Source organism: Kitasatospora sp. NPDC059160 (assembly GCF_042755465.1).
Taxonomy (GTDB): domain Bacteria; phylum Actinomycetota; class Actinomycetes; order Streptomycetales; family Streptomycetaceae; genus Kitasatospora.
The window spans coordinates 55,318-110,238 of record NZ_JBHZCN010000011.1; the positions used below are offsets into that span (position 1 = coordinate 55,318).

General features: G+C 74.3%; 50 protein-coding genes, 2 pseudogenes and 1 riboswitch (2 of these 53 cut by a window edge). Of the genes and pseudogenes, 29 read left to right on the forward strand and 23 right to left on the reverse strand.

Annotation, left to right across the window (positions count from 1 at the left end; translation table 11 throughout):
- A protein-coding gene (aceB, locus tag ACFXOZ_RS06925) for a malate synthase A (RefSeq protein WP_380588080.1) crosses the window boundary here: on the reverse strand, window positions 1-1,116 show its 5' portion. It extends 495 nt beyond the left edge of the window; only the first 1,116 of its 1,611 coding nucleotides appear in the window; the start codon lies at window positions 1,114-1,116; the stop codon falls past the left edge of the window.
- A 202-nt stretch (window positions 1,117-1,318) separates the two neighbouring features.
- Window positions 1,319-2,614 (reverse strand): isocitrate lyase, encoded by a 1,296-nt coding sequence (gene aceA / locus ACFXOZ_RS06930; protein WP_380588083.1) that lies wholly within the window; start codon window positions 2,612-2,614, stop codon window positions 1,319-1,321.
- A 359-nt stretch (window positions 2,615-2,973) separates the two neighbouring features.
- On the opposite strand from aceA, the gene ACFXOZ_RS06935 reads away from it, so the two are divergent.
- The 7 genes from ACFXOZ_RS06935 to ACFXOZ_RS06965 all read left to right on the forward strand — a co-directional run bounded on the left by ACFXOZ_RS06935 (window position 2,974) and on the right by ACFXOZ_RS06965 (window position 10,725).
- A complete protein-coding gene (locus ACFXOZ_RS06935) occupies window positions 2,974-4,365 on the forward strand; it encodes a short-chain fatty acyl-CoA regulator family protein (protein WP_380588085.1) in 1,392 nt (463 codons plus the stop codon).
- A 146-nt stretch (window positions 4,366-4,511) separates the two neighbouring features.
- On the forward strand, window positions 4,512-4,733 hold the full coding sequence (locus ACFXOZ_RS06940) for a hypothetical protein (RefSeq protein WP_380529809.1): 222 nt from the start codon (window positions 4,512-4,514) through the stop codon (window positions 4,731-4,733).
- A gap of 241 nt (window positions 4,734-4,974) precedes the next feature.
- Window positions 4,975-5,166: riboswitch (cobalamin riboswitch) on the forward strand.
- A gap of 196 nt (window positions 5,167-5,362) precedes the next feature.
- The gene (locus tag ACFXOZ_RS06945; RefSeq protein ID WP_380588087.1) at window positions 5,363-6,862 is read left to right on the forward strand and encodes a CoA-acylating methylmalonate-semialdehyde dehydrogenase; all 1,500 of its coding nucleotides are present in this window, start codon (window positions 5,363-5,365) and stop codon (window positions 6,860-6,862) included.
- A gap of 5 nt (window positions 6,863-6,867) precedes the next feature.
- Window positions 6,868-8,013 carry an acyl-CoA dehydrogenase family protein gene (locus ACFXOZ_RS06950; RefSeq protein ID WP_380529806.1) on the forward strand — a complete coding sequence of 382 codons (1,146 nt, stop codon included), beginning with the start codon at window positions 6,868-6,870 and terminating at the stop codon, window positions 8,011-8,013.
- Window positions 8,013-9,077: an enoyl-CoA hydratase/isomerase family protein gene (locus ACFXOZ_RS06955; RefSeq protein WP_380588090.1), complete on the forward strand. Its 1,065-nt coding sequence runs from the start codon at window positions 8,013-8,015 to the stop codon at window positions 9,075-9,077. The genes ACFXOZ_RS06950 and ACFXOZ_RS06955 overlap by 1 nt, the downstream gene beginning before the upstream one ends.
- The gene (gene mmsB, locus ACFXOZ_RS06960) at window positions 9,074-9,955 is read left to right on the forward strand and encodes a 3-hydroxyisobutyrate dehydrogenase (protein WP_380588093.1); all 882 of its coding nucleotides are present in this window, start codon (window positions 9,074-9,076) and stop codon (window positions 9,953-9,955) included. The genes ACFXOZ_RS06955 and mmsB overlap by 4 nt, the downstream gene beginning before the upstream one ends.
- Window positions 9,952-10,725 carry an enoyl-CoA hydratase gene (locus tag ACFXOZ_RS06965; RefSeq protein WP_380588096.1) on the forward strand — a complete coding sequence of 258 codons (774 nt, stop codon included), beginning with the start codon at window positions 9,952-9,954 and terminating at the stop codon, window positions 10,723-10,725. The genes mmsB and ACFXOZ_RS06965 overlap by 4 nt, the downstream gene beginning before the upstream one ends.
- Before the next feature lie 65 nt (window positions 10,726-10,790).
- Here ACFXOZ_RS06965 and ACFXOZ_RS06970 read toward each other — a convergent pair whose 3' ends face one another.
- Entirely contained in the window at window positions 10,791-10,952 is a 162-nt protein-coding gene (locus ACFXOZ_RS06970; RefSeq protein WP_360235922.1) for a hypothetical protein, read from the reverse strand.
- A gap of 56 nt (window positions 10,953-11,008) precedes the next feature.
- Window positions 11,009-11,212: a CsbD family protein gene (locus ACFXOZ_RS06975; RefSeq protein ID WP_380588099.1), complete on the reverse strand. Its 204-nt coding sequence runs from the start codon at window positions 11,210-11,212 to the stop codon at window positions 11,009-11,011.
- Between the two features lie 152 nt (window positions 11,213-11,364).
- Between ACFXOZ_RS06975 and ACFXOZ_RS06980 the strand changes: the two genes are divergently transcribed.
- The 4 genes from ACFXOZ_RS06980 (at window position 11,365) to ACFXOZ_RS06995 (ending at window position 14,488) form a co-directional block, all read left to right on the forward strand.
- Complete coding sequence (locus tag ACFXOZ_RS06980) at window positions 11,365-12,081, forward strand: TetR/AcrR family transcriptional regulator (protein WP_380588102.1); 717 nt, start codon at window positions 11,365-11,367, stop codon at window positions 12,079-12,081.
- A 139-nt stretch (window positions 12,082-12,220) separates the two neighbouring features.
- Window positions 12,221-13,378, forward strand: a complete 1,158-nt coding sequence (locus ACFXOZ_RS06985; protein ID WP_380588105.1) for an FAD-dependent oxidoreductase — start codon at window positions 12,221-12,223, stop codon at window positions 13,376-13,378.
- A 75-nt stretch (window positions 13,379-13,453) separates the two neighbouring features.
- Entirely contained in the window at window positions 13,454-14,074 is a 621-nt protein-coding gene (locus tag ACFXOZ_RS06990; protein WP_380588108.1) for a TMEM175 family protein, read from the forward strand.
- Between the two features lie 54 nt (window positions 14,075-14,128).
- A complete protein-coding gene (locus tag ACFXOZ_RS06995) occupies window positions 14,129-14,488 on the forward strand; it encodes a nuclear transport factor 2 family protein (protein ID WP_380530739.1) in 360 nt (119 codons plus the stop codon).
- A gap of 23 nt (window positions 14,489-14,511) precedes the next feature.
- On the opposite strand, the gene ACFXOZ_RS07000 is transcribed toward ACFXOZ_RS06995, so the two are convergent.
- Window positions 14,512-14,736, reverse strand: a complete 225-nt coding sequence (locus tag ACFXOZ_RS07000) for a hypothetical protein (protein ID WP_380588111.1) — start codon at window positions 14,734-14,736, stop codon at window positions 14,512-14,514.
- 52 nt (window positions 14,737-14,788) lie between these two features.
- A complete protein-coding gene (locus tag ACFXOZ_RS07005; RefSeq protein ID WP_380588113.1) occupies window positions 14,789-15,712 on the reverse strand; it encodes an NADP-dependent oxidoreductase in 924 nt (307 codons plus the stop codon).
- A gap of 137 nt (window positions 15,713-15,849) precedes the next feature.
- On the opposite strand from ACFXOZ_RS07005, the gene ACFXOZ_RS07010 reads away from it, so the two are divergent.
- Complete coding sequence (locus ACFXOZ_RS07010) at window positions 15,850-16,893, forward strand: GlxA family transcriptional regulator (protein ID WP_380530733.1); 1,044 nt, start codon at window positions 15,850-15,852, stop codon at window positions 16,891-16,893.
- 82 nt (window positions 16,894-16,975) lie between these two features.
- On the opposite strand, the gene ACFXOZ_RS07015 is transcribed toward ACFXOZ_RS07010, so the two are convergent.
- Together ACFXOZ_RS07015 and ACFXOZ_RS07020 are read right to left on the reverse strand one after the other, a co-directional pair.
- Window positions 16,976-18,076 carry a sensor histidine kinase gene (locus ACFXOZ_RS07015; RefSeq protein WP_380530730.1) on the reverse strand — a complete coding sequence of 367 codons (1,101 nt, stop codon included), beginning with the start codon at window positions 18,074-18,076 and terminating at the stop codon, window positions 16,976-16,978.
- Window positions 18,069-18,800: a response regulator transcription factor gene (locus ACFXOZ_RS07020; RefSeq protein ID WP_380588116.1), complete on the reverse strand. Its 732-nt coding sequence runs from the start codon at window positions 18,798-18,800 to the stop codon at window positions 18,069-18,071. Before ACFXOZ_RS07020 ends, ACFXOZ_RS07015 begins: the two co-directional genes overlap by 8 nt.
- Window positions 18,801-18,886: 86 nt before the next feature.
- Here ACFXOZ_RS07020 and ACFXOZ_RS07025 point away from each other — a divergent pair, with 86 nt between their 5' ends.
- Complete coding sequence (locus tag ACFXOZ_RS07025; RefSeq protein ID WP_380588119.1) at window positions 18,887-20,038, forward strand: endonuclease/exonuclease/phosphatase family protein; 1,152 nt, start codon at window positions 18,887-18,889, stop codon at window positions 20,036-20,038.
- 47 nt (window positions 20,039-20,085) lie between these two features.
- Here the strand turns inward: ACFXOZ_RS07025 and ACFXOZ_RS07030 are convergent, their stop codons facing one another.
- The gene (locus ACFXOZ_RS07030) at window positions 20,086-21,231 is read right to left on the reverse strand and encodes a hypothetical protein (protein ID WP_380588122.1); all 1,146 of its coding nucleotides are present in this window, start codon (window positions 21,229-21,231) and stop codon (window positions 20,086-20,088) included.
- A gap of 251 nt (window positions 21,232-21,482) precedes the next feature.
- Here ACFXOZ_RS07030 and ACFXOZ_RS07035 point away from each other — a divergent pair, with 251 nt between their 5' ends.
- From ACFXOZ_RS07035 to ACFXOZ_RS07045, 3 genes are all read left to right on the forward strand, one after another.
- Window positions 21,483-23,174, forward strand: a complete 1,692-nt coding sequence (locus ACFXOZ_RS07035; protein WP_380588125.1) for a serine hydrolase — start codon at window positions 21,483-21,485, stop codon at window positions 23,172-23,174.
- 324 nt (window positions 23,175-23,498) lie between these two features.
- Window positions 23,499-25,313, forward strand: a complete 1,815-nt coding sequence (locus ACFXOZ_RS07040) for an alkaline phosphatase family protein (protein ID WP_380588128.1) — start codon at window positions 23,499-23,501, stop codon at window positions 25,311-25,313.
- Between the two features lie 214 nt (window positions 25,314-25,527).
- A complete protein-coding gene (locus ACFXOZ_RS07045) occupies window positions 25,528-25,803 on the forward strand; it encodes a hypothetical protein (protein ID WP_380530712.1) in 276 nt (91 codons plus the stop codon).
- A gap of 59 nt (window positions 25,804-25,862) precedes the next feature.
- Here ACFXOZ_RS07045 and ACFXOZ_RS07050 read toward each other — a convergent pair whose 3' ends face one another.
- Window positions 25,863-26,429 (reverse strand): TetR family transcriptional regulator, encoded by a 567-nt coding sequence (locus ACFXOZ_RS07050; RefSeq protein WP_380588131.1) that lies wholly within the window; start codon window positions 26,427-26,429, stop codon window positions 25,863-25,865.
- Between the two features lie 220 nt (window positions 26,430-26,649).
- Between ACFXOZ_RS07050 and ACFXOZ_RS07055 the strand changes: the two genes are divergently transcribed.
- Complete coding sequence (locus ACFXOZ_RS07055) at window positions 26,650-27,834, forward strand: MFS transporter (RefSeq protein ID WP_380588134.1); 1,185 nt, start codon at window positions 26,650-26,652, stop codon at window positions 27,832-27,834.
- A 68-nt stretch (window positions 27,835-27,902) separates the two neighbouring features.
- A complete protein-coding gene (locus ACFXOZ_RS07060) occupies window positions 27,903-28,292 on the forward strand; it encodes a nuclear transport factor 2 family protein (protein WP_380588137.1) in 390 nt (129 codons plus the stop codon).
- 70 nt (window positions 28,293-28,362) lie between these two features.
- Here ACFXOZ_RS07060 and ACFXOZ_RS07065 read toward each other — a convergent pair whose 3' ends face one another.
- Entirely contained in the window at window positions 28,363-28,899 is a 537-nt protein-coding gene (locus ACFXOZ_RS07065) for an NUDIX hydrolase (RefSeq protein WP_380530700.1), read from the reverse strand.
- An 89-nt stretch (window positions 28,900-28,988) separates the two neighbouring features.
- On the opposite strand from ACFXOZ_RS07065, the gene ACFXOZ_RS07070 reads away from it, so the two are divergent.
- Window positions 28,989-30,542, forward strand: coding sequence for an HD domain-containing phosphohydrolase (locus ACFXOZ_RS07070; protein ID WP_380588140.1), 1,554 nt, complete (start codon window positions 28,989-28,991; stop codon window positions 30,540-30,542).
- A gap of 200 nt (window positions 30,543-30,742) precedes the next feature.
- Window positions 30,743-31,096: pseudogene (locus ACFXOZ_RS07075) on the forward strand (class I SAM-dependent methyltransferase); the annotation flags it as partial.
- Between the two features lie 310 nt (window positions 31,097-31,406).
- On the opposite strand, the gene ACFXOZ_RS07080 reads toward ACFXOZ_RS07075, so the two are convergent.
- From ACFXOZ_RS07080 to ACFXOZ_RS07105, 6 genes are all read right to left on the reverse strand, one after another.
- Entirely contained in the window at window positions 31,407-31,946 is a 540-nt protein-coding gene (locus ACFXOZ_RS07080; protein ID WP_380523377.1) for a GNAT family N-acetyltransferase, read from the reverse strand.
- Between the two features lie 155 nt (window positions 31,947-32,101).
- Window positions 32,102-32,746 carry a TetR/AcrR family transcriptional regulator gene (locus tag ACFXOZ_RS07085; RefSeq protein ID WP_380523376.1) on the reverse strand — a complete coding sequence of 215 codons (645 nt, stop codon included), beginning with the start codon at window positions 32,744-32,746 and terminating at the stop codon, window positions 32,102-32,104.
- Complete coding sequence (locus ACFXOZ_RS07090; protein WP_380588143.1) at window positions 32,743-34,299, reverse strand: MFS transporter; 1,557 nt, start codon at window positions 34,297-34,299, stop codon at window positions 32,743-32,745. The genes ACFXOZ_RS07085 and ACFXOZ_RS07090 overlap by 4 nt, the downstream gene beginning before the upstream one ends.
- A 211-nt stretch (window positions 34,300-34,510) precedes the next feature.
- The gene (locus ACFXOZ_RS07095; RefSeq protein WP_380396498.1) at window positions 34,511-35,050 is read right to left on the reverse strand and encodes an RICIN domain-containing protein; all 540 of its coding nucleotides are present in this window, start codon (window positions 35,048-35,050) and stop codon (window positions 34,511-34,513) included.
- Between the two features lie 227 nt (window positions 35,051-35,277).
- On the reverse strand, window positions 35,278-36,777 hold the full coding sequence (locus ACFXOZ_RS07100) for an MFS transporter (protein ID WP_380588146.1): 1,500 nt from the start codon (window positions 36,775-36,777) through the stop codon (window positions 35,278-35,280).
- Window positions 36,778-36,816: 39 nt separating this feature from the next.
- Window positions 36,817-37,509 (reverse strand): TetR/AcrR family transcriptional regulator, encoded by a 693-nt coding sequence (locus ACFXOZ_RS07105; RefSeq protein ID WP_380523373.1) that lies wholly within the window; start codon window positions 37,507-37,509, stop codon window positions 36,817-36,819.
- 133 nt (window positions 37,510-37,642) lie between these two features.
- Here ACFXOZ_RS07105 and ACFXOZ_RS07110 point away from each other — a divergent pair, with 133 nt between their 5' ends.
- The 5 genes from ACFXOZ_RS07110 (at window position 37,643) to ACFXOZ_RS07130 (ending at window position 43,346) form a co-directional block, all read left to right on the forward strand.
- The gene (locus ACFXOZ_RS07110; RefSeq protein ID WP_380588149.1) at window positions 37,643-38,500 is read left to right on the forward strand and encodes a methyltransferase domain-containing protein; all 858 of its coding nucleotides are present in this window, start codon (window positions 37,643-37,645) and stop codon (window positions 38,498-38,500) included.
- A gap of 107 nt (window positions 38,501-38,607) precedes the next feature.
- A complete protein-coding gene (gene sigK, locus ACFXOZ_RS07115) occupies window positions 38,608-39,309 on the forward strand; it encodes an ECF RNA polymerase sigma factor SigK (protein ID WP_380588199.1) in 702 nt (233 codons plus the stop codon).
- Window positions 39,306-40,286, forward strand: a complete 981-nt coding sequence (locus ACFXOZ_RS07120; protein WP_380588152.1) for a MerR family transcriptional regulator — start codon at window positions 39,306-39,308, stop codon at window positions 40,284-40,286. The genes sigK and ACFXOZ_RS07120 overlap by 4 nt, the downstream gene beginning before the upstream one ends.
- 81 nt (window positions 40,287-40,367) lie before the next feature.
- Window positions 40,368-41,861: an SDR family oxidoreductase gene (locus ACFXOZ_RS07125; protein ID WP_380523370.1), complete on the forward strand. Its 1,494-nt coding sequence runs from the start codon at window positions 40,368-40,370 to the stop codon at window positions 41,859-41,861.
- 159 nt (window positions 41,862-42,020) lie between these two features.
- A complete protein-coding gene (locus tag ACFXOZ_RS07130) occupies window positions 42,021-43,346 on the forward strand; it encodes a cryptochrome/photolyase family protein (RefSeq protein ID WP_380588155.1) in 1,326 nt (441 codons plus the stop codon).
- A 72-nt stretch (window positions 43,347-43,418) separates the two neighbouring features.
- Here the strand turns inward: ACFXOZ_RS07130 and ACFXOZ_RS07135 are convergent, their stop codons facing one another.
- On the reverse strand, window positions 43,419-44,471 hold the full coding sequence (locus ACFXOZ_RS07135; protein ID WP_380588158.1) for an Lrp/AsnC family transcriptional regulator: 1,053 nt from the start codon (window positions 44,469-44,471) through the stop codon (window positions 43,419-43,421).
- A 145-nt stretch (window positions 44,472-44,616) separates the two neighbouring features.
- Here ACFXOZ_RS07135 and ACFXOZ_RS07140 point away from each other — a divergent pair, with 145 nt between their 5' ends.
- Window positions 44,617-45,333, forward strand: coding sequence for an SDR family NAD(P)-dependent oxidoreductase (locus ACFXOZ_RS07140; protein WP_380588161.1), 717 nt, complete (start codon window positions 44,617-44,619; stop codon window positions 45,331-45,333).
- A gap of 126 nt (window positions 45,334-45,459) precedes the next feature.
- Here the strand turns inward: ACFXOZ_RS07140 and ACFXOZ_RS07145 are convergent, their stop codons facing one another.
- A complete protein-coding gene (locus ACFXOZ_RS07145; RefSeq protein ID WP_380588202.1) occupies window positions 45,460-47,409 on the reverse strand; it encodes a putative Ig domain-containing protein in 1,950 nt (649 codons plus the stop codon).
- A 727-nt stretch (window positions 47,410-48,136) separates the two neighbouring features.
- Here ACFXOZ_RS07145 and ACFXOZ_RS07150 point away from each other — a divergent pair.
- Both ACFXOZ_RS07150 and ACFXOZ_RS07155 read left to right on the forward strand, forming a co-directional pair.
- A complete protein-coding gene (locus ACFXOZ_RS07150) occupies window positions 48,137-49,657 on the forward strand; it encodes a PTS transporter subunit EIIC (protein WP_380588164.1) in 1,521 nt (506 codons plus the stop codon).
- 167 nt (window positions 49,658-49,824) lie between these two features.
- Window positions 49,825-50,571: a G1 family glutamic endopeptidase gene (locus ACFXOZ_RS07155; RefSeq protein WP_380588166.1), complete on the forward strand. Its 747-nt coding sequence runs from the start codon at window positions 49,825-49,827 to the stop codon at window positions 50,569-50,571.
- 72 nt (window positions 50,572-50,643) lie between these two features.
- Here ACFXOZ_RS07155 and ACFXOZ_RS07160 read toward each other — a convergent pair.
- A pseudogene (locus ACFXOZ_RS07160) lies at window positions 50,644-52,631 on the reverse strand (heavy metal translocating P-type ATPase).
- Window positions 52,632-52,753: 122 nt separating this feature from the next.
- Here ACFXOZ_RS07160 and ACFXOZ_RS07165 point away from each other — a divergent pair.
- The gene (locus ACFXOZ_RS07165; RefSeq protein ID WP_380408408.1) at window positions 52,754-53,113 is read left to right on the forward strand and encodes an ArsR/SmtB family transcription factor; all 360 of its coding nucleotides are present in this window, start codon (window positions 52,754-52,756) and stop codon (window positions 53,111-53,113) included.
- Between the two features lie 55 nt (window positions 53,114-53,168).
- Here ACFXOZ_RS07165 and ACFXOZ_RS07170 read toward each other — a convergent pair whose 3' ends face one another.
- From ACFXOZ_RS07170 to ACFXOZ_RS07180, 3 genes are all read right to left on the reverse strand, one after another.
- A complete protein-coding gene (locus ACFXOZ_RS07170) occupies window positions 53,169-54,137 on the reverse strand; it encodes an NAD-dependent epimerase/dehydratase family protein (protein WP_380588168.1) in 969 nt (322 codons plus the stop codon).
- Window positions 54,138-54,205: 68 nt separating this feature from the next.
- Window positions 54,206-54,832: an ester cyclase gene (locus ACFXOZ_RS07175; protein ID WP_380588170.1), complete on the reverse strand. Its 627-nt coding sequence runs from the start codon at window positions 54,830-54,832 to the stop codon at window positions 54,206-54,208.
- A gap of 82 nt (window positions 54,833-54,914) precedes the next feature.
- Window positions 54,915-54,921, reverse strand: the 3' end of a protein-coding gene (locus ACFXOZ_RS07180; RefSeq protein WP_380588172.1) for an SDR family oxidoreductase. Its footprint extends 755 nt past the window's final position; the window shows 7 of its 762 coding nt (coding positions 756-762); its start codon lies off the right edge, out of view; it ends in the stop codon at window positions 54,915-54,917.

Consider the following 54,921-nt stretch of genomic DNA (forward strand, 5'->3'; position numbering starts at 1 on the left):
GGTGTCCACCAGGCCGGGGTGGGCGACCCAGGAGCCGTCGAAGCCGTCCCCGGCCTCCCGCTCCTTGTCGGCCCGCACCTTGGTCAGGGCGACGGCGTTGGCGGCCGGGTCGCGCTGGGGGATCGCGGCGGCCATCCCGCCGATGGCGTGGGCGCCGCGCCGGTGGCAGGTGCGCACGAGGAGGTCGGTGTAGGCGCGCAGGAAGGGCTGGGTCATGGTGAGGGTGGCGCGGTCCGGCAGGACGTAACGCGGGCCGTGCTGGGCGAAGTTCTTGATCAGGCTGAACAGGTAGTCCCAGCGGCCCGCGTTCAACCCGGCGGCGTGGTCGCGCAGTTCGTAGAGGATCTCGTCCATCTCGAAGGCGGCGGTGATGGTCTCGATCAGCACGGTGGCGCGGACCGTCCCGTACGGGATGCCCAACTCGGCCTGGGCGGCGGTGAAGACGTCGTTCCACAGCCGGGCTTCGAGGTGGTTCTCCAGCTTGGGCAGGTAGAAGTACGGGCCGCTGCCGCGTTCGATCTGGCGCCGGCCGCAGTGGAAGAGGTAGAGGCCGAAGTCGACCAGGGCGCCGACGGCCGGGCGGCCGTCGATCAGCAAGTGGGCCTCGTCCAGGTGCCAGCCGCGCGGGCGGACCACGATGGTGGCCGGGTCGGTCCCGACGGAGTAGTGCTTGCCGTCCGGGGTGGTCTCCTCGATCCGGCGCTCGATCGCGTCGGCCAGGTTCAGCTGGCCGGTCACCAGGTTGTGCCAGGTGGGGGAGGTGGCGTCCTCGAAGTCCGCGAGCCACACCTTCGCGCCGGAGTTGAGGGCGTTGACGGCCATCCGGCGCTCGGGCGGGCCGGTGATCTCCACCCGGCGGTCGGTGAGGCCGGGGCCGGCGCCGGCCACCCGCCAGCTGGCGTCCGCGCGGACGGCGGCGGTCTCCGGGCGGAAGTCCAGGGTGCCGCCGGACGCCAACTCGGCGGCGCGGCGAGCGCGTTCGGCGAGCAGCTCGGTGCGGCGGGCGGCGAACCCGTCGTGCAGCCGGGCGAGGAAGGCGAGGGCCTCGGGGGTGAGGACCTCCTCGAAGCGGTCCTCGGGCTCTCCGAGGACCTCGACGCGACGGGACTGGCTCATCCGGTTCTCCAGGGAAGCAGGCGGGGCGGGTCAGGTGGGGACGGGTCGGGCGGGGACGGGTGGGGCCCGGGGCCGCGTCCCTCAACGCGGCCCCGGGCGGGTGGGCGGCACGGAGCTCCCTCGCTCCGCCGTACGGGCCGCCGGGGTGGCACGCTCCGGTGGGTGGACGACCGAACCCACCGGGCGGGCGGGGATCGGAGGATCAGTGGAACTGCTCGGCCTCGGTGGAGCCGGTCAGCGCCAGGGTCTCGGCGTCGGGGTTGAGCGCGGTGGAGACCTGGTCGAAGTAGCCGGTGCCGACCTCGCGCTGGTGCTTCACGGCCGTGTAGCCGTCCGGCACGGCCGCGAACTCGGCCTCCTGGAGGTCGACGTAGGCCGTCATGCCGTGCTCGGCGTAGCCGCGGGCCAGCTGGAACATCGAGTGGTTGAGGGCGTGGAAGCCGGCCAGCGTGATGAACTGGAAGCGGTAGCCCATGGCGCCCAACTCCCGCTGGAACTTGGCGATCCGGTCGTCGTCCAGGGCGGCCTTCCAGTTGAAGGAGGGCGAGCAGTTGTAGGCCAGCATCTTGTCCGGGTACTCGGCCTTGAGCGCCTCGGCGAACTCCCGGGCCTGGGCGAGGTCCGGGGTGCCGGTCTCCACCCAGATGAGGTCCGCGTACGGGGCGAAGGCCAGGCCGCGGGAGATCACCGGCGCCATGCCGGGCTCGACCCGGTAGAAGCCCTCGGCGGTGCGCTCGCCGGTGCAGAAGCGGGCGTCGCGCTCGTCCACGTCGGTGGTGAGCAGGTTGGCGGCCAGCGCGTCGGTGCGGGCGACGACCAGGGTCGGCACGTCGGCGATGTCGGCGGCCAGGCGGGCCGCGTTGAGGGTGCGGACGTGCTGGGCGGTGGGGACGAGCACCTTGCCGCCGAGGTGGCCGCACTTCTTCTCGGAGGCCAGCTGGTCCTCGTAGTGGATGCCCGCGGCGCCGGCCGCGATCATGGCCTTGGTGAGCTCGAAGGCGTTCAGCGGGCCGCCGAAGCCCGCCTCGGCGTCGGCGACGATCGGCACCAGCCAGTCCGGGCCGCCGTCGGTGCCCTCGGCGGCGTCGATCCCGTCGGCGCGCAGCAGCGCGTTGTTGATCCGACGCACCACCTGGGGGACGGAGTTGGCGGGGTAGAGGCTCTGGTCCGGGTAGGTCTGGCCGGCCTGGTTGGCGTCGGCCGCGACCTGCCAGCCGGACAGGTAGATCGCCTGGAGCCCGGCCTTGACCATCTGGACGGCCTGACCGCCGGTCAGCGCGCCCAGGGCGTGCACGTAGTCCTGCTCGTGGAGCTGCTTCCACAGGCGCTCGGCGCCGCGGCGGGCCAGGGTGTGCTCCTCGCGCACCGTACCGGACAGCCGGACGACGTCCGCCGCGCCGTACGTGCGCTCGATGCCGGCCCAGCGGGGGTCGGACGCCCACCGGGCGGCCAGCTCCGCCGCCTGCTGCTCCTGCTGCTGCCGAACCGACTGGGTCATGGTGATCGACTCCCGGGGATGCTCTGCGAAGGACGTTGCGAAGGATGTGAGCGACCTCTCACGACGTGGCGAGAGGGCGGCCGGGTGGCGCCGGGCAGCGGTGGAACACCGCGGGACGTGGTCACCCGGACGACAGGTCAGGGCAGTTGACCTGCCCGTTCGCCACCGTTCTGGGCGCCTCCCGGCCGCAGCACCGACTCTGGCAGCCGACGCGGCCGCCGTCACCGGTGGAGCCGTGCCAAGTTCCGCGAAGCCCGCCCGGCGAATCCGCGAAGCTTGCGAAGGCTTGCCCGGAGGCGTTGCGGCTAGGCTGCGCCGCACCGGCCCGACCCGACGGCCGGACACGGAGGTGCGGGGCGATGGGGAAGGCCTTCGCCGGGGCCAGGCTGCGCCGGCTCCGGGAGGAACGCGGACTGAGCCAGGCCGCCACGGCGCGGATGATCGACCTCTCGCCCAGCTACCTCAACCAGCTGGAGCACGACGCCCGCCCGCTGACCGTCCCCGTCCTGCTGCGGCTCACCGAGGCGTTCGGCGTGGAGGCCGGGTACTTCGCCCCGCCGGACAGCGCCCGGCTCGCCGCCGAACTGCGCGACGGCCTCGGCGAGGAGCTCGCGTCCGGCCGGATCACCCCCGGTGACCTCGACGAGGTCGCCACCCGACTGCCCGCCGTGGCAAGGCTGTTGACCGACCTCGGGCGCGGCCGTCGCACCCTGGCCGAGCAGCTCGCCGTCCTCGCGGGGGACCGGGGCCCGGCCGCCGACACCCGGACCCCGCACGAGGAGGTCCGCGAGTTCTTCTACCGCCGGCAGAACTACGTCCATGAACTCGACACCGCCGCCGAGGAGTTGGCGGGCGAGATCCGGCTGCGGCGCGGCGGGGTGCGGGCGGTGCTGGCCGAACGGCTGGCCGACGTGCACGGCGTACGGCTCACCTCCGGCGGGGAGCAGCTGCACCGGTACGAGCCGCGGACCCGGACGCTGCGGCTGTCGGACCGGCTGCGCCCCGGCCAGCAGGCCTTCCGGCTGGCCACCCAGCTCGGCTACCTGGAACACGACGCGCTGCTCTCCGAACTCGCCGCCCAGGACAGCCCCGAAGGCTCGGCCGCGCACTCGCTCACCCGGATCGGCCTGGCCAACTACTTCGCCGCCGCCCTCGTCCTGCCCTACGCCGCCTTCCACGCCGAGGCCGAGTCCGCCCGCTACGACATCGAGCACCTCGCCGACCACTTCGGCGTCGGCTACGAGACGGTCTGCCACCGCCTCAGCACCCTCCAGCGCCCCGGCCTGCGCGGGGTGCCGTTCTCCTTCGTCCGGGTCGACCGGGCCGGGAACGTCTCCAAGCGGCAGTCCGCCACGCCCTTCCACTTCTCCCGCACCGGCGGCACCTGCCCGCTGTGGAACGTCTACGACGCCTTCGCCGCCCCGGGCCGGGTCCACGTCCAGGTCGCCGCCATGCCGGACGGGCGCCGCTACCTGTGGACGGCCCGCGCCGTCACCCGCTCGCCCGGCGGCTGGGGCCGGCCCGGCAAGACCTTCGCCATCGGCCTCGGCTGCGAACTCCGGCACGCGGGGCGGCTGGTGTACTCCGCCGGCCTTGACCTGACCGACGAGGCCGCCGCCACCCCGATCGGCCTGGGCTGCAAGGTCTGCGAACGCCCGGCCTGCGCCCAGCGCTCGGCCCCGGCGATCGGCCGCCCGCTGGCCGTCGACGAGCACACCAGCACCTTCGTCCCGTACCCGGCGTCCTCCTGAGCGGTGCCGCACGGGGCGAGGCAGCCCCCGGAGGGCCGTCGGACGAGTACAACCACCCTTCCTGCCATCGGGTTTGGTGACATTGGGCGGCGGGCATCGCCAGCCCGGAAGCCCCGTGCACCACGGGCGGAAGTGAGGTGGGACGGATGGCCGGCGACGAGACGCCACAGCCCTTCGCGACGTTCTGCGGCAACTGCAACTGCGGTTGCCCCCAGGTGTTCCTGGACCGGGAGGCCCCGGTGGACCGGCGGGTGAGGATCACCGACGACTTCGGTCAGCAGATCCGGATGAGCGAGGACCAGTTCCGCGACCTGGTGCGCCAGGCCAAGGAGGGACTGCTGGACCTCTCGGCGGCTTCGGCCGGCTGAACGCGATCGAACGGCGCCCGGGGGCGGCGGTCCGATGACCCGCCGCCGGTCCGGCGAAAGGCCGTGGTCGCGGCCCGGGACTCGCCGATCGGTGTCGGGGACACGGACACCTCGCTCTACAGGAACGCGTGGTCGACCTCGCGCTCTGGCTCGACCACCACCGGCCCGTCCTGGCCCTGTGACCCGTCGTGGCCCTGTGACCGCTCGGGCCCGCGTCGCGCGGCGGTGGGTCTGGACTTACTAGGACGTCCAACTATATGGTCGACGGCAGGTCCGCGGTGTCAGGGAAGCCGGTGTGAGTCCGGCACGGTCCCGCCACTGTGACCGGGGAGTTCGTCCTCGCAGATGACGGCCACTGGCAGCCAGCCGGGAAGGCCAGGGGGCGGGCGTGGATCCGGGAGTCAGGATACCGGCCGCGGATGATCCGTGTTTTCCACGAGGATGGAGACGACACGCATGACTCCGGGCCGCTGTTCCCGCTCCGCTGCCGTGCTGCCGACCGTCGGGGCCCATCGCCCCTGACGGTTCGTCACTTTACGCCTGCCGCGACGGCGTACGACCGTACGTCCGCTGCCGCGGCGTGCTCTCTCCATTCCTCCTCTCCCCACCCGTGACGAGAGAAGGAACCGATGGTCCGCGAACTGACCCACTTCATCGGCGGCAAGCGCGTCGCCGGGACGTCCGGCCGCTACGGCGACGTCTTCGACCCCAACACCGGCCGGGTGCAGGCCCGGGTGCCGCTGGCCGACCGGGCCGAGGTCGAGGCGGTGATCGCCGACGCCGCCCAGGCCCAGCCCGCGTGGGCGGCCTGGAACCCGCAGCGGCGGGCGCGGGTGCTGCTGCGCTTCCTGCAACTGGTCGAGCAGGAGAAGGAGGAGCTGGCCCGGCTGCTCTCCGCCGAGCACGGCAAGACTGTGGCCGACGCCCACGGCGACCTCCAACGCGGCCTGGAGGTGGTGGAGTTCGCCGCCGGGATCCCGCACCTGTTGAAGGGCGAGTTCACCGACAACGCCGGCACCGGCATCGACGTCTACTCGATGCGCCAGCCGCTCGGCGTGGTCGCCGGCATCACGCCGTTCAACTTTCCGGCGATGATCCCGCTGTGGAAGGCCGCACCCGCGCTGGCCTGCGGCAACTCCTTCGTTCTCAAGCCCTCCGAGCGGGACCCGTCGGTGCCGCTTCGGCTCGCCGAGCTGTTCCTGGAGGCCGGGCTGCCGCCGGGCGTGCTCAACGTGGTCAACGGCGGCAAGGAGGCGGTGGACACCCTGCTGGAGGACGAGCGGGTGCAGGCCGTCGGCTTCGTCGGCTCCACCCCGATCGCCCGGTACGTCTACGCGACGGCCGCCGCCCACGGGAAGCGGGCGCAGTGCTTCGGCGGCGCGAAGAACCACATGATCGTGATGCCGGACGCCGACCTCGACCAGGCCGCCGACGCGCTGATCGGCGCCGGCTACGGCTCGGCGGGGGAGCGCTGCATGGCGATCTCGGTGGCCGTCCCGGTGGGGGAGGAGACCGCGGACGCGCTGGTGGCCAAGCTGGTCGAGCGGATCGCCGCGCTCAAGGTCGGCCGCTCGGACGACCCGGCTGCCGACTTCGGCCCGCTGGTCGGCGCCGACGCGCTGGAGCGGGTCCGCGGGTACCTCGACCTCGGGGTCCGGGAGGGCGCCGAACTCGTCGTCGACGGGCGGGACTTCCGCCTTGAGGGCCACGAGGGCGGCTACTTCCTCGGCGCCTCGCTGTTCGACCGGGTGACCCCGGACATGCGGATCCACCGCGAGGAGATCTTCGGCCCGGTGCTCACCGTGGTCCGCGCCGCCGACTACGAGGAGGCGCTGCGGCTGCCCAGCGAGCACGAGTTCGGCAACGGCGTGGCCATCTACACCCGGGACGGCGACACCGCCCGGGACTTCGCCCGCCGGGTGGACACCGGCATGGTCGGCGTCAACGTGCCGATCCCGGTGCCGATCGCCTACCACACCTTCGGCGGCTGGAAGCGCTCCGCCTTCGGCGACCTCAACCAGCACGGTCCGGACTCGATCCGCTTCTACACCCGCACCCGCACCGTCACCTCGCGCTGGCCCTCCGGGGTCAAGGAGGGCGCGAGCTTCACCATGCCGACGATGGGGTGAACGCCGTGCACACCAGTGAACTGACGGAGGACCAGGCCGCGATCGCCGAGGCCGTCGGAGCCTTCGCCGCCGAGTACCTGGCCCCGCACGCGGTCGAGTGGGACCAGGCCAAGCACTTCCCGGTGGACGTGCTGCGCAAGGCCGCCGACCTCGGCCTCGCCGGGGTCTACGTCCGGGAGGACGTCGGCGGCTCCCAACTCTCCCGGCTGGACGGCGTGGTGGTCTTCGAAGCACTGGCGGGCGGCTGCCCGTCCGTCGCCGCCTACCTGTCCATCCACAACATGGTCGGCTGGATGGTCGACCGCTACGGCAGCGAGGACCAGCGCCACCGCTGGCTGCCCGCACTCTGCACCGCCGAGGACCTGGGCAGCTACTGCCTCACCGAACCCGGCGCCGGCTCCGACGCCGCCGCGCTCGCCACCCGGGCGGTGCGCGACGGCGACCACTGGGTGCTGGACGGCGTCAAGCAGTTCATCTCCGGCGCGGGCGCGGCCCGGGTGTACGTGGTGATGGCGCGCACCGGCGGCCCGGGCGCCTCCGGGGTGTCCGCCTTCGTGGTGGAGCGGGACGACCCGGGGCTCTCCTTCGGCCCCGACGAGCGGAAGATGGGCTGGAACGCCCAGCCCACCCGCCAGGTCGTCCTGGACGGCGTCCGGCTGCCCGCCGACCGCCTGCTCGGCGGCGAGGGCGAGGGCTTCCGGATCGCCATGGCCGGCCTGAACGGCGGCCGGCTCGGCATCGCCGCCTGCTCGCTCGGCGGCGCCCAGAGCGCCCTGGAGCGCACCACCGCCCACCTCGCCGACCGGGAGGCCTTCGGCGCCCGGCTGCTGCACGCCCAGGCGCTGCAGTTCCGGCTCGCCGACATGGCCACCGAGCTGGAGGCCGCCCGGGCGCTGCTCTGGCGGGCCGCCGCGGCCCTGGACCGGGGCGACCGGCGGGCACCGCAGCTGTGCGCGATGGCCAAGCGGCACGCCACCGACACCGGCTTCGAGGTGGCCAACCAGGCGCTCCAACTCCACGGCGGCTACGGCTACCTGGCCGAGTACGGCATCGAGAAGATCGTCCGCGACCTGCGGGTGCACCAGATCCTGGAAGGGACCAACGAGATCATGCGCGTCATCGTCGCCCGCGGCCTGATCGGAGCCGCCTGATGAGTGCCGAGGAGGTCCTGGTCCACCGCGAGGGCCGCGCCGGGCTGATCGTCCTCAACCGCCCCAAGGCGCTCAACGCCCTCACCCACGGCATGGTCCGGCGCATCGCGCGCGCCCTGGACGACTGGGAGCACGACCCGGCCGTGGCCACCGTGGTGATCACCGGCGCCGGGGAGCGCGGGCTCTGCGCGGGCGGCGACATCGTGGCCATCCACCGTGCCGCCACCGGCGGGGACCCGGGCGCCGCCGAGGAGTTCTGGCGCGACGAGTACCACCTCAACGCCCGGATCGCCCGCTACCCCAAGCCCTACGTGGCCGTGATGGACGGCATCGTGATGGGCGGCGGAGTCGGCGTCTCCGCCCACGGCAGCGTCCGGATCGTCACCGAACGCACCCGGATCGCCCTGCCGGAGACCGGGATCGGCTTCGTCCCCGACGTCGGCGGCACCTACCTGCTCGCCCTCGCCCCCGGCGAACTCGGCACCCACCTGGCCCTGACGGCCGGCTCCGTCGGCGCCGCGGACGCCCTGCTCTGCGGGCTCGCCGACCACCACGTGCCCGCCGAACGCCTCCCGGCGCTGCTGGACGACCTGGCCGAACGGCCCGTGCACGACGCCCTGGAACGGCACGTCGCCGCCGCGCCGCCCGGTCCGCTGGCCGGGCAGCGCGGTTGGATCGACCGCTGCTACGCGGCCGGTTCCGTCGAGGAGATCCTCGACCGGCTCGGCGACAGCGGCGAACCGGAGGCGAAGGCGGCCGCCGACCGGATCGCGGCCAACTCCCCGAGCGCCGTGAAGGCGACGCTCGCCGCCCTGCGCCGGGCCCGGGCGCTCGGCCCGCTGGAGGCGGTGCTCGACCAGGAGTACCGGATCTCCTGCGCGGCGCTGGCCACCCCGGACCTCGCGGAGGGCATCCGGGCCCAGGTGATCGACAAGGACCGCTCGCCGCGCTGGCACCCGGCCACCCTGGCCGAGGTCGAGGACGCCGTCGTGGCCCGCTACTTCGCCCCGCTCGGCGAGCGTGAACTCGGCCTCGCCGCCACCACACCCCTGGAGCGCTGGTGACCCTCGCGATCGGATTCGTCGGACTCGGCAACATGGGCGGCCCGATGGCCGCCAACCTGGTCAAGGCCGGTCACCGGGTGACCGGTTACGACCTCTCGGCGGCCGCCCGGGAGCGGGCGGCCGCCCACGGCGTGACGGTGGCGGGCTCGGCGGCGGAGGCCGTCGCCGACGCCCAGGTGGTGCTCACCATGCTGCCGACCGGACGCCATGTCCTGCAGGCCTACGAAGAGTTGACGCTCGCGGCGAGCGGGGCGCTGTTCGTGGACTGCTCCACCGTCGCGGTCGGCGACGCCCGGGTGGCCGCGGACCTCGCCCGTACGGTCGGGCACCGGGCCGTGGACGCGCCGGTCTCCGGCGGCGTCCCCGGAGCCGAGGCCGCGAGCCTGACCTTCATGGCCGGCGGGGACGAGGCCGAGTTCGCCGAGGCGGAACCGGTGCTCGCCGCGATGGGCCGCAAGGTGGTCCACTGCGGAGGCTCCGGTGCCGGGCAGGCCGCGAAGATCTGCAACAACATGATCCTCGGCGTCTCGATGATCGCGGTGAGCGAGGCCTTCGTCCTCGGCGAGCGCCTCGGCCTCAGCCACCGGGCGCTCTACGAGGTCGCCTCCACCGCCTCCGGCCAGTGTTGGGCGCTCACCACCAACTGCCCCGTCCCCGGGCCGGTGCCGACCAGCCCGGCCAACCGCGACTACGCCGCCGGGTTCGCGGCCGCCCTGATGGCCAAGGACCTGGGGCTGGCCGCCGACGCCGCCACCGCGACCGCAGCGCCGACCGAACTCGGCCGCCGGGCAGCCGAGTTGTTCGCCGACTTCGCCCAGGACGGGGGCGGCGGGCTGGACTTCTCCGCCATCATCACCACGCTGAGGGAGCGCGCATGACGTACGGGACGATCCTGGTCGAGCGCAAGGGCCGGGTCGGGCTGATCACTCTCGACCGGCCGAAGGCGCTGAACGCGCTGAACACCCAGTTGATGAACGAAGTCGTGGCGGCGGCAGCGGAGTTCGACCGGGACCCGGCGATCGGCTGCCTGCTGCTGACCGGCTCGGCGAAGGCTTTCGCGGCCGGTGCGGACATCAAGGAGATGCAGTCGCTCGACTTCGTCGACGCCTACCTCGGCGACTGGTTCGCCGCCTGGGACCGCTTCGCCGCCCTGCGCAAGCCCGTCGTCGCCGCCGTCGCGGGCTACGCGCTGGGCGGCGGCTGCGAGCTGGCGATGATGTGCGACATCCTGCTGGCCGCGGACACCGCGAAGTTCGGGCAGCCGGAGATCAAGCTCGGGGTGATCCCGGGCATCGGCGGCTCGCAGCGCCTCACCCGCGCCATCGGCAAGGCCAAGGCGATGGACCTGTGCCTCACCGGCCGGATGATGGGTGCCGAGGAGGCCGAGCGGGCCGGCCTGGTCGCCCGGATCGTCCCGGCCGACCAGCTGCTCACCGAGGCGCTGGCCACCGCCGGGACCGTCGCGGCGATGTCCACCCCGGCGGCGGTCATGCTCAAGGAGAGCGTCAACCGCTCCTTCGAGACGACGCTCGCCGAGGGCGTCCGCTTCGAACGCCGGCTGTTCCACTCGGTGTTCGCCACGGCGGACCAGAAGGAGGGCATGGCCGCCTTCGCCGAGAAGCGGGCGCCGAAGTTCGAGCACCGCTGACGACCGGCGGGCGAGGCCGGGGGCAGAGGATCGCCCCGGCCCCGCCCGATTCCGGTCGGCCCGTGCTACCTGCCGGCCCGGCGGCTGCCGAGCCGCAGGCCGCCGAACACCAGGCCGCCCACGAAGAGGACGATCCCGATCAGGAGCAGCCAGAGCAGCCCCTTCACCAGGACGCCCACGAAGCCGAACACCACCGCGATGAGCAGGATGAACAGGAGCAGTGCCATGTCGTTCCCCTTCCGCTTCCTCGCCTCGTCCTCGTGTCCGCCGTCGGATGCCGCCGTCAGTGCTTGCGCCCGAAGGCGCCCTTGACCCGGTCGGCGGCGCCGCGCACGGCGTCCTTGACGTCGTCCGCGGCCTGCTCGGCCTTCGACTCGACCTGATCGGCCTGGCCCTCGCCCTTGAGCTTCTGGTCGCCGGTCACGTCCCCGGCCTTCTCCTTGGCCTTGCCGGTCAGTTCCTGCGCCTTGTTCGACAGGCTGCTCATCCGGTCCTCCCGTGGTCCGTCGTCCGTCGGCGACGTGGCTCCGTCGCCGCTGTTCGTCTCCGTTTGCCCCGTAATCGCCCTTCCATGCACCGGGGCGGATCGGTGTCCGGACGGGCCCGGGCCGCCCCGAACGCGTTCGTTACGATCGGGGGATGACCGCGAGAAGAGAGCCGATCAGCCGCCGGGAGCGCCCGGCGAAGCCCGCCCTGTCCCGTCGGTGGATCGTCGACACCGCCGTACGGGTCATGCGGGCGGAGGGGCTGGAGAAGGTCACCATGCGCCGCCTGGCCGCGGAGCTGGACACCGGCCCGGCCTCGCTGTACGTCTACGTGGCCAACACCGCCGAGCTGCACGCCGCCGTCCTGGACGCCCTGCTGGGGGAGGTCGACCTGACCGGCGGGCGCCCCGACGGCGCCGCGGCCGTCGAGGGGGACGACTGGCGCGAGCGGCTCCGCGCCGTCCTGGCCTCCTACACCGCCGTGCTCTTCGCGCACCCCCAGCTCGCCCGCTCGGCCGTCGTGGCGCGGCCCAGTGGCGAGAACTACCTGCGACTGGTGGAGTGCGTCCTCGGCCTGCTGTCCCGCAGCGGCGCACCCCGGGAGCAGGTCGCCTGGGGCGTGGACAAGTTGCTCCAGGACGCCACCGCCACGGCGGCCGAGCACGCGACCCAGGCCCAGGACCCGGCGTCCGACGAGGCCTGGAGCGCCACCGCCCGGGCCCTGCGGACGGCGGACGAGGGCACCCACCCGGCGATCCGGGCGCACATGCCCGTCCTGGTCGGCGGCTCGGCCGAGCAGCGCCTGCGCTGGGGCTTCGACGTGCTGGTCAACGGCATCACCGGGACGCCGGTCCCGGGCGCGGAGGGCTGAACCCTCCCGTCCGGCGCCCCGCCCACCCGGGGCCTCGGTTGTCCGGGGCGCCGGGCGTCGGCACGCCCATGGACGAACTTGTTCGGAACGAACATGTTCGTTACCGTGGAGGAGTCCGGTCAGTCCTCAGGAGGCACCCATGAGCACCCACCACCCCATCGCGATCATCGGCGGCGGTCTCGGCGGTCTCACCGCCGCCCGCGTGCTGCACGTCCACGGCGTCCCGGCCGTCGTCTTCGAACTGGAGGCCTCCGCCGCCGCCCGGGCCCAGGGCGGCATGCTCGACATCCACGAGGAGACCGGTCAGCGGGCGCTGCGGGCCGCCGGCCTGTACGAGGACTTCCTGGGGCTCGTCCACGCGGGCGGCCAGGAGATGCGCCTGGTCGGCCCCGACGCCGTGGTCCGCGTCGCGGAGCAGGACGACGGCACCGGCGGCCGCCCCGAGGTCGACCGCGGCGACCTGCGCGACCTGCTGCTGGCCTCGCTGCCCGAGGGCACCGTCCGCTGGGGGAGCAAGGTCACCGGCGTCCGACCGCTCGGCGGCGGCCGCCACGAGGTGACCTTCGCCGACGGGTCCACCGTCACCACCGACCTCCTGATCGGCGCCGACGGCGCCTGGTCCCGGGTGCGGCCGCTGCTCTCCGATGCCGTGCCCGCCTACACCGGCATCTCCTTCGCCGAGGCCGACCTGCACGACGCCGACGCCCGCCACCCGCGCAGCGCCGCCCTGATCGGCGGCGGCTTCTTCCTCGGCCTGGGCGGCGGCTGCGGCTTCCTCGCGCACCGGGAGAGCGACGGCAGCCTCCACGTCTACGCCGCCGTGCGGGCCGACGAGGGCTGGCTCGACACCGTCGACTTCACCGACCTCGCCGCCGCCCGGGCCGGCGTCCTCGCCCGCTTCGACGGCTGGCACGACGACCTGCGCGCCCTGGTCGCCGACGCGGACACCCTCACCCCGCGCCGCATCCACGCCCTGCCGGTCGGCCACCGCTGGGAGCCGACCCCGGGGGTGACGCTCCTCGGGGACGCCGCCCACCTGATGTCCCCGTTCGCGGGCGAGGGCGCCAACCTGGCCATGCTCGACGGCGCCGAACTCGCCGCGGCCCTGGTCGCCCACCCCGGCGACACCGCGGCCGCGCTGGCCGCCTACGAGACGGCCCTGTTCCCGCGCGCCGAGGCGTCCGCCGCGGACTCCGCCGCCAGCCTGGAGTCGATGTTCGGCGAGCACGGACTCGACCGGATGGTCGAGTTCTTCACCCCCGCCCCCGCCTCCGCCCCCGCCCCCGCGGCCGAGTGACCGGCTGACCGGCGCGCCGGTGCTCCCGGCGCGTTGCGCGGCGGGGTGCGGCCGCCCGGCTGAGATGCTCGCCCGGTGGAGACCAGGGACACGGGCCGGATCGAGGCGTTCAGCGACGGGGTGTTCGCGATCGCGATCACCCTGCTGGTGCTGGAGATCAAGATCCCGCAGGCGCACGGGGCGGCGGAGCTGTGGCGGGCGCTCGGGGCGCAGTGGCCGTCCTACTTCGCCTACGTGGTGAGCTTCCTGGTGATCGGGGTGGTCTGGGTCAACCACCACACCCTGTTCGCCCACCTCGCCCGGGTCGACCGCACCCTGATGTTCCTCAACCTGCTGCTGCTCATGCTGATCTCCGTGCTGCCGTTCCCGACCGCCGTGGTCGCGCAGAACCTGCGCAACGGCTCGGCGGCGAACGTCGCGGCGGCCGTGTACGGCGCGGTGATGGTCGGTCAGGCGGTGCTGTTCTCCGCCTTCTGGAACCACGTCACGCGCACCGTCCGCTGCTTCGACGGGCAGGTGGACGTGCCGGCGGCCCGGGCCGCCCGGTGGCGGTTCGAACTGGGGCTGGTGGTCTACCCGCTCACCGTCGCGCTGGCCTTCCTCTCCGCCCCGGCCGCCCTCGCCGTCCACGGACTGCTGGCCGTCTACTACGGGTTCAACCAGGTGCGGGTGCCGCTGCTGGCGCAGGGGACCTGACCGGATCGCGGAAACCACGGCCGGGGGAGCGGGAGTTGTCGTAGCGTCCGGGCCATGGACCACGCCTTCGCCACCCGCTTCGCCCAGGACTGGGCCGCCGCCTGGAACTCCCACGACCTGGAGCGCATCCTCGCCCACTTCACCGAGGACGTCGTCTTCGCCTCGCCCCGGATCGTCGAGCTGATCGGCGACCCGTCCGGCGAGGTGCGCGGCAAGGAGGCCCTGCGCGTCTACTGGCGCAAGGGCCTCCAGCACCTGCCCGACCTGCACTTCACCGTCGAGGACGTCCGGGCCTCCGTGGACACCCTCGTCATCAACTACCGCAACGAGCGCGGCCGGGCCGTCGCGGAGGTGCTCACCTTCCGCGACGGCCTGGTCTGCCACGGCCTCGGCGCGTACGGGCCGGAGGTGTAGCGCACGCCCTGGATCCGGCCGGACTACAGCCAGACGACGTAGCGGTCGTCGAACTCCCCGCCGACGCAGAACTCCCGGCGTTCGCGGATGTCGCTGGCGACGAACCCGCCGCCCTCCTCGCACTGGATGACGGTGACGGGCGGTTCGATGTGCCGGACGTGTCCGGCGGCGGAGGCGGGGACGGCGGCCAGCGAGAGGGCGGCGGCGGCCAGGGCGGTGAGCGCGACGACGCGCTTGGTGATGGTCATGCCCGCACAACGATCACGCCCGGCCCCGGTCACCGCCGCCGTGCCGGGACCGTCAGGCGACGGTCAGGACGATCTTGCCGGTGGTGCGGCCCAGCTCGCCGAGCTCATGGGCCTTGGCGGCCTGGTCGAGCGGGAGGACGGCCTCGACCACGGGCCGCAGTGCGCCCCGCTCGGCCAAGGCGGTGAGCTCGCGCAGGCCCAGGTGGTCGGGCTCGACCAGGACCCAGCTCGCGCTGACGCCCTCCTGCGCCGCGGGGACGTCGCCCGGGCCGGGGAGGGTGATCAGCCGGCCGCCGGGACGCAGCACCTTCATGGACCGCTCGGCCGTCTCGCCGCCGAGCCCGTCGAGGACCACGTCCACGTCGGACACGGCCTCCTCGAAGCGGACCTCGCGGTAGTCGACCACCTCGTCCGCGCCCAGCTCGCGCAGCAGGTCGTGCTTGCCCGCGCTGGCCGTGCCGATGACGTACGCGCCGCGCGCCTTCGCGATCTGGACCGCCAGGTGGCCGACGCCGCCGGCCGCCGCGTGCACCAGCACCCGCTCGCCGGGGCGCACGTCGGCGGCGTCGACCAGGGCCTGCCAGGCGGTCAGCCCGGCCAGCGGCAGCGCCGCCGCCTCCACGTGCGACAGACCGGCCGGCTTCGGGGCGAGGTGCCGGGCCGGGGCGACGACGTACTCGGCGTAGCCGCCGGCCTGGCGCGGGAACAGCGGCATGCCGTAGACCTCGTCGCCGGGGCGGTGGTTGCTCACCCCGGGGCCGACGGCCTCCACCGTGCCGGAGACGTCCCAGCCGACCGCCGGCACCTCGCCCCACCCGATGAGCGCCCCGCTCGCCCTGGTCTTCCAGTCCACCGGGTTCACCCCGGCCGCGTGCACCTTCACCAGGACCTCGTTCATCCCCGGCTCGGGCCGCGCCAGCTCCCGCTCCACCAGCTGCTCCGGGCCGCCCCACTGCTCCACCACGACTGCACGCATGTCCGTACGCCTTGCTCTCGTCGGATCCGGTCGATCCGTTCCACTGCCGGGCCTGCCCGGCGCAACGAGGTCAACCATTCCGTGCCCGGCACCAGCGCGGGGTTGGCCGTCCGGCCACTGTGTGACAGGATCTGGCCATGGCAAGGATCCGGCCGGAGGCCCCGCGGAACTGCTCGGACCCGGCGCCGTTGGCGCCCGATCCGCACCGGGTCGCGGTGCTGGCCCTGCCCGGGGTCCCCCCGTTCGAGCTGGGCATCCCCTCCCGGGTGTTCGGCAGCGCGGAGGACGCCGAGGGCCGCCGGCTCTACGAGGTCACGGTCTGCACCGCCGACGGCGCCGCCGTCCTCAGTGACGCGGGTTTCACCGTGCAGCCCGCCGCTGGGCCCGAGGCCCTGGCCGCGGCGGACACCGTGGTGATCCCGCCCACCCATGCGATGCCCGAGCTGGGCACCGGCGGCCCGCTGCCGCCCGAGGTCACGGCGGCCGTCGCCCGGATCCGCCCCGGCACCCGGCTGGTGTCGATCTGCTCCGGCTCCTACGTGCTCGCCGCGGCCGGGCTGCTCGACGGCCGGCCGGCCACCACCCACTGGAACCTCGCCCCCGAGTTCCGCCGGGCCTACCCCACGGTCAAGGTCGACGAGGAGGTGCTCTTCGTCGACGACGGCGACGTGCTCACCTCCGCCGGGGTGGCCGCGGGCGTCGACCTCTGCCTGCACCTGATCCGCCGCGACCACGGTGCGGCCACCGCCAACCGGGTCGCCCGGATGTGCGTCGTGCCGCCGTGGCGGGACGGCGGGCAGGCCCAGTACATCGACCGTCCCGTCCCCGACCCCACCATCGCGGGCACCACCGCAACCCGGGCCTGGGCGCTCGCCCACCTCGACGAGCCGCTGCCGCTCACCAGGCTCGCCGAGCACGCCCGGATGAGCCTGCGCTCCTTCACCCGGCGCTTCCGCGACGAGGTCGGCATGACGCCGGTCCAGTGGCTCACCGCCCAGCGGCTCGAACTGGCCAAGCAGCTCCTGGAGACCACGGACCTGCCCATCGACCTGGTCGCCCACCGGGCGGGCTTCGGCACCGCGAATTCCCTGCGCGCCCACATGCGGGCGGCCTTCGGCATCTCGCCCGCCTCCTACCGCCGCACCTTCGGCACGGACGACCGGGTGGCCGCGCTCAGGTGACCGCCCCCGGCCGGTCGCGCCCGTACCAGGGTGGCCGTGCCCAGGTGCCCAGGTGCCCAGGTGCCCAGGTGCCCGGGCCCGGTCAGGGCGGCGCGGGCAGCTCCACCGTGACGCGCAGCCCGCCGCCCGGGCGCGGGCCGAGGGTGAGCGTCCCGTCGTGGGCCTCGGCGATGGACCGGACGATCGCCAGGCCCAGCCCGACGCCCGCGTGGTGGTTGCGGACGCGCCCGGTGCCGCGCTGGAACGGCTCGGTGAGCGTCGCGACCAGCTCCGGGGCGAGCGGCTCGCCGGTGTTCTCGACGACGAGCAGCGCGGCCCCCGGGCGGACCCGGGTGCCGACCCGTACGGTGCCGCCCGCGGGCAGGTTGTGGACGATCGCGTTGTGCACCAGGTTCACGGTCAGCTGGAGCAGCAGCGCCGGGGAGCCGGTGGTGGGGGCGGCGGCGCCGGAGGTCTCCACGGTGACGCCGTGCCGTTCCGCGAGCGGCAGCAGGGTCTCGGCCGCCTCCTCCGCCAGCAGGGACAGGTCGACCGGTTCCCGGGTGTAGGAGCGCTGGCCGGCCCGGCTGAGCAGGAGCAGCGCCTCGGTGAGCTCGATCGCCCGGGCGTTGACGACGTGGAGGCGGTCGATGACCACGCCGGGGTCCCGGTCGGGATCGCTCCGGGCGACGTCGAGGAGCGCCTTGGAGGTGGCCAGCGGGGTGCGCAGCTCGTGCGAGGCGTTGGCGGCGAACCGCTGCTGCGCGCCGACGTGGGCTTCGAGCCGGTCCAGCATGGTGTCGAAGGCGTCGGCGAGCTCGCGGAACTCGTCCGCGCGGCCCGGCAGCCGGATCCGGTGGGCGAGCGATCCGGTCGAGGCCAGCCTGGTGGCGGCGGTGATGCGGCTCAGCGGAGCCAGGACCCGGCCGGCCAGGATCCACCCGCCGACCAGGCCGAACACCAGCAGGAACGCCAGCACCAGGGCGGCCCGCGGGGCGAAGACGCGCAGCAGGTTGGAGCGGACCGGGAACACCCCGCGGGTCGGGAGGTCGGTGGAGCCGGGGATGAGGAACGCCCGGTCGGGGACGTAGCGGAGCAGGAACAGCCAGACCGCGGTGAGCAGCAGGACCGCGGCGACCATGAGGAACCCGGCGTAGCTGAGGGTGAGTTTCAGCCGGACGCTCGGCCCGGGCGCCCTACCCACGCGGCCCGCCGCCCTCGGGCCCGGAGCGGGAGCCGGATGCGGAGCCGGTGCCGGAGCCGGGCGGCGGCGCGTCGATGCGGTAGCCGACGCCCGGCACGGTGGCGATGATCCACGGCTCGCCGAGCCGCTTGCGCAGGGCCGAGACGGTGATCCGCACGGCGTTCGTCAACGGGTCGGCGTTCTCGTCCCAGGCCCGTTCGAGCAGCTCCTCGGAGCTGACCACGCCGCCCTCCGCGGCGACCAGGACGTCGAGCACGGCGAACTGCTTCCTGGTCAGTGCGACGAACCGGCCGTCCCGGTGGACCTCGCGCCGGAACGGGTCCACCCGCAGGCCCGCGAGCTCCCGCACCGGCGGCCTGCTGTGGCCGCGCCTGCGGTCCAGGGCCCGGAGCCGGAGCGCGAGTTCGCGCAGCTCGAAGGGCTTGGTGAGGTAGTCGTCGGCGCCCAGTTCGAACCCGGAGGCCTTTTGGTCGAGCCGGTCGGCCGCGGTGAGCATCAGGATCGGCTGGCCGCTGCCGGAGGCGACGATGCGCCGGGCGATCTCGTCCCCGGAGGTCCCGGGGACGTCCCGGTCGAGGACGGCGATGTCGTAGGCGTTGACGGCGAGCAGCTCCAGCGCGGTGTCCCCGTCCCCCGCGATGTCGGCCGCGATCGCCTCCAGCCGCAGACCGTCCCGGATGGCCTCGGCCAGGTAGAGCTCGTCCTCGACGATCAGCACTCGCATCCCCCGATGCTACGAGCCGGCACCTATCGTCCGCGTATCGGAAAACGCATACGCCGGGGCAACGGACCGTTGCGTTGACTGGCGGCATGAACCACGAGCAGGGCAGGACGAGAACGGCCACGCACGACCGTGCGGAGCGGACGCCGGAGCGGACGCCGGAGCCGACCGCAGGACCCGGGGAGCCGACCGCAGAGCCGGGGGAGCCCGGCGCCCGGCGCGCGGCGCCGCTCCGGGCGCTCCGGGTGCTCCGGGTGCTCCGCGCCGCCGCCCGGCCGGAGCCCTGGCAGCGCGGGCCGGTCCTCACCGCGCTGGCGCTGCTGCTCGGCCTGCTCCTGCTGCTGCACGCGCAGGTCCCGAACGCCGGGTGGCACCTCGGCAGCCTGGTGGAGAACCTCCTGCCGTGGTTCGGCCTGTTCGTCCCGCTGCTGCTGGCCGCCGCGTTGTGGCGGCGGTCCGCCGCCGCCGTGCTGGCGCTGCTGCTCCCGGTCGCGGCGTGGCTGAACCTCTTCGGCGGCCTGCTCCTCGACAAGTCCCGCCCGGGCGGCGACCTCACCGTGGCCGAGCAGAACGTGAACGCCGACAACCCGGACCCGGACGCCACCGCACGCCACCTGGCCGGCTCCGGCGCGGACCTGCTGGCCCTGGTCGAGCTCACCCCGCAGGCGGCGGGCGCGTACGAGCAGGGGCTGGCGGCGGCGTACCCGTACCACGTGGTGCTGGGCACCGTCGGCCTCTGGAGCAGGCTGCCGCTGGGCGGGGCCGAGCCGATCGACGTGATGGACTACGGCCCGCTGGCGGAGCGCGCGCCGGCCGCCCGCGACCTGGCTGAGAACCGGGCGCTGCGCACCACGGTGACCACCGCCCGGGGGCCGCTGACCGTCTACGTGGCGCATCTGGGGTCCGTCCGGGTGACCCCCGCCACCGGCTTCTGGACGGCCTCCCGCGACATCGGCGTGCAGGCCCTCGGCCGCTCCCTCGCCGCCGACCGGAGCGAGCGGGCGCTGCTGCTCGGCGACCTGAACGGCACCCTGGACGACCGCGCGCTCGCCGGCCTCACCGCCGGGATGCGCTCGGCCCAGGACACGGCCGGGGACGGCTTCGGATTCAGCTACCCGGCCTCCTTCCCGATGGTGCGGATCGACCAGATCCTGCTCCGCGGAGTGACGGCGACCTACTCCCGGGTCCTGCCGGACGACGGCAGCGACCACCTGCCGGTGGCGGCCGGCATCCGCTGGTGAACCTCCTGCCCCGGACGGGGCAGGAGGGAGTCCGAACTGCGGTCGGATCAGGCCGACTTGGTGATGGTGTAGACGACGTAGACGCCGCACTGGGCGCCGGAGCCCTGCCGACTGACGACCCAGCCGGCCGGGATCGTGGAGGGCCCGCAGACCTGCATGCTGGTCTGGTCGGTGACCTTGACGATGGTGTACGTCCCGTAGGTGCCGCAGAGCGAGGAGTTGCTCTGGACCGCGGTGATCACCCAGCCCGCCGGGACGGCGGACTGCGCGCAGTCCTGGAGGGTGGTCTGGGTGGTGACCTTGAGCAGCGAGTACAGCGGGTAGTTGCCGCAGCCGGCGCCGTTCTGGGTCGAGGTGATCACCCAGCCGGTGGGCACGGGCGAGTTGCCGCAGGCCTGGATGCTGCTCTGGTTCGACAACTGGACGATGGTGTACGTCCCGTAGGTGCCGCAGGCGGCGGAGGTGGTCTGGATGGCGGTGATCACCCAGCCGCTGGGGAGGGCGGACTGTCCGCAGTCCTGGAGGGTGGTCTGGGTGGTGACCTTGAGCAGCGAGTACAGCGGGTAGTTGCCGCAGCCCGCGCCGTTCTGCATCGCGGTGATCACCCACCCCGTGGGCACGGGCCAGTTGCCGCAGGCCTGGACACTGGTCCGGTCGCCCAGCGGGACGAGGGTGTACGTGCTGTAGGTGCCGCAGGCCGGGGAGACGGTCTGGATCGCGGTGATCACCCAGCCCGGCGGGATCGGGGACTGCCCGCAGTCCTGGAGGACGGTCTGGGTGGTGACCTTGAGCAGCGAGTACAGCGGGTAGCTCCCGCAGGTGCCGGCACCGCTCTGCATCGCGGTGATCACCCAGCCGCTCGGGATCGGCCCGTTCCAGCAGGCCTGGACGGAGGTCAGGGCCGAGGCGTCGGCGATGGTGAACAGCCCGTAGCCGCTGCACCCGGACCACTGCTCACTGACGATCACCCAGCCGGTGGGCACCGGGGTGTAGCCGCAGATCGTCGTCGTGCCGGCGGCCTGCGGCGAGGCCTGCGAGGTCTGCGAGGCCTGCGAGGTCTGCGAGGCCGGTACGGTCCGGGCGGGCTGGGCCGCCTGGGCGGCCGGGGCGACCGCGAGGGTCAGGCCGCCCAGGATCAGCGCCGCCACCGTGAGCCAGCGGGACAGGGACCGTATCGGTCCGAGCAGTCGCATCCGTCGTTCTCCTGATCGTTCGGGCCAGTTGGCGCCTGAGAGCTTGGCAGGCCCGGGCACGCGTGACCAGACCCTCGGCGGCCCGGAGCTTCCGGTGCTGTGCCGCAGCCCGCCGCCGGACGGGTGGATTCCGTGGGGGACAGCGCGCGGCGGCCGCCTGGGGCGCGTGGAGCCGTTCACACTCCCGCCGTACGGCGGACGGCGGCACCGACGGACCTGGAGCCGCGCCGCCTTGACGAGGGAGGACCCCGATGGATCGTCACGGCGCAGCCCGCCACGCAGGCGACCACGCAGCCCGCCGCACCGCCCACGGCCCCGGCCGGGCCGTGGGCGCACCGGCGCTGGCGGCCCTGCTGCTGAGCGGCCCGCTGCTCGCCGGGTGCACCTCGGCGGCCGCCACCGACCCCGAGGCCGCGCCCACGCAGTCCCCCTCCGCCGCGCCCTCCTCCGCCCCGGCCACCGCGCCGCCCGCCCAGCCGGCGCCGCAGCTGACGGACCAGCAGGTGAACTCCGCCGTGGGCCGGATCGACGGCTACGTGCAGGACGCCATGGCGAAGACCGGCGTCCCCGGGGTGGCGGTCGCCGTGGTGTACCAGGACAAGGTGATCCACGCGAAGGGCTTCGGCGTCCGGCAGCTCGGCAAGCCCGACCAGGTGGACCCGGACACCGTGTTCCAGCTGGCCTCGGTCTCCAAGCCGATCTCCTCGACGGTGGTCGCCGGGGCGGTCGGCCAGAAGGTCGCCACCTGGGACGACCCGGTCACCTCCCACGACCCGGGCTTCGCGCTGGCCGACCCGTACGTGACGGACCACGTGACGATCGCCGACCTGTTCTCGCACCGCAGCGGCCTGCCCGACCACGCCGGCGACCTGCTGGAGGACCTCGGCTACCAGCGCGACTACATCGTCCAGCACCTGCGCGACCAGCCGCTCAGCCCGTTCCGGGCGACCTACGCCTACACCAACTACGGCCTGACCGAGGCGGCGGTGGCCGTCGCCAAGGCCAAGGGGGTGGCCTGGGAGGACCTCGCGGCGGACGTCCTCTACAAGCCGCTGGGGATGGGCTCCACCAGCTCCCGGCGCTCCGACTACGACGCCGCGGGCAACAAGGCGGCGCCGCACGTGAAGACGGACGGCGGCTGGCAGGTCAGCACCACCGAGAACGCCGACTCGCAGTCCCCGGCCGGCGGGGTGAGCTCCACCGTGCAGGACCTCGCCCGCTGGATGCGGTTGCAGCTCGCCGACGGGAAGTTCGAGGGCCGGGCGGTGATCGACCCGGCGGCCCTGAACGAGACCCGCACCCCGCACTACGTCAACAGCCCGCCGAGGGCGCCGGCCGCCACCGCGGGCTTCTACGGCCTCGGCTGGAACGTGAACACCGACCCCGAGGGGCGGTTGCGGCTGAACCACTCCGGCGGCTTCGAGCTGGGCGCGGCGACCACGGTGACCCTGCTGCCCTCCGAGCAGCTGGGGATCGTGGTGCTGACCAACGGCCAGCCGACCGGCCTCCCGGAGGCGGTCGCCGAGGAGTTCTTCGACCTCGCCCAGAACGGTCGCGAGACGGTCGACTGGCTGTCCTTCCTCGGCAAGGTGGTCCCCGCCGCCGCGGCGAGCCCCGTCTCGAAGACCGACTACGCCAAGCCCCCGGCCGGAGCCGCCCCGGCCAAGCCGAACTCCGCCTACACCGGGACGTACGGCAGCGGCTACTACGGGACGCTGACCGTCGGCGAGCAGGACGGCGGGCTGGTGATGACGGTGGGTCCCGCCGGGCTGCGGTACCCGCTGACGCACTTCGACGGCGACGTGTTCAGCTTCGCCAGCAAGGGCGAGAACGCGGTCGGCCTGTCCGGGGTGACCTTCACGGTCGGCGGCGACGGGCGGGCCGCCAAGGTGGTCGTCGAGCAGCTGGACGTGGACGGCCTCGGGACCTTCACCCGTTCCTGACGTCCGGTTCCTGACGTCCGGTTCCTGGTGTCCGGTTCCTGGTGTCCCGTTCCTGAGGCCCGCTTCTCGGCGTCCCGTTCCTGACGTCCTGCGCGCGAGGCACCGGGCCCCGACCGCCCCCCGGAGCTGCGACGGACCGTCCGTCGGCCGCCCCCGGGAGGGCGGTGCGGGGCTCGCTGCGCGAAGTTGTCTGACCAAGTTCGGCCCGTGTTCGCCCGCGCGCCCTTCCCCGGGCGGCGCGGAACCGGTACTTCTGTGTCCCGCCCGTGGTGCACCGCCACCGGGCACCCACCCTCACGCAACCACACGGGACGAGGTACCCCCATGCGACTTCGCTGGAGCCCCTTCGGCGGACTGCTCGCCACCCTCCCGCTCATCGGCGCACTGGTCGTCGGCGCCCCCGCCGGCGCCCAGGCGGCGGGCGGCAGCGGCAACCTGATCGTCAACGGCGACGCCGAGGCCGGCGGCTACTGCACCAACGACTGGAGCGCCGCCACCACCGTCCCGGGCTGGACCGTCCAGGCCGGCGGGATCGACGTGATGTGCTCCACGGTCGGCTCCTTCGGCCTGCCGGGCGACGGGCAGACCGCCGGCAAGGCCTTCTTCGCACCGGGCAACTTCGGGGACGGCTCGATGAGCCAGACCGTCGACGTCTCCTCGGCGGCCACCGCGATCGACGGCGCCGGCGTGCACTACAACCTGGCGGGCTGGCTGGGCGGTTGGACCACGTACGGCGGCTACGCCGCGGTGAGCCTGCACTTCCAGGACGCCGGCGGCAACCCGCTCGGCGCCACCGCCAAGCTGCCCACCGTCTCCGCGACCGACCGCGGCCTGGGCACCAAGTTCCTCTCCCGCAACGCCACCGGCGCCGTCCCGGCCGGGACCCGCTCGATCCAGGTCGAGGTGCAGTTCCTCTCCACCACGAACGAGACCGGCTACCTGGACAACCTCTCGCTCACCCTCGACACCCCGGTCGCCGCGCCCGCGCCGATCGCCCCGCCGGCCTCCCGAGTGCCGGGCTACGACCACGTGTTCACCGTCATGATGGAGAACACCGACTACGCCCAGATCATGAACGACCCGGCGGACACCCCGTTCATCCACAGCCTGATGTCCCAGGGCGCCACCCTCACCGACTCGCACGGTGTCTACCACCCCAGCGACGAGAACTACCTGGCGATCGCGGGCGGCGACACCTACACCAAGGGCGCCACCTACTGGCCCAACATCAACTCCCCGCAGCGCAACCTCGGCGACACCATCGAGGACGCCGGCAAGACCTGGAAGGCCTACGAGCAGGGCATGGGCACGCCCTGCAACACCACCAAGGCCTACGACAGCTCCTACATGCCCGACGACGCGCCGTTCATCAACTACACCGACATCAGCGGCAACCCGGCCCGCTGCGCGGCCCACCTGTTCGACACCTCGCAGCTGACCACCGACCTCAAGTCGGCGGCCACCACGCCGAACTTCTCCTGGATCGCCGCCGACGACTACTACGACGGCGAGGCCTCCGGCAACGGCAGCGCCACCAGCCTCAAGACCCAGGACGGCTGGCTGCAGCAGACCCTCGCCCCGGTGCTGTCCTCCCCGGCCTGGACCCAGCAGCGCTCGCTGCTCGTGCTGACCTGGGACGAGAGCCAGAACGAGGGCTACAACCACCTGGCCACCGTCGTCGTCGGCTCCCAGGGCACCGTTCCGGCCGGGACCAGCAGCCCGCTGCACTACGACCACTACGGCATCGGCCGGACCTTCGAGTCCGCCCTCGGGCTGCCCGGCCTGACCGCCAACGACACCTACGCGACGCCGCTGAACGCCGCCTTCGCGCCGTCCACCGCGACCGGCCCGACCCTGACCGGCGACCTCAACGCGGTCGCCGCCGGCGGCAACCTCACCCTGCGCTACGCCCTGCCCACCGCCGCCCAGGCCGGTGCCAAGAACTGGATCGGCTTCTACCCGGCGGGCGTCACCCCGGGCTCCCGCTCCTCGCTCACCTGGTCCTACGCCCCGAACCAGAGCGGCGCCCTCACCTTCGCCAGCGGCAAGCTCGGCGGCGCGGGCCGGTACGACGCGTACCTCCTGGCCAACGACGGCTACTCGGTGCTGGCCGGTCCGTTCACCGTCACCGTCGGCTGACGACGGGAGAAAGCCGAGGGGGCCCGCTCGGAGAAGTCCGGGCGGGCCCCTTGCCCTTCCCCCGTCCGGGGTGCGGCCGCCGCCGGCCGCGGCCGTGACCGACCCTGCCGCTGAGCTGGACCTGAGCTGGACCTGACAGGCAACTTGCCCGAATCGCTGCGGAGTTCGGCGATTGGTTGAGACCATTCCGGTGAAATCGAGACCGGGAGTGGCCTTGTCCGTGCCGACCGCCGGGTTGTCCGTGCGCGCCCGCATCCTGCTGACCGTCACCGCCGTACTGCTGCTCGCGGCGGCCGCCTTCGGCTTCCACCGCGCGATCGGAGTGCACAACTCCGACCGTTTCAGGGGGTGTTGGCAGCTCACCCCGGCCCCCCGCGCCCCGCACCGCTGCGGCGCCCCACCGTCGTCGGTCCGGACCTCGGCCGCCGCCCCGCTGCCCGGCGTGAAGGTCACCCGGCGGGCGACACCGGGTGGTGCGGTGTCGAAGTGAGGGCGGGGCGGGGCGGCGAAGATCGTCCCAGCGGCCCGCTGCGGGGGTTGGGCGCCGGGCTACGCCTTCTCGGTCGGTGCGGGGGCGGTGGGGAGGGTCCCGACGGTGCGGGCGATGTCGGAGCGGAGCTCGTCCAGACTGTGGTCGGGTCCGAGGACCATGCGGCGGAGCTGGGGCATGGCCAGGCTCCAGCCGACCAGGCCGAGGGCGAAGAACAGGCGGGTGCGGGGGTCGCCGCTGCCCTGGGCGGCCTGGAGCTTGTCCTGGTAGTGGCGGGTGCGGGCCTCCTCGCCGGGGACGGGCCCGTCGCCGAGTTCGAGGGCCTCCCACATGAGCAGCCGCAGCGCCTCGGGGTGGGCGCGGTGGTAGTCGAAGAGGCGCTCGGCGTAGGCGGGCAGGTCGTCGTCGCCGGGCGGGACGGCCTCGGCGAGGTCGGCCATCAGGCGTTCGAGGACGGCGGCGAAGAGCTTGTCCTTGTCGCCGAAGTAGTCGTAGATCGCCCGCTTGTTGGCCCGGGCCTGGGCGGCGATGCGGTCCACCCGGGCGCCGGCGACGCCGTGGGCGGCGAATTCGGCGGCCGCCGCCGTGAGGATCCGCTCTTTGGTCGCCGTCGAGTCGTAGGCCATGGAGCGATGGTAACGAACCGGTTCGTTTGACGATCCCGCGGCGGTCTGCGACGCTCTCCCCGAGCTTCCGAACCAACTGGTTCGTTCGAATGGAGTGGTGATGCCCAGGACCGGTCCGCCCGCGCCTACCTCGCTCGTGCCCGCCTCACCCGTGCATGCCTCGCGTGCGCCCGTCCCACCTGCGCCCGTTCCGTCGCCGCCCGCCGAGCTGGGTCGGCGGATGCCGCTGGTGATGGCGCTGGCCTGCGGCGTCAGCGTGGCGAACGTCTACTTCCCGCAGGCCCTCGCCCCGCTCGTCGCCGACGGCTTCGGCATCGCGCCCGGCGCGGCGGCGGGCGTGGCCACGGTCACCCAACTCGGGTACGCCGCCGGGATCTTCCTGCTCGTCCCGCTCGGCGACCGGCTGCCCCGCCGCCCGTTGATCAGCGTGCTGCTGGCCGTGACGGGCTGCGCACTGCTGGCCGCCGGGCTCGCCCCGAGCAGCGGTCTCCTGCTCGCCGCCGGTGCCGTCGTCGGCCTGGCCACGGTCGTCCCGCAACTGCTGCTGCCCCTGGCGGCCGGCCTGGTCGCACCCGACCGGCGCGGCGCCGTGATCGGCACCCTCCAGGGCGGCCTGATCGGCGGGATCCTGCTGGCCCGCACCTTCGGCGGCGTGCTCGGCGACCACCTCGGCTGGCGCGCCCCCTACCTGGTCGCCGCCGGGCTCACCGGCCTGCTCGCGCTCGTCCTCGCCCTGGCCCTGCCCAGCACCGCGCCCGCCACCCGCGAGCGGTACCCGGCGCTGCTCGCCGACACCGTACGGATGCTCCGCACCGAGCCGGCCCTGCGCCGCTCCGCGCTCTACCAGGCCACCCTCTTCGCCGGGTTCAGCGCCGCCTGGACGGCACTCGCCCTGCTGCTCACCGGGCCCCACTACCGGATGGGCGCCCAGGCGGTCGGCCTGCTGGCCCTGATCGGCGCGGCCAGCATGTTCTGCGCCCCGGCCGCCGGCCGCTGGGTCGACCGGCACGGCCCGGACCGGGTGAACGGCTGGTGCATCGCGGCCACCCTCGCCGCGGCCGCCGTGCTCACCGCGGGCGCGGCGGGCGGAGCGATCGGCCTGGCCGGGCTCGTCGTCGGCCTCCTGCTGCTGGACGTGGCGGTGCAGTGCAGCCAGGTCGCCAACCAGGCCCGGATCTTCGCCCTGAACCCGGCGGCCCGGAGCCGACTGAACACCGCCTACATGACCTGCTCGTTCCTCGGCGGCAGCGCCGGATCCTGGCTGGGCATCCGGGTCCACGCCCGCTACGGCTGGCCGGGGGTGTGCGCCCTCATCGCCCTCGCCGCGGCCGTCGCCCTCGCCGCCCGACTGCGTCGACCCGGCCGTACGGACACACCGTCGACGCCCCCGGCCGAGGCCGGGTGAACGGCCGCCGGGCCTCCGCCGCTGCCACGCCCCCGACCCTCCCGCTCCACCATCCGAAAGGACCTTCCATGACCTTCCCCGCCATGCCCGCCGCCGTCCTCCAGTTCTTCCGCGCCTCCCAGGACGGCGACGCCGACGCCTGGGCGGCCGCCTTCGCCGAGAACGGCGTCTTCCACGACCCCGTCGGCACCGCGCCGATCACCGGACGCGCAGCGATCCACGAGTTCATCGCCTCCGTGCTGCCCAACTTCCGGCCCTTCCTCGGCCTCACGCCCCTGGAGGCCCACACCGTCGGCCACCACGTCGCCGTCTCCTGGCGCGGCGCCGCCGTCGCCCTGGACGGCAAGCCGGTCAACTGGTCCGGCATCAACGTCTACGAACTGGACGACACCGGCCTCATCCGGGAGGCCAGGGCGTACTTCAACAGCGCCGTCTTCCAGGCCCAGTTGACCGGCTGACTGCCTGAGCCCGGCCCACCGGGCGTGGCGGGGCTGTCGGCGGCACGAAGTCGGCTGCCCTGCCCGCCGGTCAGAGGATCCGAAGGCGGTCGAGGGCGAGGTAGGCCGCGGCCGTGTCGGTCATCGCACCCCGGCGGAGCACGCGGTCGCGGAACTCCTGGAGGGGGAGGGTGACCACGTCGATGAACTCCGTGCGCTCGGGGTCCGGTTCGGCGACGCGCACGCAGTCGGTGGCGAGGAAGGCGTAGCGGCGGATGGTGGAGTAGGCGTCGTGCCAGTAGGAACCGGCCTCGGTGATGGTGCCCTGGTAGCCGGTCTCCTCCAGCAGTTCACGGCCGATGGCGTCCATGGCCCGTTCACCGGGATCGATGACGCCCCCGGGAAGTTCGTGCAGCACGCGGTCGGGCCCGGGGCGGTACTGGCGGGCCAGGATGACCTGCCGGTCAGGGGTGAGCGCGAGCACGGCGGCGCCCGGACGCTCGCGTTTGAGGTAGAACTCCTCCTGCTGTCCGTCCGGCATCTCGAAGTGGACCTGATCGACGGCCCGGCCGAACTTCTCGAAGACGGTCGTGCGTTGGATCTCGCGCCACGGCGTGGTGTCGGTCATGCGAGGACTGTACGGGGCCGGGCCCGGTAGGAGACCGGGCTTCCTCCACCGATCGAGATCAGGGCGCGTGGGGGCGTAGCGTGGTGATGGTGACGAGCCGCGCGACGGGCGGAGCGGGGGTGCGTCTGGCGGAGCTGGTGGCCGCGCTCTCCCTGGGCGTGGACCTCGGGTTCGGCCAGCCGATGGAGCACGTGCTGCGCCAGTGCCTGATCGCGTTGCGACTGGCCGAGCGGCTCGGCCTGGACGACGACACCCGGTTGGTCGTCTACTACACAGCGTTGCTGGTCAACGTCGGCTGCCATTCGGACGCGCACGAGCAGGCGAAGTGGTTCGGCGACGACATCACGTTGAAGTCCGGCAAGTACGCCCACGAGCAGCGCAGTCTGGCGGGCGCGGCGGCGACGCTGCGGTTGATCGGATCGGGCAACCCGCCGCTGCACCGGTTCCGGGTCGGCCTGGAGTTCACGCTCGGCGGGTTCCGCGAGATGAACGGGATGATCAGCTCGCACTCGGCGCTGGCCCGCGAGCTCGCCCGCCGGCTCGGTCTGCCGGACGCCGTGCAGGAGGCGGTGGCCTGTTCGTACGAGCAGTGGGACGGGCGCGGCTGGCCGGGAGAGCTCAAGGGTGAGGCCGTGCCGCTGCCCTCCCGGCTCGCTCAGCTGTCCGAGTACGTCGAGGTGGCACACCGGATCGGCGGGACCGGCGCGGCCACGGCGCTGGCCAGGCGTCGGGCGGGGACGCAGTTCGATCCCGGGCTCGCGGCCGAGTTCTGCCGGGAGCCCGAGGAGATCGTGGGCGGGCTGGACACGGTCCGTACCTGGGAGGCGGTGATCGGGGCCGAGCCCGCGCTCGGCGTGCGGCTCGGGGAGGAGGAGTTCGACGCGGCGCTGCTCGCGGTCGCCGACTTCGTGGATCTGAAGTCCCCGTACACGCTGGGCCACGGCCGTGCCGTGGCGGCGCTGGCCGAGGCGGCGGCGCTCGGGCTGCGGATGGGTCCGGCCGAGGTGACGACGCTGCGCCGGGCCGGCCTGGTGCACGGCCTGGGCCGCCTCGGCGTCTCCAACGCGATCTGGGACAAACCGGGACCGCTGGGCGCGGGGGAGTGGGAACGGGTCCGGCTGCAGCCCTATCTGACGGAGCGGATGCTTCGGCAGTCCCCGGCGCTCGCGCCCCTGGGCGAGGTCGCCGTGCAGTACCGCGAACGGCTGGACGGCTCCGGCTACCCGCGCGGGCTCGCGGGCGGCGCGATCTCCTGGCCGAGCCGGATCCTGGGCGTCGCGGACGCGTACCGGTCGATGACCGAGCCGCGCCCGCACCGGGCGGCGCTCCGGGCGGCGGAGGCCGCCGCGCAGCTGCACGCCGAGGTCGCCGCCGGACGCCTGGACGGCGAGGCGGTCGCCGGGGTCCTCGCGGCCGCCGGGCACCGCACGCCCCGGCGCGGCACCGGGCCCGCGGGCCTGACCACCCGGGAGATCGACGTGCTGCGGCTGCTGGCCCGCGGCTGCTCCAGCAAGGAGATCGCCGCACGGCTGGTGATCTCGCCCAAGACCGCGCGCAACCACATCGAGCACATCTACGCCAAGATCGGGACCTCGACCCGGGCCTCGGCCTGCCTCTTCGCGGTGCAGCACGGTCTGCTCTGAGAGCGGGGCCGGCTCCGGGAACGACGGCCCGGAGGAAGATGTCGAAGATGAGGCATCCGCCCCATGTGCCGGGCACGGCACGGGCCTAGCGTCGAGGCAGAACCGTTGAGGCAGAACCGTCGAGGCAGAACATCGGACCGTGGAGCGAGGCAGTCATGGGCGTCAGAAGCACACTGTTCGCGGTGACCTACGACCGGATGATGGCCAAGGCCGAGCGCCAGGGCCTGACCGACCTGCGCCGCCGGTTGATCGCCGAGGCCGGCGGCCGGGTGCTCGAAATCGGCGGCGGCACCGGGGCCAACCTCGCCCTCTACAGCGACGGCGTGGAGTCGCTGACGGTCACCGAGCCCGAACCGGCGATGGTCCGCCGGCTGGAGCGCCACGCCGCGGAGCGGGCTCCGCGCACCACGGTCCTGCGGGCCCCGGCCGAGGACCTTCCGTTCGAGGACGACAGCTTCGACGTCGTCGTGTCCACGCTGGTGCTCTGCGGGGTGAGCGACCAGCAGCGGGCACTGCGCCAGCTCGGCCGGGTGCTGCGCCCCGGCGGGCGGCTGCTCTTCCTGGAGCACATGCGCTCGGAGGACCCGAAGGCGGCCCGCCACCAGGACCGGATGAACTGGCTGAACCGGCTGGTGGTCTGCTGCGAGTGCAACCGTCCGACGCTCGACTCGATCCGGGCGGCCGGATTCGTCGTCGACCACGTCGAGCGCCAGGTCTTCCCCGCGAGTCCGTCCTTCATCGGCCCGGCCGTGCTGGGCAGCGCCAGGCTCCCGGCGGCGACCCCTGGTCGGGCCACCGCCCTGCTGCGGCCCGACCGAGCGACCAGGCCACAGAGCCGAGGGCCGAGCCTCCAAACCGAGAGGGTCAGACCCTCACGTCACGGGCGATGCGGTACAGCACGTTCGGACGCAGCGGCCCTTCGGGCGCGGTGGTGTCCTCGAAATCGTCAGCCGGGTCTCGGGTCATGCCGATCCGGCGCATCACTGCCTGGGAACGGAGGTTGGTCGCAGTCGTCACCGCGAGGATCTCGGGGAGTTCGAGCGTGTCGAAGCCGAAGGCCAGGCCGGCGAGGGCGGCCTCGGTGGCGTAACCGTGGCCCCAGGCCGAGCGGGCGAGCCTCCAACCGATCTCCACCCCGGTGAACGGCAGACCGTCATCCACCTGGTCCAAGCCCGCGAAGCCGACGAACTCGCCCGTGGCCCGCACCTCGACCGCCCACCATCCGTAGCCTCGCCGGTCGAACTCGGCCTGGAACCGCGCCACGGAGGCGTCGCTCTGTTCACGGGTGAGCTGGTCCCCCAAGTGCTCGCGAACCTCGGGATCAGCATTCATCGCCGCCCACGGTTCAAGGTCGGAGTCTTCCCATCGACGAAGGATGAGGCGGTCGGTACGCAGTTCAGCCATGCTGCCCAGCCAACGTGAGCTCCGGCCCCAAGGCAATCCATTTTTCTCAGGACGAACGGGTCGGCCGGAAATCCCGGCTGCATCGTACTGGCCTCTACCGTCGGAGGCGCCTGACGCGGGCCCGCGCGGACGGGGCCACGAGCGTGGCCGTGGGATCAGAGGGTCATCCCCCTGGCGAGGAGGTCCATGGTCCGGTCGACGAGGTCGTGCAGGTCTTCCTGCTGGCCGCCGCTGACCCACTGCCACAGGGTCTCGTCGACGGCGGCCATCACGGCGACGCAGATGACGCGGACGGGCAGGGAGTCGGCGGGGTGTCCGGCGCGTTCGGCGAGGACAGCGGCGAGCATGTCCGCGTCCCGTGCGGCCTGTTCGGCGGTGCGGCCGCGGATCACCGGGACCTCGCGGACGAGGCGGGTGCGCTGGACGAGTTCGGTGCGGTCGGTGGCGTGGAGGTGGTCCAGGGTGTCGAGGACGGCGTGGCGCAGGGATTCGAGGACCGGTTCGCCGGCGGGGCGGGACCGCAGTCCGGCTGCCAGGAGCGGGTCCTGCTCGTCGGTGAGGACGATGTCCTCCTTGGTGGCGAAGTAGCGGAAGACGGTGCTGGGCGAGACCTCGGCGGCGGCGGCGATCTCCTCGACCCGGGTGGCCTCGTACCCGTTCTCGGCGAACAGGCGGTAGGCGGCGCGGCGGATCGCCTGCCGGGTCCGGGCCTTCTTCCGTTCCCGCAGCCCGGACCGGTCACCGGTGGTGCCCGTGGCGGGCGTGGCGGGCGGGGCTGGCGTGGGGGTCTCGGGGGTCATCGTTCGGCGGTCCTTCGGTCGGGGGCGGTGGTTCCGGGTCGGGGTGCGGGGGCAGGTGCGGGTGCGGGGGCGGGCAGGAACCGGAGCACGAGCAGGGCGACGGTCAGTGCGGCGGCCGCGCAGGCCGCCAGGAGGACACGCGTCCCGTCCGTGAAGGCGCGGTCGGCCGAGGCCGCCAGCCGGCCGTCCGTGAGGCGGTCGGCCACCAGATGGGCGGCGGCGACGGACTGCCGCGCCGCCACGGCCTGGGCGGCGGGGACGGCGTCGGTGTCCAGCCGGGCCGCGTACACGCTGGTCAGGATGCCACCGAGCACCGCCACTCCGAGCGCGGAACCGCACTGGCGCAGCGTGGTCAGCAGGCCGGAGCCGCTGCCGGCGCGTTCGGTGGGCAGTGCGCCCAGGGCGTTGCCCACGGCGGGCACGATCGCCGTACCGAGTCCCAGGCCGGCCAGTGCCAGCCACAGCGCCAGGGCCGGGTATCCGCCCGCCTGCCCCACGGCCGCGCCGAGGAGGGTGGCGGCGGACAGGGTGAGCAGCCCGCCGCCGATCACGGCGCGCGGGCCGAAGCGGGCGGTGAGCGCGCCGGTCAGCCTGGGGGCGGCCGCCATGGCGGCCATCAGCGGCAGCATCGCCAGTCCGGCGCCCTGGCCGTCGTAGCCGCGGACGTCCTGGAGGTGCTGGGGCAGGGCGAACATGAGGGCGGCCAGGACGAACGAGACCAGCGTGGCCGCCGCCGTGCTCCACACGAACTCCGGCTGCCGCAGCAGGGACAGGTCCAGCAACGGCCGCTCCCGGCCGCGCGAGCGCCGTACCAGAGCGGCCAGCAGCACGGCCGAGGCCGCGGCCGCGCCCAGGACCGGAGGGCTGGCCCAGCCCCGTGCGGGTCCTTCGTTCAGGGCGAGGACCAGAGCGCCCAGTCCCGCGACCGTCAGCGCGGCGCCGGTGACGTCGAGCCGGGGCGAGGCCGGGTCCCGGCTCTCCGGCAGCAGGAACACGCAGGCCGCGATGCCGGCGAGCGCCAGCGGCACGTTGACCAGGAAGACCGAGCCCCACCAGAACCGCTCCACCAGCCAGCCGCCCAGCAACGGGCCGAGCGGGAACCCGAGCGCGGACACCGCCGAGACGACGCCGAGGGCCCGGTCGCGCTCCCGCGGGCCGAACAGGGACGGCAGCACGGACAGTGCCAGCGGCATGACCAGTGCGGCACCCGCACCCATCAGCGCACGGGCCACGACGACCGGCCAGACCGTGTGGGCGGAGGCACCCAGCAACGAGGCGCCCAGGAAGACCCCCAGGCCGGCCACGAGCACGCGCCGTCGGCCGAAGCGGTCGCCCAGCAGCCCGCCCGGGAGCATCAGGGCCGCGAGCACCACCAGGTAGCCGTTCACCATCCACTGCAACTGCCCGCCCGTGGCACCCAGCTCCGCCGAGATCGAGGGCAGCGCCACGTTCAGGACCGTCGTGTCCAGGCCGAGCAGCAGATTGCAGGCCACCAGGGCCGCCAGTGCCCACCAGCGCCGCGAGCGGGACAGCGCCGACGACGGGCACACCATGCCAACCTCCAGGAGAACCGAACCACGAATCTGACACCAGACTCCCATATGGGAGTCGACTGTCAAAATAGGAGGCCCGGGCGACGGGCCGCACCGGCCCCTGGGCATGCAACGGCGAGGCCCCGTGCTCCCGGGGTCGGGAGTACGGGGCCGTTGTGCGCGTTGGGGTCAGGCCGCTCGCGTGCGAGTGGCCGGGCCTGCCGTGGTCGGGCTACATCGGAAAGATCGGGGCGGAGACGACGTTCTCCTCGGCGCTGTCGTAGCAGGAGAACAAGCGGGCCTGGGCGCCCTGGTAGAGCCCGCCCCAGGAGTTGAGGCAGTTGGCGGAGGCGACCTTCGGCTGCATCTGCCTGCCGTTGCCCTTGTGGACCCAGTTGAACCAGGTGTCGTTCGCGGAGCCCTGGGTGCAGGGGTACAGGCGCATGTGGTTGCCGGTGACGTCGCCCCCCTCCCAGTTGTTCACGCACAGGGTGTGCACGTGGTCGTTGCTCGTGGCCGCCTGGATCTGGAAGTGGGTGGCGTCCGCCGGGTACAGCGACCACTGCTGGGCCTGGGTGCCGTTGCATCCCCAGATCTGGACCGTGGCGCCGGAGACGAAGTCGGCGCCGGAGACGTCGAGGCAGTAGCCGTTGGCGAACCGGACCTCACCCCAGACGGACCTGGTATCGGCGTGGGCGGTGCCGGTGCCGAGCGTGGCGGCGAGCAGAGGTGCTGCGGCGACGGCGGCGAACGTGGCCAGGAGTTTGCGCATGATGATCTTCCCCCGTTGATCGACAAGCTGTTGATCACGATCGTAGGGGAATCCCTCCGCACGATGATCACCGAGCGGCAACGAACAGGAGACGAAGCGGGGTCGTGGGCCCGGGGCCGGCGGCGGCCTCCGCATCCCGCCCAGGGTTCGGCGGGCAGACGCAGGGTGTCGACGGCGCCGCGCGGCGAGCGGATGCAGCGCCCGGGGGATGCGGCGCCCCGGGGGATTCAGCCGCGGGCCGCGCGGGGGCCCGGGAGGGCGAGGGCCAGGAGTGCGGCGACGGTGGTGAAGGCGGCCGCGGCGAGCAGGGCCCGTCCGTAGCCGGCGGTGGCGGCCTGGGCCGCGGTGCCGCCGTGGGAGGCGGCGGTGTGCGAGGCGACGGAGGCGAGCGCGGCGAGGCCGAGGGCGCCGCCGACCTGCCGTGAGGTGTTCACCAGCCCCGAGGCCAGCCCGGCCTCCTCGGGCCGGGAGCCGGCGGTGGCCGCGACGGTGAGCGGCATCGTGGCCAGGCCCAGGCCCAGGGTGCAGAGGACGAACGGCGGCAGGACGTCGGTGGCGTACGAGCCGTCGACGGTGATCTGCGACAGCCAGCCGAACCCGGCGGTGCTCACCGCCGTGCCGAGGAGCATCAGCGGGCGCGCGCCGGTCCGCCCGATCAGCCGGGTGGCGATCCGGGCGCCGGCGATGATCGCGAGCGCGCCGGGGACGAAGGCCAGGCCCGCCCGCAGCGGGTCCCACAGGAGGACCTGCTGGAAGTAGAGCGAGAGCAGGAACCACATCGCGAACATGGCCGCCCCCAGGGCGAACACGGTCGCGTTGGCCAGGACCAGCACGGGGCGGCGCAGGATCGTGAGCGGCACCAGCGGCTGGGCGGTGCGGGCCTCGATGACGGCGAACGCGGTGAGCAGCGCGAGGGCGGCCGCGACGGGGGCCCACACCTGGGGCGCGCCCCACGGGTGGGTCTCGGTGGCGACGATGCCGTAGGTGAGCAGGGTCAGCCCCAGGGTGACGGTGAGCGCCCCGGGCAGGTCCAGGCGGCGGCCGGCGCGCGGGCGCTGCCCGACGGGGACGGAGCGGACGGCGGCGACCACCAGGACCATGCCGATCGGCACGTTGACGAAGAACACCCAGCGCCAGCCCGCGTACTGGGTGAGCACGCCGCCCAGCACCGCGCCGGCCGCGCCGCCCGCGGCCATCACGGCGCTCCAGGCGCCCATCGCCCGGGTGCGGGCGCGGGGTTCGGTGAAGGTGGTCATGATCAGGGTCAGGGTGGCCGGGGCGAGCATCGCGCCGCCGACGCCCTGGGTGGCGCGGGCGGCGATCAGCAGCGGGCCGTTGCCGGCCAGGCCGCAGACCAGGGAGGCGGTGGTGAAGGCGGCCAGCCCGGTGGTGAAGGCGCGCTTGGCGCCGATCAGGTCGGCGAGGCGGCCGCCGAGCAGCAGCAGCCCGGCGAAGCCGAGGGTGTAGGCGTTGACGATCCACTGGAGCCCGGCCGGGCTGAGGCCGAGGCTGTCGCGGACCTGCGGCAGGGCGACGTTCACGATCGACACGTCGAGGACGACCATGAACTGGGCGGCGCAGGCGATCCACAGGACGGTCGAGCTCCGGCGGTCCGGGGCGGAGGTCCCGTCGGTGCTTCCGTCCGGGGTGATGTCCGGGGTGGTGCCCGGGGTCGAGTCGGCGGGCGGGGTGGTGCGTGCGCGCGGTGCGGGGGCTGGCTCAGGCATGGGGGAAGAGTAACTCTATAAATAGAGTCCTCCTATTTCCTATCCGACTGCGGTGGGCGCTGCATGTGCCGCGTCCAGGGCCGCGTCCCCCGCGTAGGCGGTGGCGATCCGCCCGAAGCCGCGCCGCAGCACCTCGTCCACACCGGCCTCGACGTCCCCGACCGGCGCCCCCTGGGCCAGCAGCCGGTGCCGGGCGCCGAACGCGGCGGAGGCCACCGCGCCCACCAGGCCGGCGAACAGCTCCTGGTCGGCCACGGCCGTCCGGCCGGCGGCCCGCTCGGTCAGCGCCGCGAGCAGCAGCTCCCGCCGCTCCCGGTCCAGCACCAGGTACGCGTCGCGCAGCGCCGGGCTCGCCAGCAGCACGCCCGCGAAGGTCCGGGACCGGGGCAGGCCGTCCTCGTCGAGCCCGATCCGGGTGACGGAACGGAAGCACGCCTCCAGGGCGGCGATCAGTCCCAGGGTGGTGCCCGCCCCCGCCACGGCCGCGGTCAGCCCCTGGTTGAAGTCGGCCCGGCGGCTGAAGAAGATCTCCTCCTTCGTCCGGAAGTGCGTGAACACCGTCGCGGGCGCGACCTCGGCCGCCGCCGCGATGTCGGTGAGCCGCACCTCCTCGAAGCCGTGTGCGGCGAACAGCCGGAACGCCGCGTCCCCGATGGTGCGACGGGTCCGCTCCCGCTTGCGTTCGCGCAGGCCGGAGGTGGTCTCGGCGGGGGTGTCGGTGCGGGTGGGCATGGATCAAGCCTAGCCGTAGTCGCCGGATTTCTGGAGTCGCTCCATTTCCGGGCCGCGCCAATGCCTTCGGTCGGACGGTTCGATGACGTAGGGTCAGCAGTCGACAGCGGAGCGAAGCGAAGGGTTGGACCCCATGGCCGAGCAGGGTGCCGCAGGCGCGGTGGAGACGGCGCGCCGTTACTACGGGAGCGCCGAGGTCGACGGCTTCTACGCCACGGTGTGGGGCGGGGAGGACATCCACACCGGGACGTACCTCGAACCGGACGAGTCCATCGCGCGGGCGTCCCGGCGCACCGTGGAACGGGTGGCGGCGAAGGTCGCCGGGCGGCTCGGGCGCCCCGGGGCCACGGTGCTGGACCTCGGGTCCGGGTACGGCGGTGCGACCCGCTACCTGGCCGGGCGGTTCGGGTGCCGGGTGGTCGCGCTCAACATCAGCGAGCGGCAGAACGCGCACCACCGGGCCGTCAACGCCGCCCAGGGGCTCGACCGGTCGATCGAGGTCGTCACCGGCTCGTTCCAGGACATCCCCTTCCCGGACGGCCACTTCGACGTCGTCTGGTCGCAGGAGGCCTTCTGCCACAGCCCCGACCGCGACCGGCTGCTCGCCGAGGTCACCCGGGTGCTCCGGCCCGGGGGCGAGGTGGTCTTCACCGACGTGATGGCCGCCGAGGGGGTCGCGCCCGAGACGCTGCGGGCGGTGGTGGCGCGACTGGAGGTGTCCGAACTCGCCACCCCCGGCTACTACTTGAAGCGGTTCGCCGAACTCGGCCCGCTCCGGGTCGACTTCGACGACGACGGCGGCCAACTCCTCACCCACTACCTGCGCCTGGTGGCGGAGACCGAACGCCGGGCCCCGGAGCTGCGCCGGCTCATCGGGCCGGACTACGTCGCGGGGCTGCTGGAGAACCTGCCGCTCTGGGTGGAGGCGTGCCGGCAGGGCCGGTTGAGCTGGGGGATCTTCCACGGCCGGGACGGCCGCGACGGGCACTGACCGGTCGGGGCCGCTGACCTGGACGGCCCGCCGGACCGGCAACGCTGCGAAAACGATGCGACTACCGGTGCAGCGTGTGAGTGCGCGACGGTCGGAACGTGCAGGCAATCACCGACCGGCCACCCACCGCGCGGCCCACCGGACCCGCCGTACCGGCCGTACCCGAGCGGACCGCCGACGGGCGGGCCCGGCTGCGCGTGCTGATGGCCGGGACCGCCCGGGGCGACGAGCGGGCCTTCGAGGAGCTCTACGCGGCCACCGCCGGCGCCGTGCTGGGCCTGGTGCTGCGGGTGGTGCGCGACCGCGCGCAGGCGGAGGAGGTCGTCCAGGAGGCGTTCTGGCAGGTCTGGCGGGAGGCCCCGCGCTACCGCCCCGAGCGGGGCGAGGTGCTGACCTGGATGCTCACCGTGGCCCACCACCGCGCCGTCGACCGGGTCCGCTCCGCCCGGGCGGCCGCCGACCGGGACCGCGCCGCCGCGCTGCGCGGCTACACCCCGGACTTCGACCAGGTCGCCGAGCAGGTCGAGGGCGCGCTGGAGCGCGAGCTGGAGCGCCGGACGGTCCGGCACGCGCTGGCCGGGCTGACCGAGGTCCAGCGCGAGTGCCTGCTGCTGGTCTACTTCGGCGGCTGCACCCACACCCAGGCCGCCGCCGCGCTCGGCGCGCCGCTGGGCACCGTCAAGACCCGCATCCGCGACGCCCTCGGCCGGCTGCGCGAGGAGCTCGGCGACGCGGCCGGGCCCCCGCCCCGGCCGCGCGCGCGTCGGCCGACCGGGCCCCGGCGCCCCGTCGTAGGCTCGCGGCCGTGACCGCCCCGACCGCACCGGCCCCGGCCGGACTGACCACCGGAGCCCTCGCCCGCCGGCTCGGCGTCTCGCCCACCACCATCCGGTCCTGGGAGCGCCGCTACGGCATCGGCCCGGCCCACCGCGCCCCCGGGCGGCACCGCCGCTGGGAGCCGGAGGACGTGGCCGTCCTGGAGGAGATGTGCCGGCTCACCGCCCGGGGCGTCAACCCCGCCGAGGCCGCCCGGACGGCCCTGGCGTCCGGGTCCGGCCCTGGAACCGGCTCCGGCTCCGGGTCCGGCTCCGGGCCCGGGCGGCCGACCGCCCGGACGGGGACGGCCTCCGGCGGCAACACCCTGCCGGTGGGCACCGTGCGCCCCGAGTGCCGGGGCCTGGCCCGGGCCGCCGTCCGGCTGGACGCCCCCGAGGTGGCCCGCATCCTGCGCCGCAGCGTCGACGAGCTCGGCGCCGTCGTCGCCTGGACGGAGGTGATGACCCCGGCGCTGCGGGCGGCCGGGCGCAAGTGGGTCGCCGAGGGCGAGCGCTACGTCGAGGTGGAGCACCTGCTGTCCTGGCACGTGGCGGCCGCGCTGCGCCGGGTCGCCGACCGGCCGGAGCCGCTGCCCGGCCCGGCCGTGCTGCTCGCCGGGATGCCGTCCGAACTGCACGCCCTCCCGCTGGAGGCGCTCGCCGCGGCGCTGGCCGAACGCGGCCTGCCGTTCCGGATGTTCGGCCCCGCCCTGCCGCCCGAGGCGCTGCTCGAAGCGGTGCGCCGGACCGGCCCGCCCGCCGTGCTGCTCTGGTCGCAGGTCACCCGCACCGCGGACCGGGCCCTGGTGGAACGGGTGGTCCGGACGGCCTGGGGCCCGCAGGGCGCGCGCACCCAGCCGGTGGTGCTGGTCGCCGGGCCGGGCTGGGCCGGCCCCCGCCGCCCACCGGGCACCCTGCGGCCGCGCGACCTCGCCACGGCCGTCGACCACCTGGAGGCGCTGCTCCGCTGACCAGGACCGGGGCACCCCCCCCGGCCCCCGGACACCCACCGGGCACACCCCGCCGTACGGAAGGAACCGAAGGAGCGGACCATGGACGAGCCGACCCCGACCGGCAAGCACTGCCTGGTCACCGGCGCCACCGGCTACATCGGCGGCCGCCTGGTCCCCGAACTGCTCGCCGCCGGGCACCGCGTCCGCTGCCTGGCCCGCGACCCGGGCCGGCTGCGCGACCAGCCGTGGCGCGCCGAGGTGGAGGCGGTCGCGGGTGACGTCACCCGGCCGGAGGCGCTGGACGGCGCCTTCGACGGCGTCGACGTCGCCTACTACCTGGTCCACTCCCTCGGCACCGGGCCGGACTTCGAGTCCACCGACCGCCGCGCCGCCCGCGCCTTCGCCCGCGCGGCCGCCCGGGCCGGGGTCGGCCGGATCGTCTACCTCAGCGGGCTGGTGCCCGCCGGGGTGCCCGAGGCCGAGCTGTCCCCGCACCTGCGCTCGCGTGCCGAGGTCGGCCGGGTGCTGCGGGAGGCCGGGGTGCCCACCGCCGAACTGCGGGCCGCCGTCATCATCGGCTCCGGCTCCGCCTCCTTCGAGATGCTCCGCTACCTGACCGAACGCCTGCCCGCCATGGTCACCCCGCGCTGGGTCAACACCCGGATCCAGCCCGTCGCCGTCCGCGACGTGCTCCACTACCTGGTCGGCGCGGCCGGGCTGCCGCCCGAGGTCGACCGGGCCTTCGACATCGGCGGACCGGACGTGCTGACCTACCGGCTGATGATGCAGCGCTACGCCCGCGCGGCCGGCCTGCCGCCACGGCTGATCCTGCCGGTGCCGGTGCTCACCCCGGCGCTGTCCAGCCACTGGGTCGGCCTGGTCACCCCCGTGCCCGGGCCACTCGCCCGCCCGCTGGTGGAGTCGCTGCGGCACGAGGTCGTCTGCCACGAGCACGACGTCGCCCGCTGGATCCCCGACCCGCCGCAGGGCCTGACCGGTTTCGACCGCGCCCTCGAACTCGCCCTGCGCCGCATCCGCGAGGCCCGGGTCACCACCCGGTGGTCCTCCGCCTCGCTGCCCGGCGCCCCCAGCGACCCGCTGCCCACCGACCCCGACTGGGCCGGCGGCAGCCTCTACCAGGACCTGCGGGAACGGCGGGTGGACGCCGACCCGGCCGCCGTGTGGCGGGTCGTCGAGGGCGTCGGCGGCGACAACGGCTGGTACTCCCTCCCGTTCGCCTGGGCGCTGCGCGGCACCCTCGACCGGCTGGCCGGCGGGGTCGGCCTGCGGCGCGGGCGACGCGACCCGGAGCACCTGCGGGTCGGCGACGCCCTCGACTTCTGGCGGGTCGAGGAGATCGAACCCGGGCGTCTGCTGCGGCTGCGGGCCGAGATGCGGCTGCCCGGCCTGGCCTGGCTCGAACTGCGGGTCTCCCCGGACGGCGAAGGCGGCGCCCGCTACCGCCAGCGCGCCCTGTTCCACCCGCACGGACTGGCCGGCCACGCCTACTGGTGGTCGGTGGCGCCGTTCCACTCGGTGGTCTTCGACGCCATGGCGCGCAACATCACCGAACGGGCCCGGCATGCCGCCTGACCGGTCGCCCACCGTGGCGGGGCGGACCGCGGGAGCACCGCCAATCCGCGCGGTGACCCGCTCCGAAGGACCGGGAACGGTCCGGCACCCGCCGCACCCGCCGCACCCGCCGCACCCCACCCCCAGAACCCCGACCGCACCCGCTCCGAGGTCCCGCCGATGACCGTCTCGATCGCCCTGTTCACCCAGGACCTGCGCCTGCACGACAACCCCGTGCTGCACGCCGCCCGCGCCGCCGCCGACCAGGTGGTGCCGCTGTTCGTCCTCGACCCGGCCGTCGAGGCGGCCGGCTTCGCCGCCCCCAACCGGCTGGCCTTCCTGGCCGACTGCCTCGCCGACCTGGACGCCTCGCTGCGCCGCACCGGCTCCCGGCTGATCGTCCGCCGGGGGCCGACCGCCGAGCAGACGGCCGGGCTCGTCGCCGAGACCGGGGCCGGGACGGTGCACGTCGCCGCCGGGGTCAGCGGCTACGCCCGGCGGCGCGAGGCCGCGCTGCTCGCCCTGTTCGGCGACCGGCTGCACGTCCACGACGCCTCGGTGACCGTCGTGCCGCCCGGCCGGGTCGCCCCGGCGGGCCGCGACCACTACGCCGTCTTCACCCCGTACCACCGGGCCTGGCAGCAGACCCCGCACCGCACCGTGCTGGGCGCGCCCCGGGTGATCCGCACACCGGACGGCATCGGCAGCGAGAACCTCGCGGTCAGCGGCCCGTTCTCACCCTCGCTGCCGCGCGGCGGCGAGACCGCGGCCCGGGAGCGCTGGCGGCGCTGGGACGTCGACGCGTACGCCGACGTCCACGACGACCTGGCGGCCGACGACACCTCCCGGCTCTCCCCGTACCTGCACTTCGGCTGCCTGTCGGCCACCGAGCTGACCGCCCGCGCCCTCCAGCGCGGCGGCCCCGGGGCGGAGGCCTTCGTCCGGCAGCTGGCCTGGCGGGACTTCCACCACCAGGTGCTCGCCGCCCGGCCCGACGCCGCGCACCGCGACTACCGCACCCGGGAGGACCGCTGGCACCGGGACGAGCACGAGGCCCAGGCCTGGCGGGAGGGCCGCACCGGCTACCCGATCGTCGACGCCGGGATGCGCCAGCTCGCCGAGGAGGGCTGGATGCACAACCGGGCCCGGCTGCTGACGGCCAGCTTCCTCGCCAAGTCCCTCTACCTGGACTGGCGGATCGGCGCCGCCCACTTCCTCTCCCTGCTGGTCGACGGCGACGTCGCGAACAACCAGCTCAACTGGCAGTGGGTGGCCGGCACCGGCACCGACACCCGGCCCAACCGGGTGCTCAACCCGCTGCGCCAGGCCGACCGCTACGACCCCGACGGGGCCTACGTACGGCGCTGGGTACCGGAGTTGGCCCACCTGCCCGGGCCGGCCGTGCACCGCCCGTGGATGCTCGCCCCCGAGTACCCGGACCCGATCATCGCCCCCGACGCGCTGATGGTCCGGATGCGCGCGGCCCGGGAGCTGGACGCCCCGTAGCACCACCGCCGTTGGGCCACCGCCGTTCGTACCGCTCCCCGCTCCCCGCTCCCGGCTCCCCGCCCCGGTCGCTCAGCGTTGTGGACGGGCGCCGGCCGGGCTGACGAGGCGGTCGCCGACGAGCCGGGTGCCGGCCTGCTTGACCTGCCTCAGCACGGGGGAGACCTCCATGCCCTGGAGCCCGGCGAGGGACCCGATCCGCTCCGACGTGAACTCGAACAGTTCGTCGAGGTCCCGGCAGTGCGCGACGGCGTGGAGGTTCCAGGGCCCGGAGACGGCCGCGGCGAAGGCGATCCCTGGCTCCTGCGCCAGGGCGCGGCCCGCGGTCTTCAGCTCCGAGGGGTGCACCCGGAGCCAGAGGTGGGCGCGGGCGTGGTAGCCCAGGGCCGCCGCGGCGATCTCCACGTCGAGGTGGACGGCGCGGTGCCGGAGCAGGGTGTCCAGGCGCCGGGAGACGCGCCCCGGGGTGAGCCCGGCGGCCGCGGCGAGGTCGACCAGACCGGCCCGGCCGTCGGCGGCGAGCGCGGCGAGCAGCTTCTCGTCCTCCGGGGCGAGGTGCAGCGGATCGCGGGGGACGACCGGGGACTCGGTGAACGGGGGTCCGTCGCCGCCCAGTGCCGCCTCCTCCTGCGGGGACAGCGTGCCCTGGAGGGCGGACCAGTAGTGGCCGCGCCCGCCGAGGAACTGGCGGAGCATGGCGACGGCGTTGATGTCGAGCACCGCGGCCGTACGGGGCAGCCGCTGCCCGAGGAGGTCCTCGCGCTGTTCCCGGGTCCGGGACTGCGTCGCGCAGGTGATCTCGCAGCCCGCCGCGTCCAGCGACACCCAGTTGACGTCGTCCCGCCCGGCCAGCGCGTCGGCGATCGCCGGGGCGCTCCCGGGGCGGCAGCGCAGCCGCACCAGCCACCTGCTCTGCCCCAGGGCGCCCGGGTTGACCACGCCGGCCACCCGGATGACGCCGTCGGCGCACAGGCGGCGGTAGCGGCGGTTGACAGCGCCCTCGGTCAGGCCGAGGGCGGTCGCGATCGCGGCGAACGAGGCCCGCGGAGCGATCTGCAACGCCCGGATGATTCGCACGTCGTCGGGCTGGATCGGAGTGGATTCCGACATCGGGGACCTTGCCATGGGGGCGATCCTACGGACGGGGGCCGGTGGCTCGCCCGGGTGGCGGTGCGGGCGGAACACTCGGCGGTGCCCGAAGCGGGAAGCAGGGCTCGCAGCAGCGAGACCCCGAAGACCCGAAGACCCGAAGAGATGGGGATGACGCCGGATGTCATCGACAGGCAGCGCACCGCACCCACCGACCGCCCTGATCGTCGGGGCCTCTCGCGGCCTCGGCCACGCGATGGCGGCGGAGTTCCTCGACCGGGGCTGGTCGGTGGTCGGCACGGTGCGCGACCCCGCGGCCCGCACGCCGCTGCACGAGCTGGCGGACCGCGCCGGCGGGCGGGTGACCGTCGAGCAGCTCGACGTCAACGACCCCGGCCTGCTGCCCCCGCTGCACGAACGGCTGGCGCACCGACGGTTCGACGTGCTCTTCGTCAACGCGGGCACCACCAGCAACGAGCGGACACCGATCGGGGCGGTCACGACCGCCGATTTCGTCGACGTGATGGTCACCAACGCGCTCGGCCCCCTGCGCGTCATCGAAGCCTTCGAGGACCTGGTCGCCCCTGCGGGCCTGATCGGGGTGATGTCCTCCGGGCAGGGCAGCATCACGGACAACACGTCCGGCGGCCGCGAGGTCTACCGGGGCAGCAAGGCGGCCCTGAACATGTTCCTGCGGAGCTTCGCGGCCCGGCGCAGCGGCACCGGGCGGGCCTTCCTGCTCCTGGCGCCGGGCTGGATCCGCACGGACCTGGGCGGCCCGGACGCGCCGTTCACCGTCGAGGAGACCGTCCCCCTGCTGGTGGACGTCCTGCTGTCCCGGCTGGGCACGCCCGGACTGGCGTACCTGGACCGGTTCGGCCGGACCGTCCCCTGGTAGGTCCCGCCGGGCGCAGGCACGGGGTTGACGGGTGCCGGCGCGGGACAGGTCGGCGCGGGACAGGCCGGTGGGCCGCAGCGAGGCTGCGGCCCACACGGGTTGGAGCTGTGCGCGTCGTACGGTCGCTCAGGAGGCGTTGAGGGCCGCGTCGTCGATGACGAAGCTGGTCTGCAGGGAGGAGTCCTCGGTGCCGGTGAACTTGAGGGTCACGCTCTGGCCCGCGAAGCTCGACAGGTCGAAGGTCCGCTGCACGTAGCCGGTGCCGGCGTCGACGTTGGAGTAGGTGTGCAGGGTGGTGGAGTTGGCCTGGACGGTGAGCTTGTCGTAGGCCGTGGTGCCGGTCTCGGCGGTGTCGACGTGCAGCCAGAAGCTGAGCGTCGCCTTGCAGCCGGCCGGGATGGTGACGGTCTGGCTCAGGGTGTCGGTGTGGGTGCTGCCGTAGCCGTCGAGCCAGGCCTTCCAGGAGCCGGAGTGGCTCGGCTCGCTGCTGGAGTTGTCGATCACGCCGCTGGACGCGGTCCACGGAGAGGCGGTGCCGGTCTCGAAGCCGGGGTTGCCGAGCAGCTGGCCGCCGCCGGTGCAGGTGCCGCCGCCGGAGCCCGCGACGGTCCAGGTGAAGGAGGCGGAGCCGGTGGCGCCGGTGGTGTCCTTGGCGGTGACCGTGACGTTGTTGCTGCCCGCGGTGGTCGGGGTGCCGGAGATCAGGCCGGACGAGGAGTTGATCGACAGTCCGGCCGGCAGGCCGGTGGCCGAGTAGCTGAGGCTCTGGCCGGAGGCCGAGTCACTGGCGTGGATCTGCAGGCTGGCCGCGGTGCCGACGGTGCCGCTCTGGTTGCCGGGGCCGGTGACCGTGACGGTGTTGCCGCCGCTGCTGCCGCCGGCCGTGAAGGCGGCCAGGCCGTTGGGGGTGCCGAGGCCGGTCGGTCCGTCGTAGCCGGCGCCGGCGGTGCAGAGGTAGGTCGGCGAGCAGGTGCCGTTGGCGCCGCTGGTCACGTCGTTCAGCGAACCGGCGTGCTGGTAGGCGTACTTGGCCGGGACGTCGCCCGCGCCCGGGGCGCCCGCGTCGGCGTAGACGGCGGCGATGATCGGCGCGGAGGCGCTGGTGCCGCCGTACACGGCCCAGCCGCTGCCGCCGTAGGTCTGGTAGACGGCGACGCCGGTGGCCGGGTCGGCGACGGCGGAGACGTCCGCGATGGTGCGGTTGGCGCAGCCGCTGTCGGTCTGCCAGCTGGGCTTGGGGTCGTAGGCGGAGCAGCCGGAGCCGGCGCCCTCGCCGCCGGAGCTGGTGCCCCAGACGGACTCGCTCCAGCCGCGGGCGTTGGAGGCGCGGGTCAGCGAGGTGCCGCCGACGGAGGTGACGTACTGGGAGCCGGCCGGGTACTGGGCGCCGTAGCCGGAGTCGCCGGAGGAGGCGGTGATGGCCACGCCGGGGTGGTTGAAGTACTGGCTGTCCGAGGTGGTGTCGCTGGAGTCCTCGGCGCCGCCGTAGCTGTTGGAGACGAACTTCGCGCCCTGGGCGACGGCCTGGTTGACCGAGGCGCCGAGGTCGCCCATGGTCGCCGAGTTGGCCTCGACCAGCAGGATGTGGGCGTTCGGCGCGACCGCGGAGACCATGTCGAGGTCGAGGGAGATCTCGCCCGACCAGCCGGTGTCGGAGGTCGGGTAGCTGGTGCCGCCGTTCTGGTCGATCTTCTTGAAGCAGCCGTTGGCGGTGGTGCACGCAGGCAGCCCGTACTGCGTGCGGTAGGTCGCCAGGTCGGACTCGGCGTTGGGGTCGTCCTGCGCGTCGATGATGGCGACGGTCTGACCGGCGCCCCCGTTGGCGGGCAGGGCGTAGGCGCTCTGCAGGTCGCCGGGGCCGAGGCCGGACGGCGTCGCGTCCGGCGAGACCGCGTTCAGGGCGAAGGCGTGCGGCTGGACGACGTCGGTGCGCACCAGCGCGTCGCAGGCCATCCGGTGCGGGCCGCTCGGCTTGGCGCACACGTGCCGGACGCCGCTGCCGGCGGCACCGGCCTGGCCGGACCAGGTGGCCGAGGCGTCGGCCGGGGTGGCGAGCGCGAGGCCGGCGGCGACCACGGCGCCGACCGCGAAGGTCGCGGTGCCGGCCCGGAGCCGGCGGTGCCGCAGGGGGGAACGGAGGAAGTTGCGCAACGGAGCCCTCCCAGGTGGGGGGTGGGACCCCGGGGGCGCCGAGGAGGCCGTCGTCAGGCGGCCGGTCGGCGGGCAGGCCCGGGGTGTGAGGGGGAGACGCGCACGAGCAGACGGCTGCCCTGGAGGGTCGGCGGGGCACGGCACGTCGGCCCGTGGGGGACGGGGGCGCCGCCGGACGATCGATGATCGGGGCATGCCAAGGAGGTGGTGCCGAGCCTTCACGGCGTCAGCGGTAGGAAGGTAGCCAAGTCCGGTGGCGGCGAACAAGGCGGAAGTCCACCCCATGACCGAGGCTTGACCGGGCGGGATCCCGCCACTGGCGCCGCCTCGCCGCCGGCCGCGCTGAGCGGCGGTTCACCTCGCACACGGAACGGCCGAGGCCGGGCCGGGCCCCGCGTCGTACGGCCGGGCCGGCGCGGTGGGCGGCCGGGCGGCTTCGGTTCGTCAACACCCCACCGCACGAGGGCGGTTCAGCGGCGGTGGGGGAAGGAGCGCCGGGGTGTCAGGGCGCATCGGGTCAGGGTCGGGTCGGGGTCGGGTCGGGGTCGGGTCGCGTCAGGGCGCGTCGGGTCCGTCGCGCAGGATGGGGCGTACGGGGTTCGCCGGGCGGGACCCGGTTGGGCGCCGGGGCGATTCGGGTACCTCCCTTGGCATGTCGGACGAGAAGAACCGCGCCGTGGCCGAGGCGATCCTCCCGCTGGTCGGCGGCGCCGCCAACATCCGCTCGGTGGCCCACTGCATGACCCGGCTCCGGCTGGGCCTGGCGGACCGCTCCCTGGTCGACCGCGCGGCGCTCGCGGCGCTGCCGGCCGTCCTGGGCACGGTCGACGACGACACCTACCAGATCGTGCTCGGCCCGGCGGCCGTCGCCGGGGTCACCGCGCAGCTGCTGCGGCTGCTCGACGCCGGCGGTGGGGCCGAGACGGCGGACGGTCCGGTCCCCACTGCCTCGGCCCCCACCGCCTCGGCCCCCACCGCCTCGGCCCCCACCGCCGAGGACCTCGCCGGGCGCGGGGAGCGGATCCGGGCGCAGGCCCGGGTGCGCAACGCGACCCCGGTCAAGCGGGCGCTGCGCCGGATCGCGAACGTCTTCGTCCCGCTGATCCCCGCCTTGATCGGCTGCGGCATCGTCGCCGCGCTCGCCGGGGCGCTGGCCAACCTCGGCTGGGCCCCGGCCCTGGTCGCCGCGCTGACGGCCGTCTCCTCGGGGTTCATGTCCCTGCTCGCCGTCTTCGTCGGCTACAACACGGCGAAGGAGTTCGGCGGCACGCCCGTGCTCGGCGGGGCGGTGGCCGGGGTGATCGTCTACGCCGGGGTCGCCAAGGTGGAGGCCTTCGGCCAGCACCTCACCCCCGGCCAGGGCGGCGTGGTCGGGGCGCTGCTCGCCGCGCTGCTGGCCGTCCAGCTGGAGCGCTGGACACGGCGGATCGTGCCCGCCTCGCTGGACGTCCTGGTCACCCCCACCGTCACCGTCCTGTTCGGCGGGCTGGCCGCCCTGTACGGCCTGATGTACGTCGCCGGGGAGGTCTCCACCGGCATCGGGCACGCCGCCACCTGGCTGCTCGCCCACGGCGGACTGCTCGCCGGGATGGTGCTCGGCGGCCTCTTCCTGCCGCTGGTGATGCTCGGCCTGCACCAGGCGCTGATCCCGATCCACACCACCCTGATCCAGCAGCAGGGCTCCACCGTGCTGCTGCCGATCCTCGCCATGGCCGGCGCCGGGCAGGTCGGCTGCGCCGCAGCCGTCTACCTCCGGCTGCGCCACAACGCCTCGATCCGGGCGACGATCCGCTCCGCCCTCCCGGCCGGGCTGCTCGGCATCGGCGAACCCCTGGTCTACGGGGTCACCCTGCCGCTCGGCCGCCCGTTCGTCACGGCCTGCGTGGGCGGCGCCGCCGGTGGCGCCTTCGTCGGCGTGGCCGGCCAGCTCGGCAGCGCCGTCGGCGCCACCGCCGTCGGCCCGTCCGGCTGGGCCCTGTTCCCGCTGCTGGCCGGCCCGCACGGCCTGGCCGCGAGCGCGGCCGTCTACGGCGGCGGCCTGCTGACCGGCTACGTCGTCGGCTTCCTGGCCACCTACTTCTTCGGCTTCACCCGGGCGATGCTCGCCGAGTACGACGCGCCGGCCCCGTCGCCGGTGCTCCCCGCAGTCGAGCCGGTCGCCGGCACCGAGTAGCGCGCTCCCTTCGCGCTCCGCCCCTACGCACCCGCTCCTTCGCGGTCTGCCCCGTGACGCCTTGACGGGGTGACGGTTCGTTATGTCCGCGTGACCTCTCGGGCTGACCCGGCGGGTCTACCTTTGTCGACGCTCGGCCAACTCCACCCCCTCACAAGGGAGTAGCCATGCCCGAAGCACGTCGGCGCACCCTCGCCGTGACCACCGCCCTGCTGACCGTCCTCGGCGCCGCCGCACCGGCCGTCGCCGCCACCGCCCCCAGCCTCGTCCAGGCCCCGCTCGCCGCCCACCACGGCGGCGGCACGCTGCACAGCACCAGCGGCAACTGGTCCGGCTACGCCGCCACCGGCGGCCGGTTCACCAGCGTCAAGGCCAGCTGGGTCCAGCCCGCCGTCTCCTGCACCGGCACCGACACCTGGTCCAGCTTCTGGGTCGGCCTGGACGGCGACGGCAGCAACAGCGTCGAGCAGACCGGCACCGAGGCCGACTGCTCCGGCGGCTCGCCGGTGTACTCGTCCTGGTACGAGATGTACCCGGCGTACCCGGTCGACTTCAGCAACACCGTGCGGCCCGGCGACCACTTCACCGCGAGCGTCACCACCAACGGCAGCGGCTCCTTCACCCTCACCCTCGCCGACACCACGGCGGGCTGGAGCCGGACCGTCAACAAGTCCCTCAAGAGCGCCGCCCTGGCCTCCGCCGAGGTGATCGCCGAGGCCCCCTCCAGCTCCACCGGGGTGCTCCCGCTGTCGAACTTCCACTCGGTGGCGTTCAGCGGCGCGAGCGTCAACGGCCAGAGCCTGGGCGGGTTCAACCCGGACGCCATCACGATGGCCTCCGGCGGCGTCACCAAGGCCACCACCTCCGGGCTGAGCGGCGGCAGCGCCTTCTCGGTGAGCTGGAAGCACAGCTGACCCCGAGCGTGCGGAAGGCCGCCGCCCCCCTTCGGTGCCGGGGGCGGCGGCCTGAGCTGTTCGGCCGGTGGCTCAGCGCCCGGTCCCGGCCCGGGCCCTGGTCCAGGCGGACTCGCGGAGCAGCCGCAGGCCGTTGAGGCCGACCAGGACGGTCGAGCCCTCGTGGCCGAGGACGCCCAGCGGCAGCGGGAGGGTGGCGACCAGGTCCCAGACGGCCAGCACGGAGATGAACACCGAGGCGATCACCAGGTTCTGCACCACGAGCGACCGGGCCCGCCGGGAGAGCGCCACCACGGCCGGGACGGTGGCGAGTTCGTCGCGCACGATGACGGCGTCGGCGGTCTCCAGGGCGAGGTCGGAGCCGGCCCGGCCCATCGCGAGGCCGGTGTGGGCGGCGGCCAGCGCGGGCGCGTCGTTGACGCCGTCGCCGACCACCAGGACCTTCCGCCCTGCCTGCTCCTGCTCGCGGACGGCGGCGACCTTGTCCTGCGGCAGCAGGCCGGCCCGCACGTCGGTGATGCCGACCTCGGCGGCCAGTCGGGCGGCGGCGCGCGGGTTGTCCCCGGTGAGCAGCATCGGGGCGGTGCCGGTCAGGGCGGTGAGCGCGCGGACGGTGGCGGCGGCGTCGGGGCGCAGCCGGTCGGCGATGCCGAGCAGGCCGACCGGGACGCCGTCCCGTACGACCAGGACGGCGGTGCGGCCGCCGTCCTCCAACTCGGCCGCCAGGGCGGCGGCTTCGGCCCGGACCTCGTCCGCGGCGCCGCTCGGCATCCGGGCCGGGGCGCCGACCGCGACGGCGTGCCCGCCGACGGTGGCGGTGACGCCGATGCCGGGGGCGGAGGTGAAGTCCTCGGCCGCGGCGAGGGCCAGGCCGCGGGTGCGGGGGGCTCGACGACGGCGCGGGCGAGCGGGTGCTCGCTGGGGTGCTCGGCGGCCGCGGCCAGTGCGAGCAGCTCCTCCTCCGACAGGCCGGAGCCGGTCAGCGGGCGGAGGTCGGTGACCCGGGGGGTGCCCTCGGTGAGGGTGCCGGTCTTGTCCAGGGCGACGGCGTCGGCCTGGCCCAGGCGTTCCATCACGACCGCGGACTTCACCAGGACGCCGTGGCGACCGGCGTTGGCGATCGCGGAGAGCAGCGGCGGCATGGTGGCGAGGACCACGGCGCACGGCGAGGCGACGATCATGAAGGTCATCGCCCGCAGCAGCGAGCCGGTGAAGGCGGCGCCGAGGGCGAGCGGCACGGCGAAGACGGCCAGGGTGGCGACCACCATGCCGATCGAGTAGCGCTGCTCGACCTTCTCGATGAACAGCTGGGTCGGCGCCTTGGTCTCGGAGGCCTCCTCGACCAGCTGGACGATCCGGGCGATCACCGAGTCGGCGGCGTCCCGTTCGACCCGGATCCGCAGGGCGCCGGTGCCGTTGAGGGTGCCGGCGAACACCTCGTCACCACGCTGCTTGGGTACGGGCAGCGGCTCGCCGGTGATGGTGGCCTGGTCGACCTCGCCGGCGCCGTCCAGGACCCGGCCGTCGGCGCCGATCCGCTCGCCGGGGCGCACCAGGACGGTGTCGCCGACGGCGAGCCGTTCGGTCGGCACGCTCTCCTCGGCGCCGTCGGGCAGCAGCCGGGTGGCGGTGGGCGGGGCCAGGTCGAGCAGTCCGCGGACGGAGTCGGCGGTGCGGGCGGTGGCCAGGGCCTCCAGGGCGCCGGAGGTGGCGAAGATGACGATCAGCAGCGCGCCGTCCATGACCTGGCCGACGGCGGCGGCGCCGAGCGCGGCGACGATCATCAGCAGGTCGACGTCGAGGGTCTTCTCGCGCAGGGCCTGGAGCCCGGCCCAGGCGGGCTCCCAGCCGCCGGTGGCGTACGCGAGGGCGTAGAGCGGCGCCCAGGCCCAGGCGGGGGCGCCGGTGAGCTGGAGCGGGAGCGCGGTCAGGAAGAGCGCGGTCGCGGCGGCGGCCCAGCGGGCCTCGGGGAGGGCGAACACCCGGGTGCGGCGGCGCGGGGCGCTGTCGGGGCGCGGTGCGGCGGGCGTCGCGGGGCGCTCGATCAGGGTGGTGGGCATGCGGACGGGACCCTTCGGGGCAGGGCGGAACCGGTGGCTCGGGGCAGGGCGGAGCCGGTGACTCACTCACCATACATGAACATATGAACGCTTCTTCATGTATGAGTTGTACTATTGCCCGCATGGGTCATGGAGCAGCCCCCGCAACCGCCGTCCCGCACACCCGCCTGGACGAAGCCAGTGCCGCCCGGGTGGCCACCACCCTGCAGGCCCTGGCCACCCCCTCCCGGCTGCTGATCCTCTCCCGGCTGCGCGAAGGCCCCTGCGCCGCCACCGAACTCGCCGCCGAGGTCGGGCTGGAGCAGTCCGCCTGCTCCCACCAGCTCCGGCTGCTGCGCAACCTCGGCCTGGTCGTCGGACGGCGCGAGGGCCGCTCGGTGGTCTACGCGCTGTACGACAACCACGTCGCGGCCCTGCTTGACCAGGCCGTCTACCACATCGAGCACCTGCGGCTCGGGCTCAGCGACACCGAGCTCGACTGAGCCACGGGTCCGCTGGAGGGTCCGCTGGATGACTGGACGGCTGCCCGGTCGCAGTTCAGCGGTGGTGCCAGGCGGCGAGGAGGTCGGCCTCGGCGGTCGGGGTCAGGGCCTGCGGCAGCGGTTCGAACGGCTCGATGTCACGGGCGGTGTCCGCCACCGGGCGGAGCCGCAGGCCGGTGCCGAGCGCGGCGGCGGGGTCGGCGGTGTTGGTGGCCCGGCGCAGCGGGTCGGAGTGCCACAGCGGCAGCACGCGGTCCTGGACGCCGGACGTCCGGAGGAAGTCGTCGTCGGCCCAGGTGAGCGTGGTCCCGGCCGGGGCGACGGCGGAGGCGACGGCATCGAGCAGGTCGCCCATCGTGAACGGCGGGGGAGTCGCGGCGTGGTAGGCGCCGGTGGCGCTCTTCGTCAGCAGGTCGAGCATCCAGTCGGCGAGGTCGCGGGCGTCGACGACCTGGAGCGGGGCGTCGGGCCGGCCCGGGGCCAGCACCTCGCCGCCACGGGTGATCCGCTGCACCCAGTGGTCGAAGCGGTGGGTGTAGTCCTGGGGGCCGATCACGTACGTCGGCCGCACCAGCAGGGAGTCCGGGCCGAAGCGCTCGACGGCCGCGCGCTCGCACTGGACCTTGAGCATGCCGTAAGTGGCCGGGGTGATCTCCTCGGGCTCCGGGCCGTCGGCCGGGAGCAGCGGGGAGTCCTCGGTGAACCCGGGCGCGGCGGGGGTGTCGTAGACCGCCATGGAGGAGACCAGGAGGTAGTGACCGGCCGCGCCGGGGTCCAGGGCATCGGCCAACTGCCTTACCTGGCGCGGGTAGTAGGCGCTGACGTCGACGGTGGCGTCCCAGCTCCGGCCGCGCAGCGCGGTGAGGTCGGCGTCGCGGTCGGCGATCAGGTGGGTGGCCTCGGGGAGCAGGTGGGCGCCGGAGCGGCCGCGGTGCAGCACGGTGACGTCGTGCCCGGCGGCCAGCGCGGCCCGGGCGAAGTGGAGGCCGACGAACCGGGTACCGCCCATGATCAGTATGCGCATCGGACCATGGTTACAGCTCGGCCCGGTTCCGGCCACGGGATTGCCGGAACCGGGCCGATCGTCAGGACTCAGCTGCCGGCGCCCAGTTGGGCCAGCAGCGCCTGGTTGTCCTCGATGTGCCAGTCCTCGACGATCCGGTCGGTGCCGACGTGCTGGATGTCGATGGCGTTGAACTCGACGGCCTGGCCCCGCCCCCGGACGCCGTCGAAGGTGCCGGTGAAGTGGCCGCGGAAGACCAGCCGGGCGGTGATCCGGTCACCGGCGACCAGGACGTCGGAGAGCTCGCAGGTCAGGTCGGGGACGGCGGCGCGGAAGTTCTTCGAGGCGAACAGCGGTCCGGCCGGGCCCTGGGGGCGGCCGGGCGGGAGCGTGTTGTCCCGGAACTGCGGGTCGATCGCCGCGTCCAGGTAGCGCTGCTGGCCGGTGTTCCAGAAGGTGTACAACTGCTGGGCCAGGTGCACTTCCTGGGCCGCGCGCCGGGTGCCGATCGAGCGGTCCGCGGTGAGCGCCTTCGGCTGGACCAGGTCGGGCGAGCGGTCGATCAGGTTCTGCGGCCAGCTGGGGGCGGGGCGGTGGTGGCCCCGGTCGGGGGAGGGGGCCGGGGCGGCGGCCGCGGTGCCCGTCGCGAGGGCGGCGACGGTGGCGAGGACGGCGGCGGTACGGGTGGCGCTGCGGCTCGGGATCGGCCAGGGCATGGGGAGTTGCTCCTCGGGGCGGGGGTGGGTTGGGTCGAGGCGGGTCGGGTCGGGGCGGGGCGGGCTGGGCGGCGGCAGGCGGTCAGGCG

Excerpts from the sequence above, each read along its gene's own strand:
- ACFXOZ_RS06995 (WP_380530739.1), top strand. The coding sequence starts at position 14,129 with ATGGACCACGCCTTCGCCACCCGCTTCGCCCAGGACTGGGCCGCCGCC.
- ACFXOZ_RS06935 (WP_380588085.1), top strand. The coding sequence starts at position 2,974 with ATGGGGAAGGCCTTCGCCGGGGCCAGGCTGCGCCGGCTCCGGGAGGAA.
- ACFXOZ_RS07165 (WP_380408408.1), top strand. The coding sequence starts at position 52,754 with ATGGGTCATGGAGCAGCCCCCGCAACCGCCGTCCCGCACACCCGCCTG.
- ACFXOZ_RS07055 (WP_380588134.1), top strand. The coding sequence starts at position 26,650 with ATGCCGCTGGTGATGGCGCTGGCCTGCGGCGTCAGCGTGGCGAACGTC.
- ACFXOZ_RS07175 (WP_380588170.1), bottom strand. The coding sequence starts at position 54,832 with ATGCCCTGGCCGATCCCGAGCCGCAGCGCCACCCGTACCGCCGCCGTC.
- ACFXOZ_RS07105 (WP_380523373.1), bottom strand. The coding sequence starts at position 37,509 with ATGCCCACCCGCACCGACACCCCCGCCGAGACCACCTCCGGCCTGCGC.
- ACFXOZ_RS07130 (WP_380588155.1), top strand. The coding sequence starts at position 42,021 with ATGACCGTCTCGATCGCCCTGTTCACCCAGGACCTGCGCCTGCACGAC.
- ACFXOZ_RS06985 (WP_380588105.1), top strand. The coding sequence starts at position 12,221 with ATGAGCACCCACCACCCCATCGCGATCATCGGCGGCGGTCTCGGCGGT.
- ACFXOZ_RS07100 (WP_380588146.1), bottom strand. The coding sequence starts at position 36,777 with ATGCCTGAGCCAGCCCCCGCACCGCGCGCACGCACCACCCCGCCCGCC.
- ACFXOZ_RS07060 (WP_380588137.1), top strand. The coding sequence starts at position 27,903 with ATGACCTTCCCCGCCATGCCCGCCGCCGTCCTCCAGTTCTTCCGCGCC.
- ACFXOZ_RS06940 (WP_380529809.1), top strand. The coding sequence starts at position 4,512 with ATGGCCGGCGACGAGACGCCACAGCCCTTCGCGACGTTCTGCGGCAAC.
- aceA (WP_380588083.1), bottom strand. The coding sequence starts at position 2,614 with ATGACCCAGTCGGTTCGGCAGCAGCAGGAGCAGCAGGCGGCGGAGCTG.
- ACFXOZ_RS07140 (WP_380588161.1), top strand. The coding sequence starts at position 44,617 with ATGTCATCGACAGGCAGCGCACCGCACCCACCGACCGCCCTGATCGTC.
- ACFXOZ_RS07095 (WP_380396498.1), bottom strand. The coding sequence starts at position 35,050 with ATGCGCAAACTCCTGGCCACGTTCGCCGCCGTCGCCGCAGCACCTCTG.
- ACFXOZ_RS06980 (WP_380588102.1), top strand. The coding sequence starts at position 11,365 with ATGACCGCGAGAAGAGAGCCGATCAGCCGCCGGGAGCGCCCGGCGAAG.
- ACFXOZ_RS07005 (WP_380588113.1), bottom strand. The coding sequence starts at position 15,712 with ATGCGTGCAGTCGTGGTGGAGCAGTGGGGCGGCCCGGAGCAGCTGGTG.
- ACFXOZ_RS07020 (WP_380588116.1), bottom strand. The coding sequence starts at position 18,800 with ATGCGAGTGCTGATCGTCGAGGACGAGCTCTACCTGGCCGAGGCCATC.
- ACFXOZ_RS06945 (WP_380588087.1), top strand. The coding sequence starts at position 5,363 with ATGGTCCGCGAACTGACCCACTTCATCGGCGGCAAGCGCGTCGCCGGG.
- ACFXOZ_RS07025 (WP_380588119.1), top strand. The coding sequence starts at position 18,887 with ATGAACCACGAGCAGGGCAGGACGAGAACGGCCACGCACGACCGTGCG.
- ACFXOZ_RS07040 (WP_380588128.1), top strand. The coding sequence starts at position 23,499 with ATGCGACTTCGCTGGAGCCCCTTCGGCGGACTGCTCGCCACCCTCCCG.
- ACFXOZ_RS07000 (WP_380588111.1), bottom strand. The coding sequence starts at position 14,736 with ATGACCATCACCAAGCGCGTCGTCGCGCTCACCGCCCTGGCCGCCGCC.
- ACFXOZ_RS06975 (WP_380588099.1), bottom strand. The coding sequence starts at position 11,212 with ATGAGCAGCCTGTCGAACAAGGCGCAGGAACTGACCGGCAAGGCCAAG.
- ACFXOZ_RS07030 (WP_380588122.1), bottom strand. The coding sequence starts at position 21,231 with ATGCGACTGCTCGGACCGATACGGTCCCTGTCCCGCTGGCTCACGGTG.
- ACFXOZ_RS07085 (WP_380523376.1), bottom strand. The coding sequence starts at position 32,746 with ATGACCCCCGAGACCCCCACGCCAGCCCCGCCCGCCACGCCCGCCACG.
- ACFXOZ_RS06970 (WP_360235922.1), bottom strand. The coding sequence starts at position 10,952 with ATGGCACTGCTCCTGTTCATCCTGCTCATCGCGGTGGTGTTCGGCTTC.
- ACFXOZ_RS06965 (WP_380588096.1), top strand. The coding sequence starts at position 9,952 with ATGACGTACGGGACGATCCTGGTCGAGCGCAAGGGCCGGGTCGGGCTG.
- ACFXOZ_RS07080 (WP_380523377.1), bottom strand. The coding sequence starts at position 31,946 with ATGGCTGAACTGCGTACCGACCGCCTCATCCTTCGTCGATGGGAAGAC.
- ACFXOZ_RS07110 (WP_380588149.1), top strand. The coding sequence starts at position 37,643 with ATGGCCGAGCAGGGTGCCGCAGGCGCGGTGGAGACGGCGCGCCGTTAC.
- ACFXOZ_RS07155 (WP_380588166.1), top strand. The coding sequence starts at position 49,825 with ATGCCCGAAGCACGTCGGCGCACCCTCGCCGTGACCACCGCCCTGCTG.
- ACFXOZ_RS07125 (WP_380523370.1), top strand. The coding sequence starts at position 40,368 with ATGGACGAGCCGACCCCGACCGGCAAGCACTGCCTGGTCACCGGCGCC.
- ACFXOZ_RS07135 (WP_380588158.1), bottom strand. The coding sequence starts at position 44,471 with ATGGCAAGGTCCCCGATGTCGGAATCCACTCCGATCCAGCCCGACGAC.
- ACFXOZ_RS07035 (WP_380588125.1), top strand. The coding sequence starts at position 21,483 with ATGGATCGTCACGGCGCAGCCCGCCACGCAGGCGACCACGCAGCCCGC.
- ACFXOZ_RS07150 (WP_380588164.1), top strand. The coding sequence starts at position 48,137 with ATGTCGGACGAGAAGAACCGCGCCGTGGCCGAGGCGATCCTCCCGCTG.
- ACFXOZ_RS07050 (WP_380588131.1), bottom strand. The coding sequence starts at position 26,429 with ATGGCCTACGACTCGACGGCGACCAAAGAGCGGATCCTCACGGCGGCG.
- ACFXOZ_RS07170 (WP_380588168.1), bottom strand. The coding sequence starts at position 54,137 with ATGCGCATACTGATCATGGGCGGTACCCGGTTCGTCGGCCTCCACTTC.
- ACFXOZ_RS07090 (WP_380588143.1), bottom strand. The coding sequence starts at position 34,299 with ATGGTGTGCCCGTCGTCGGCGCTGTCCCGCTCGCGGCGCTGGTGGGCA.
- ACFXOZ_RS07065 (WP_380530700.1), bottom strand. The coding sequence starts at position 28,899 with ATGACCGACACCACGCCGTGGCGCGAGATCCAACGCACGACCGTCTTC.
- ACFXOZ_RS06955 (WP_380588090.1), top strand. The coding sequence starts at position 8,013 with ATGAGTGCCGAGGAGGTCCTGGTCCACCGCGAGGGCCGCGCCGGGCTG.
- ACFXOZ_RS07010 (WP_380530733.1), top strand. The coding sequence starts at position 15,850 with ATGGCAAGGATCCGGCCGGAGGCCCCGCGGAACTGCTCGGACCCGGCG.